This is a genomic window from Deinococcus malanensis (genome assembly GCF_014647655.1).
In the GTDB taxonomy this organism is placed as follows: Bacteria; Deinococcota; Deinococci; order Deinococcales; family Deinococcaceae; genus Deinococcus; species Deinococcus malanensis.
In genome coordinates this window covers 115,344-173,014 of the sequence record NZ_BMPP01000003.1, presented here as the reverse complement: position 1 = coordinate 173,014, position 57,671 = coordinate 115,344, and the positions used below count along the sequence as shown (strand labels likewise).

49 protein-coding genes, 1 pseudogene and 1 riboswitch (2 of these 51 cut by a window edge) are annotated in these 57,671 nt (G+C 66.8%); of the genes and pseudogenes, 33 read left to right on the top strand and 17 right to left on the bottom strand.

Annotated elements, in window-relative coordinates; genetic code table 11:
• Positions 1-167, top strand: a pseudogene (locus IEY49_RS21860) (metal ABC transporter permease) (it extends 357 nt beyond the left edge of the window).
• Between the two features lie 115 nt (positions 168-282).
• On the opposite strand, the gene IEY49_RS04805 reads toward IEY49_RS21860, so the two are convergent.
• The 3 genes from IEY49_RS04805 to IEY49_RS04795 all read right to left on the bottom strand — a co-directional run bounded on the left by IEY49_RS04805 (position 283) and on the right by IEY49_RS04795 (position 3,380).
• Complete coding sequence (locus IEY49_RS04805; RefSeq protein WP_229780634.1) at positions 283-1,356, bottom strand: alpha/beta hydrolase family protein; 1,074 nt, start codon at positions 1,354-1,356, stop codon at positions 283-285.
• On the bottom strand, positions 1,353-2,330 hold the full coding sequence (locus IEY49_RS04800) for an alpha/beta hydrolase family protein (protein ID WP_189005082.1): 978 nt from the start codon (positions 2,328-2,330) through the stop codon (positions 1,353-1,355). The genes IEY49_RS04805 and IEY49_RS04800 overlap by 4 nt, the downstream gene beginning before the upstream one ends.
• A 165-nt stretch (positions 2,331-2,495) precedes the next feature.
• Positions 2,496-3,380, bottom strand: a complete 885-nt coding sequence (locus IEY49_RS04795) for a DNA repair protein (RefSeq protein WP_189005080.1) — start codon at positions 3,378-3,380, stop codon at positions 2,496-2,498.
• Between the two features lie 207 nt (positions 3,381-3,587).
• Here IEY49_RS04795 and IEY49_RS04790 point away from each other — a divergent pair, with 207 nt between their 5' ends.
• A complete protein-coding gene (locus tag IEY49_RS04790) occupies positions 3,588-4,979 on the top strand; it encodes an MFS transporter (protein ID WP_189005078.1) in 1,392 nt (463 codons plus the stop codon).
• A 138-nt stretch (positions 4,980-5,117) separates the two neighbouring features.
• On the top strand, positions 5,118-6,278 hold the full coding sequence (locus IEY49_RS04785) for an acyl-CoA dehydrogenase family protein (RefSeq protein WP_189005076.1): 1,161 nt from the start codon (positions 5,118-5,120) through the stop codon (positions 6,276-6,278).
• A 215-nt stretch (positions 6,279-6,493) separates the two neighbouring features.
• Here IEY49_RS04785 and IEY49_RS04780 read toward each other — a convergent pair whose 3' ends face one another.
• Positions 6,494-7,549, bottom strand: a complete 1,056-nt coding sequence (locus IEY49_RS04780) for a tetratricopeptide repeat protein (protein WP_189005074.1) — start codon at positions 7,547-7,549, stop codon at positions 6,494-6,496.
• 278 nt (positions 7,550-7,827) lie between these two features.
• Here IEY49_RS04780 and rocD point away from each other — a divergent pair, with 278 nt between their 5' ends.
• A complete protein-coding gene (rocD, locus tag IEY49_RS04775) occupies positions 7,828-9,054 on the top strand; it encodes an ornithine--oxo-acid transaminase (RefSeq protein WP_189005073.1) in 1,227 nt (408 codons plus the stop codon).
• A 355-nt stretch (positions 9,055-9,409) separates the two neighbouring features.
• Entirely contained in the window at positions 9,410-10,360 is a 951-nt protein-coding gene (locus IEY49_RS04770) for a carbon-nitrogen hydrolase family protein (protein ID WP_189005071.1), read from the top strand.
• 246 nt (positions 10,361-10,606) lie between these two features.
• Here IEY49_RS04770 and IEY49_RS04765 read toward each other — a convergent pair whose 3' ends face one another.
• The 3 genes from IEY49_RS04765 to kynU all read right to left on the bottom strand — a co-directional run bounded on the left by IEY49_RS04765 (position 10,607) and on the right by kynU (position 14,680).
• On the bottom strand, positions 10,607-12,262 hold the full coding sequence (locus IEY49_RS04765; protein WP_189005070.1) for a VOC family protein: 1,656 nt from the start codon (positions 12,260-12,262) through the stop codon (positions 10,607-10,609).
• Positions 12,263-12,602: 340 nt separating this feature from the next.
• Positions 12,603-13,454 carry a tryptophan 2,3-dioxygenase gene (locus tag IEY49_RS04760; protein ID WP_189005068.1) on the bottom strand — a complete coding sequence of 284 codons (852 nt, stop codon included), beginning with the start codon at positions 13,452-13,454 and terminating at the stop codon, positions 12,603-12,605.
• Entirely contained in the window at positions 13,451-14,680 is a 1,230-nt protein-coding gene (kynU, locus tag IEY49_RS04755) for a kynureninase (protein ID WP_189005066.1), read from the bottom strand. The genes IEY49_RS04760 and kynU overlap by 4 nt, the downstream gene beginning before the upstream one ends.
• Positions 14,681-15,193: 513 nt before the next feature.
• Between kynU and IEY49_RS04750 the strand changes: the two genes are divergently transcribed.
• The 3 genes from IEY49_RS04750 to xth all read left to right on the top strand — a co-directional run bounded on the left by IEY49_RS04750 (position 15,194) and on the right by xth (position 17,406).
• Positions 15,194-15,934: an adenosylcobinamide-GDP ribazoletransferase gene (locus tag IEY49_RS04750; protein WP_189005065.1), complete on the top strand. Its 741-nt coding sequence runs from the start codon at positions 15,194-15,196 to the stop codon at positions 15,932-15,934.
• A complete protein-coding gene (locus tag IEY49_RS04745) occupies positions 15,927-16,517 on the top strand; it encodes a histidine phosphatase family protein (protein WP_229780632.1) in 591 nt (196 codons plus the stop codon). Before IEY49_RS04750 ends, IEY49_RS04745 begins: the two co-directional genes overlap by 8 nt.
• A gap of 88 nt (positions 16,518-16,605) precedes the next feature.
• Positions 16,606-17,406 carry an exodeoxyribonuclease III gene (gene xth / locus IEY49_RS04740; protein WP_189005062.1) on the top strand — a complete coding sequence of 267 codons (801 nt, stop codon included), beginning with the start codon at positions 16,606-16,608 and terminating at the stop codon, positions 17,404-17,406.
• 63 nt (positions 17,407-17,469) lie between these two features.
• Here xth and IEY49_RS04735 read toward each other — a convergent pair whose 3' ends face one another.
• The 6 genes from IEY49_RS04735 to fdhF all read right to left on the bottom strand — a co-directional run bounded on the left by IEY49_RS04735 (position 17,470) and on the right by fdhF (position 25,314).
• Entirely contained in the window at positions 17,470-19,251 is a 1,782-nt protein-coding gene (locus tag IEY49_RS04735) for a sensor histidine kinase (RefSeq protein WP_189005060.1), read from the bottom strand.
• 103 nt (positions 19,252-19,354) lie between these two features.
• The gene (locus tag IEY49_RS04730; RefSeq protein ID WP_189005059.1) at positions 19,355-19,492 is read right to left on the bottom strand and encodes an MFS transporter small subunit; all 138 of its coding nucleotides are present in this window, start codon (positions 19,490-19,492) and stop codon (positions 19,355-19,357) included.
• A 2-nt stretch (positions 19,493-19,494) separates the two neighbouring features.
• Positions 19,495-20,901, bottom strand: coding sequence for an L-lactate MFS transporter (locus IEY49_RS04725; protein WP_189005057.1), 1,407 nt, complete (start codon positions 20,899-20,901; stop codon positions 19,495-19,497).
• Between the two features lie 55 nt (positions 20,902-20,956).
• On the bottom strand, positions 20,957-21,805 hold the full coding sequence (fdhD, locus tag IEY49_RS04720) for a formate dehydrogenase accessory sulfurtransferase FdhD (RefSeq protein WP_373291847.1): 849 nt from the start codon (positions 21,803-21,805) through the stop codon (positions 20,957-20,959).
• Positions 21,806-21,814: 9 nt separating this feature from the next.
• Entirely contained in the window at positions 21,815-22,315 is a 501-nt protein-coding gene (locus tag IEY49_RS04715) for a helical membrane plugin domain-containing protein (protein ID WP_189005055.1), read from the bottom strand.
• Positions 22,315-25,314 carry a formate dehydrogenase subunit alpha gene (fdhF, locus tag IEY49_RS04710; RefSeq protein WP_189005053.1) on the bottom strand — a complete coding sequence of 1,000 codons (3,000 nt, stop codon included), beginning with the start codon at positions 25,312-25,314 and terminating at the stop codon, positions 22,315-22,317. The genes IEY49_RS04715 and fdhF overlap by 1 nt, the downstream gene beginning before the upstream one ends.
• Positions 25,315-25,511: 197 nt before the next feature.
• On the opposite strand from fdhF, the gene IEY49_RS04705 reads away from it, so the two are divergent.
• Both IEY49_RS04705 and IEY49_RS04700 read left to right on the top strand, forming a co-directional pair.
• Entirely contained in the window at positions 25,512-25,907 is a 396-nt protein-coding gene (locus IEY49_RS04705) for a hypothetical protein (RefSeq protein WP_189005051.1), read from the top strand.
• A 274-nt stretch (positions 25,908-26,181) separates the two neighbouring features.
• Positions 26,182-27,216, top strand: a complete 1,035-nt coding sequence (locus tag IEY49_RS04700) for a hypothetical protein (RefSeq protein ID WP_189005050.1) — start codon at positions 26,182-26,184, stop codon at positions 27,214-27,216.
• A gap of 167 nt (positions 27,217-27,383) precedes the next feature.
• On the opposite strand, the gene IEY49_RS04695 is transcribed toward IEY49_RS04700, so the two are convergent.
• Together IEY49_RS04695 and IEY49_RS04690 are read right to left on the bottom strand one after the other, a co-directional pair.
• Positions 27,384-28,601, bottom strand: coding sequence for a hypothetical protein (locus tag IEY49_RS04695; protein WP_189005048.1), 1,218 nt, complete (start codon positions 28,599-28,601; stop codon positions 27,384-27,386).
• A complete protein-coding gene (locus IEY49_RS04690) occupies positions 28,565-29,680 on the bottom strand; it encodes a helix-turn-helix domain-containing protein (RefSeq protein WP_189005047.1) in 1,116 nt (371 codons plus the stop codon). The genes IEY49_RS04695 and IEY49_RS04690 overlap by 37 nt, the downstream gene beginning before the upstream one ends.
• Before the next feature lie 276 nt (positions 29,681-29,956).
• Between IEY49_RS04690 and IEY49_RS04685 the strand changes: the two genes are divergently transcribed.
• Both IEY49_RS04685 and IEY49_RS04680 read left to right on the top strand, forming a co-directional pair.
• A complete protein-coding gene (locus IEY49_RS04685) occupies positions 29,957-30,340 on the top strand; it encodes a hypothetical protein (RefSeq protein WP_189005045.1) in 384 nt (127 codons plus the stop codon).
• Between the two features lie 173 nt (positions 30,341-30,513).
• Entirely contained in the window at positions 30,514-30,852 is a 339-nt protein-coding gene (locus tag IEY49_RS04680) for a hypothetical protein (RefSeq protein WP_189005043.1), read from the top strand.
• A gap of 418 nt (positions 30,853-31,270) precedes the next feature.
• Here the strand turns inward: IEY49_RS04680 and IEY49_RS04675 are convergent, their stop codons facing one another.
• Together IEY49_RS04675 and IEY49_RS21340 are read right to left on the bottom strand one after the other, a co-directional pair.
• Positions 31,271-32,047 carry a uroporphyrinogen-III synthase gene (locus IEY49_RS04675; RefSeq protein WP_229780630.1) on the bottom strand — a complete coding sequence of 259 codons (777 nt, stop codon included), beginning with the start codon at positions 32,045-32,047 and terminating at the stop codon, positions 31,271-31,273.
• A gap of 35 nt (positions 32,048-32,082) precedes the next feature.
• The gene (locus IEY49_RS21340) at positions 32,083-32,316 is read right to left on the bottom strand and encodes a nitrite reductase (NAD(P)H) small subunit (RefSeq protein ID WP_229780629.1); all 234 of its coding nucleotides are present in this window, start codon (positions 32,314-32,316) and stop codon (positions 32,083-32,085) included.
• Between the two features lie 668 nt (positions 32,317-32,984).
• Here IEY49_RS21340 and IEY49_RS21335 point away from each other — a divergent pair.
• The 21 genes from IEY49_RS21335 to cobT all read left to right on the top strand — a co-directional run.
• Entirely contained in the window at positions 32,985-33,191 is a 207-nt protein-coding gene (locus IEY49_RS21335) for a hypothetical protein (RefSeq protein ID WP_308424638.1), read from the top strand.
• Between the two features lie 450 nt (positions 33,192-33,641).
• A riboswitch (cobalamin riboswitch) is annotated at positions 33,642-33,797 on the top strand.
• A 149-nt stretch (positions 33,798-33,946) separates the two neighbouring features.
• On the top strand, positions 33,947-34,825 hold the full coding sequence (locus tag IEY49_RS04660; RefSeq protein WP_189005040.1) for an ABC transporter substrate-binding protein: 879 nt from the start codon (positions 33,947-33,949) through the stop codon (positions 34,823-34,825).
• Entirely contained in the window at positions 34,822-35,442 is a 621-nt protein-coding gene (cobO, locus tag IEY49_RS04655) for a cob(I)yrinic acid a,c-diamide adenosyltransferase (protein WP_444542414.1), read from the top strand. The genes IEY49_RS04660 and cobO overlap by 4 nt, the downstream gene beginning before the upstream one ends.
• An 85-nt stretch (positions 35,443-35,527) precedes the next feature.
• Positions 35,528-36,214 (top strand): cobalt-precorrin-7 (C(5))-methyltransferase, encoded by a 687-nt coding sequence (locus IEY49_RS04650; protein ID WP_189005039.1) that lies wholly within the window; start codon positions 35,528-35,530, stop codon positions 36,212-36,214.
• A gap of 5 nt (positions 36,215-36,219) precedes the next feature.
• Positions 36,220-37,788: a precorrin-8X methylmutase gene (locus tag IEY49_RS04645; RefSeq protein WP_189005037.1), complete on the top strand. Its 1,569-nt coding sequence runs from the start codon at positions 36,220-36,222 to the stop codon at positions 37,786-37,788.
• A gap of 11 nt (positions 37,789-37,799) precedes the next feature.
• The gene (cbiD, locus tag IEY49_RS04640) at positions 37,800-38,945 is read left to right on the top strand and encodes a cobalt-precorrin-5B (C(1))-methyltransferase CbiD (protein WP_189005035.1); all 1,146 of its coding nucleotides are present in this window, start codon (positions 37,800-37,802) and stop codon (positions 38,943-38,945) included.
• Positions 38,942-39,667 carry a precorrin-2 C(20)-methyltransferase gene (gene cobI / locus IEY49_RS04635; protein ID WP_189005033.1) on the top strand — a complete coding sequence of 242 codons (726 nt, stop codon included), beginning with the start codon at positions 38,942-38,944 and terminating at the stop codon, positions 39,665-39,667. Before cbiD ends, cobI begins: the two co-directional genes overlap by 4 nt.
• Positions 39,664-40,440: a precorrin-4 C(11)-methyltransferase gene (gene cobM / locus IEY49_RS04630; protein ID WP_189005032.1), complete on the top strand. Its 777-nt coding sequence runs from the start codon at positions 39,664-39,666 to the stop codon at positions 40,438-40,440. The genes cobI and cobM overlap by 4 nt, the downstream gene beginning before the upstream one ends.
• Positions 40,437-41,204, top strand: coding sequence for a cobalamin biosynthesis protein (locus tag IEY49_RS04625; protein WP_189005030.1), 768 nt, complete (start codon positions 40,437-40,439; stop codon positions 41,202-41,204). Before cobM ends, IEY49_RS04625 begins: the two co-directional genes overlap by 4 nt.
• Positions 41,201-42,868, top strand: coding sequence for a precorrin-3B C(17)-methyltransferase (gene cobJ, locus IEY49_RS04620; RefSeq protein ID WP_189005027.1), 1,668 nt, complete (start codon positions 41,201-41,203; stop codon positions 42,866-42,868). The genes IEY49_RS04625 and cobJ overlap by 4 nt, the downstream gene beginning before the upstream one ends.
• Before the next feature lie 27 nt (positions 42,869-42,895).
• On the top strand, positions 42,896-43,987 hold the full coding sequence (locus IEY49_RS04615) for a CobW family GTP-binding protein (protein WP_189005025.1): 1,092 nt from the start codon (positions 42,896-42,898) through the stop codon (positions 43,985-43,987).
• Between the two features lie 27 nt (positions 43,988-44,014).
• Complete coding sequence (locus IEY49_RS04610) at positions 44,015-44,698, top strand: HoxN/HupN/NixA family nickel/cobalt transporter (protein ID WP_189005024.1); 684 nt, start codon at positions 44,015-44,017, stop codon at positions 44,696-44,698.
• Positions 44,695-45,270, top strand: a complete 576-nt coding sequence (locus tag IEY49_RS04605) for a nitroreductase family protein (protein ID WP_229780628.1) — start codon at positions 44,695-44,697, stop codon at positions 45,268-45,270. Before IEY49_RS04610 ends, IEY49_RS04605 begins: the two co-directional genes overlap by 4 nt.
• 130 nt (positions 45,271-45,400) lie before the next feature.
• Positions 45,401-49,726, top strand: a complete 4,326-nt coding sequence (cobN, locus tag IEY49_RS04600) for a cobaltochelatase subunit CobN (protein WP_189005023.1) — start codon at positions 45,401-45,403, stop codon at positions 49,724-49,726.
• Complete coding sequence (locus tag IEY49_RS04595) at positions 49,723-51,492, top strand: VWA domain-containing protein (RefSeq protein WP_189005022.1); 1,770 nt, start codon at positions 49,723-49,725, stop codon at positions 51,490-51,492. The genes cobN and IEY49_RS04595 overlap by 4 nt, the downstream gene beginning before the upstream one ends.
• On the top strand, positions 51,489-52,826 hold the full coding sequence (locus IEY49_RS04590; RefSeq protein ID WP_189005021.1) for a cobyrinic acid a,c-diamide synthase CobB: 1,338 nt from the start codon (positions 51,489-51,491) through the stop codon (positions 52,824-52,826). Before IEY49_RS04595 ends, IEY49_RS04590 begins: the two co-directional genes overlap by 4 nt.
• The gene (cbiB, locus tag IEY49_RS04585) at positions 52,823-53,722 is read left to right on the top strand and encodes an adenosylcobinamide-phosphate synthase CbiB (protein ID WP_189005020.1); all 900 of its coding nucleotides are present in this window, start codon (positions 52,823-52,825) and stop codon (positions 53,720-53,722) included. The genes IEY49_RS04590 and cbiB overlap by 4 nt, the downstream gene beginning before the upstream one ends.
• A complete protein-coding gene (locus tag IEY49_RS04580; protein ID WP_189005019.1) occupies positions 53,719-54,735 on the top strand; it encodes a pyridoxal phosphate-dependent aminotransferase in 1,017 nt (338 codons plus the stop codon). Before cbiB ends, IEY49_RS04580 begins: the two co-directional genes overlap by 4 nt.
• Positions 54,728-56,131 (top strand): cobyric acid synthase, encoded by a 1,404-nt coding sequence (locus IEY49_RS04575; protein WP_229780627.1) that lies wholly within the window; start codon positions 54,728-54,730, stop codon positions 56,129-56,131. The genes IEY49_RS04580 and IEY49_RS04575 overlap by 8 nt, the downstream gene beginning before the upstream one ends.
• The gene (gene cobU, locus IEY49_RS04570) at positions 56,128-56,664 is read left to right on the top strand and encodes a bifunctional adenosylcobinamide kinase/adenosylcobinamide-phosphate guanylyltransferase (protein WP_189005018.1); all 537 of its coding nucleotides are present in this window, start codon (positions 56,128-56,130) and stop codon (positions 56,662-56,664) included. The genes IEY49_RS04575 and cobU overlap by 4 nt, the downstream gene beginning before the upstream one ends.
• A protein-coding gene (gene cobT / locus IEY49_RS04565) for a nicotinate-nucleotide--dimethylbenzimidazole phosphoribosyltransferase (RefSeq protein WP_189005016.1) crosses the window boundary here: on the top strand, positions 56,651-57,671 show its 5' portion. It continues 62 nt past the right edge of the window; the window shows 1,021 of its 1,083 coding nt (coding positions 1-1,021); its start codon is at positions 56,651-56,653; its stop codon lies off the right edge, out of view. Before cobU ends, cobT begins: the two co-directional genes overlap by 14 nt.

Sequence of the window (57,671 nt, the reverse complement as noted above, 5' to 3'; positions counted from 1 at the left end):
TGACCTTCGTGGGCTGCGTCCTGTTTTCACCGCTGCAGGGGCTGGTGGCCACCCTCCGGCGGCGCTCGCGTCAACGCCAGGAATTCAGCGCCCGGCTACTGCTCACGGCCCTGCATGGTCAGATGCTGGCGCCCACCGCTGCGGAACTTGCCAGCCGCCTGGAGTAGACCCCAGCGCTGGTCGCTCCGGCCCTGACGCACGCCCTGCGCGCCGGCTGGCTGGTGGAAAGCAGCGGGCGCTTCGAGTCGACCGAGCAGGGACAGCAGATGCAGCATGCCGCGTTCAGAGGTGTTTCTTGAAAAAGGCCACGCTGCGCTGCAGGGCCACCCCCAGGTTCTGGCTGAGGTTGTGGTCGTCTCCTTCGTACCGGTAAGCCTCGACCGGCTGCCCGGCCGCACGCAGGTCGCTCGCCAGGGCCTTCTGGAAGCTGTACGGCACGTCCTTGTCCGCCGCGCCGTGGTGCAGCTGTATGGGGCGTCCGCGCAGCTCCTTTAAGGCACTGTTGGGGCTGAGCAGCCGCAGGTAGCGCCGGTTGAGGCCATCGAGCACGGGGGCCGGCATCTCCGGCGAGCGGTTCCAGTCGGTCGCCAGCACGTCGTACCCCGCCACCACACCAGCCCACAGGGAGGCCGCCTTGAGGTCCGGATCCACCAGAAGGGCCCGCAGGCTGAGCTGCCCGCCCATACTGTGGCCCCACAGTCCCAGCCGCTTCGGATTGACGCGCGGGTCCTTCTTCAGGCTGGTGGCGGCGTTCAGCACATCCACGGTGTAGCCGGGGTCGTTGTAACCTCCCAGCGCTTCGCCCTGACTGCTGCCGTGTCCGCGGTAATCACTTTTCAGGGTCACGAAGCCCGCGCGTGCAAACGCGTCCTGATAGGCGACGTAGCGTTCGGTGGTGCGGTACTCGTCTGGCGGAATGTAGCCGTGATTGAACACGATGGCCGGCCAGCCGCCCTTGGGAGCGGTGCCTGTGGGCACGGTGAGCAGGGCATAGATGGTCAGGCCGTCCGACTGGTACGAGACCACCTGCCGGCTGTAGTTCACGCCTGAGGGCAGGGAGCGCTTGACCTTCAGGGAACTTCCCGGATACTCCCTGGCACGCAGGGCCTGAAGGCTGATGGGTTGCCGGGCCACGAACGCCTCCATGGCTTCATCGGTCACGCGGCCCAGAGGATCGGTGCGCAGCGTCCCGTTGTCCTTCTCCACGGGGGTGTCCGCAGACGGAGCCCCCGGTTCAGGTTCTGGACCCGAGGCCTGCCAGGGCAAGGAAAAGGGCAGCGTGTCTGGCCGGGTCAGCGCGACGTAGCCAGCCCCCAGGACCAGCAGCATCAGCACCAGCCGCAGCAGAGCCCTCACAGCCGGGCGCGGAAGAAGGCCACACTCCGCTGCAGGGCCACACCCAGATTCCGGCTGAGGTTATGGTCATCTCCGGGATAGACATAATGCTGCACGGGTTTCCCGGCCGTGCGAAGCTGCTGAGCCAGGCTGTCGTGGAAGGCCACCGGAACCTCGGCATCGGCGGTCCCGATATGCAGCTGCACCGGGCCTGCAAGGTCCTTCAGAAAGCTGTTGGCACTGAGAGAATTCCAGAAGGTGGGGTTCTTGTCAGGCGTCCCATACTTGGCCACTGCCTGCCTGCGCAGGTTCAGGACCCGCTGCGGAATGGTGGCGGGCGGCCGGTTGTTCCAGCTATTCATCATCTGGTCGTAATTGCCCACCACTCCGGCCCAGATCACTCCTACCTTCACGCTGCGATCGATCACCATGGCCCGCAGGGTCAGGAACCCGCCCATGCTATGCCCCCACATTCCGATACGTGCACCATTGACACGGGAGTCTTTTTTGAGACTGCCCAGGGCGTTCATGACATCGGTGGTGTAGCCCGGGGTGTAATAGGCACCCAGCGCTTCGCCCTGACTGCTGCCGTGTCCGCGGTAATCACTTTTCAGGGTCACGAAGCCCGCGCGTGCAAACGCGTCCTGATAGGCCGCGTAGCGCTCGGTGGTGCGGTAGACCTTGGGCGGGATGTAGCCGTGATTGAACACGATGGCCGGCCAGCCTCCTTTGGGAGCGGTGCCTGTGGGCACGGTGAGCAGGGCGTAGATGGTCAGGCCGTCCGACTGGTACGAGACCACCTGCCGGCTGTAGTTCACCCCGTTGTTCAGCGTGCGCACCACCTTCAGGGAACTTCCCGGATAGGCTTTGGCCCGTGCCCTGGCAATGCTCAGATCAGCGGCGTCCACCCTGGCCAGGGCTGCGGCGCTCTGCGCCAGGGCTGGGGGACTCAGGACATGGCCAAGCAGAACGACCGTCAGGACGCAGGATTTCATTGAGCCAGCGTAGAGGGAGCTGCCCCCCTGGAAGGAAATGCGGTGCCGGTTCTGGTCTTGAGAAAAAGCTGGGTGAGTACTCAGGAGTTCCCCACGCGCAGGCAGGCGCAAGAAAATATCCCCGGCAGGGCACCGGGGACGTTTCAGGGCAAAGAAGGCGTGAGACTAGCGTAGTCCTCCGCTCAGCACAGCGGCCAGGCGCCGGGTGGCCGCCTTCTGCAGCTCGTCCAGTGTCTCGGTCGCTTCACGCTGCATGGCTTTCCAGCGGTCCACCTCGCGGCCTTCGCGCCCGGTTTCACGCACCACGGCAGAACTGACGGCGAAGTGAGCCTCGGGCAGCTGATTCAGCGCGTCACCAGCGCCACTGTGCCGGGCGCCGAGCAGGGCACCCAGCATCCCCACCTGATTGCTGCGTTCCATCAGTTCACGCTGGAAGGTCCGGTCCTTGATAGACGTGATGACGTCCCAGGCCGCGTCGGCCAGAGCCGTGGCCGGCGTAGCGGGGCGGTGAACCTCGACGGCCAGCGTGTCCCCCTGGCGCCAGGTGCGGGTCCAGGTCTGGGCCGCGCCCGGGGTCCAGTGGGTCTCGAAGTCGCGGGCGTCTTCGATCAGGACACGAAGCTGACCCAGGCCGGGACGCAGGGTTACCCGGTGCCCCTCGGAAAGGATGCCCCATTCACTGCGTCCCTCAGGTCCCGGCGCCTGCATGCTGGCGTAGGTGCCGGCGATGGCCCGCGCCCCGTCGGACAGCTGGGCACGCGGCGCGCCGTCAACCAGCAGCGCAATGTCGCCCGGAGCGCCGTCCGTGCGAATCACCCGGGCGGCATGCTGCAGGTGAAGCAGGCCCAGGCCCCAGCGGTCATGTGCCTGCCGCAGTTCCTGAGTCAGCTGGGCGTCCAGGGTCGTTTCGTCGGCGCCGCTTTCGGCAAGTGCCTGGGCATCACTGTGAATGCCGGCTGTGGCGACCAGCTCCGCAAAGCGGATCAGAGGATTGGCGCTGGAGGTGACAGGTTCAGTTGCAGGCGCCTTGCGGCGGGTGGTTTTGGTCATGGGATTCCCTCTCGTGATCTGGGTGATGGTCCCCGGGGGGACGCTTGTGCACCGTGCCTCGGTTCGCAACAGCATTCTGTATAAAACAGAATTCTACGTCCTGAATTATGACATATTTTGCCTGCCTCTGCGCGCTGCGGCGCGGCCAGGGGCACTTCATGCCGGTTGGAGGGAAGCAGGGTCCGATTCTTCTCCGCTCCGCGTAGCATGGGGCCCGTGACTTTGACCCGTACAAGCCCCGCTGATGTGGAGGCGCCGCCCCAGGCCCTCAGCATCGGCCTGTTGCTGGTGATTTTGATTGTCGCGTTCGAGGCCATGGCGGTCAGCACGGTGCTGCCGCGGGTCGCCGGGCAACTTCAGGGTCTGAGCTGGTATGGCTGGGCTTCCAGCGCTTTTCTGCTGGCCAGCCTGTTTGGCGCGGTGGTCAGCGGGATGCTGGCAGACCGGCGCGGCCTGGCGCTGGGTGCGGCGGCCTCCCTGGGCGTGTTCGCCGCTGGTCTGCTGGTGTCCGGTCTGGCACCAGACATGCCGGCGTTTGTGCTTGGCCGCTTCATCCAGGGTCTGGGTGCGGGTGGTCTGGGCGCCCTGCCCTTCGCCGTGATCACGGCGCGCTACCCGGAAGCGGCACGTGCGCGGATGCTGGCCGCAGTATCCAGTGCCTGGCTGCTGCCGGCCCTGGTCGGTCCGCTGCTGGCCAGCCTGATGACCGAACACTGGTCGTGGCGCTCGGTGTTCTGGGGGCTGGTTCCGGTGCTGGCCCTGGCAGGTCCACTGTGCGTGCTGCCGCTGCGGACAAAGGCCCCAGCCTCAGCGAACGAACCCTCGGGGCATCCGGACCACAGCGGCCACTCCCGGACGCTCTGGCCGGCCCTGGCCCTGACCGTGTCCGCAGGAGCGCTGATCGAGGGTCTGCGCCGTGCCGATCTGCTGGGCCTGGCCATGGTGGTCGCGGGTCTGGCCGGAACGCTACTCAGCGCACGCCCGCTGTTTCCAAAGGGCATGGGACGGCTGGCCCGGGGCCTGCCTTCAGCGCTGGTTCTGCGCGGTTTTGCAGCTTTCGCGGTGCTGGGAGCCAATGCCTTTCTGCCGCTGGCACTGCATGAACTGCGCGGGCTGAGCCTCACGCAGGCGGGGGTGCTGCTCAGCGTGGGCGGCGTGGCCTGGACGGTGGGGTCCTGGGTCACCGACCGCCTGGAGCGCCGTTCTGGACCCGAGAGCCGCCCGGCACGAATCCGGACTGGACTGGTCCTGATCAGCCTTGGCCTGGGGGTGACGGCCCTGGCAGCCATGGGCGTCTGGCCCCTGTGGACCGCCTACGTGGGCTGGTGCGTGACCGCGCTGAGCATGGGCGTGGCCTACAACGCCAACAGCCTGCTTGCGCTGGCCAGTGTACCTGCTGCGGGCGCGGGCCGGCTGTCCGGGCAACTGGCCAACATCGAGGTGTTGATGGTGGCGCTGGCCGCGGGCGCTTCGGGGGCACTGCTGGCCCGGGTGCCTTCACTGCCTACAGCCTTTGCACTGGCGTTCGGTCTGGTACTGCTGGGCTCGCTGGTGCCGTGGGTGGCCGCAACCCGGCTGAGGCAGGAAAGCCAGTGTTGAGCAGTCACAGCGAACGCTCCACGCAGTGGACCTGGCGGTCCTGTGGGATGCCGTCTGGTCCCGAATTTACCGCGCAGCCGCATGCGATATTGACCACTAACCACCCCCGGGCCGCACCCCCACTTACAAGGAGACTTCATGCTGGATTACTTTCAGGCCCGTTCCCTGCTGGGCCCCGACGAACAACTGGTGATGCAGAGCGTCCGCAGCTACGTGGATGGACAGCTGATGCCGCGTATTGGCGACTGGTGGGACAGCGGCGAACTGCCGGTGCGCGATCTGATGCGCGAGCTGGGCACCCAGGGCCTGCTTGGCCCAACCACACCTGAGGAATATGGCGGAGCCGGAGCTTCGTACAGCGCCTACGGCGCCATGATGTACGAGCTCGAACGCTGCGACAGCGGCCTGCGCAGCGCGGCCAGCGTGCAGGGCAGCCTGGTGATGTACCCGATCCTGACCTACGGCAGCGAGGAGCAAAAACGGCAGTACCTGCCTGGGCTGGCTTCCGGCGAACTGATCGGCTGCTTCGGCCTGACCGAGCCCGACGGCGGCAGTGACCCGGGGGCCATGCGCACCCGCGCCCGGCGCGACGGCGACGACTACATCCTGAACGGCAGCAAGATGTGGATTACCAACAGCCCGGTGGCGGATCTTGCGGTCGTGTGGGCCAAGGACGACGAAGGCGTAATCCGCGGCTTTATCGTGCCAGCCGGCACGCCAGGTTTCCACGCGCCCAAGATCACGCGCAAGATGAGCCTGCGCGCTTCTGTGACGGGGGAGATCGTGCTGCAGGACTGCCGCATTCCAGCCGTGAACCTGCTGCCCGGTTCTGGCGGTCTCAAGTCACCGCTGTCGTGCCTGACCTCAGCACGCTACGGCATTGCCTGGGGGGCCATGGGCGCATTGGAATCGGTGTACGAGACGGCCCTGGAATACACCACCGGCCGCCAGACCTTCGGGCAGCCCATCGCCTCACGTCAGCTGGTGCAGGACAAGCTGGTGCGGATGGTCACCGACCACACGGCCGGGCTGCTGCTGGCCGTTCAGCTTGGCGCCCTGAAAGACGCCGGGCGCATGAGCCCCACGCAGGTTTCACTGGCCAAACGAAACAATGTGCGTGTCGCGCTGGCGGGCGCCCGGCTGGCGCGCGAGATGCTGGGCGGCAATGGCATCACGACCGAGTACCCGGTGATCCGCCACATGCTGAACCTGGAAACGGTGGATACCTATGAAGGCACCCACGACATTCACACCCTGATCGTGGGCCGGGACGTCACCGGACTGAACGCGCTGGGGTAGACCCAGGACGGGGACAGGAAAGCCCGGCTCCGGTAGAGCAACGAAGCGGCGTCCACGACTCTGGGCGCCGCGCAGCCTATACCTGCGAACCCCGCTGCCCCCAAGGACGTCTGCCTGCGTGTAGGTCCGGTCATCCGGGTTTCGTGCATGGCCAGCCTCGCTGGTTTGGGTGATCAGCCCGCCGTTTCGCAGAAGCCAGGCCTCCAGTCCTGAGTTCAGGCGCTCCACTTGCCTCTGGCTCCCAGCACCCTGACCCTGCGGTCCATATCCTGGGCGTGCAGGGTTCGTTCCAGCCGGTGCCCGGCCTCGGCGGCCTCATAGGCGGCCTGCCACTCATGGCGTGAGGCATAGGCCTGGCTGAGGTGCTGCAGGGTCATTCGTTCCAGGGCCCTGTGCTCCCGCTCACGGGAACCAGCCAGGGCGAATTTCAGGTGGTCGCATGCCTGGTCGAAATCACCCAGCTCATGCAGTGCCCGGCCCAGCAGGAGATGAAGCATCGAGATGTACCCGTGATCCTGGACCTCTTCGGCCAGGACCAGGGTGGTCCGGGCGAGTCCGGGGGCCTCGGCGCTTCGGCCAGATTCCACCAGGCACAGGACCACGTGGGTCTGCATCACCACCTCATGGTGCAAAAAGCCGCGTTCGCGGAGCAGCGGCAGATAGTCCGCCGCCAGCTCGGTGGCCCGGTCATGCTCGCCCAGATGGGCGTAATCGACCACCACGTTCACCGTTCCGGTGGAGTGAATCTGGTGCAGGGCGAGCCGCTGGCCGACGGCCATGACCTCGAGGTGGGCTTCGAGCGCCAGGTCATATTTGCCGACCTCGGCATGCAGGACGCCAATATTGCCCAGCACCCGGCCGCGGCCAGCCTCATCGCCATGCTCCTGCGCCAGGCGGAGGCTGGTCAAAAAGAACTCCATGGCGCCGCCGCAGTCGCCCTGAACTTTCGAGGTGATACCCAGACCATTGAGCGCCCGGACCTGCACCCGCACGTCTCCAATGGCTTGGCCAGTGTCCAGGGCGCGAGTGAACCACCGGCGCGCTTCCAGGTAGCGCGAGGTGAAAAAGCAGGTGTTGCCTCGAAGACACAAACCCAGTGCCTCGCTGTGACGGTCGCCCATGGCCCGGGCAAGCTGAATCGCATCCCGGAACAGCCGGTGGCCATGGGCGAGATCCACCCGGACCATCGCCTCGGCCTCACGCAGCGCCGCCTGCACCCTCTGTGGGTCTGGCGGTGATGTCGATGCCCCAAACTGAGAACCCGTTGTCATGATGACCCGAGCTTAGGGTGTGGGTTCATACAGCCGTCTGTCAGAGGGTCGCGTGAAGGATGGGCGCAGCTGATCGGTGAGGCTTCCCGCGCGCCAGATGTGGGCAGACAGGACCCAGATACCCAGTTCTTGAACCAGACTGGCTGGTCCGTTCTGCCTGATTCTGGCTCTCTACACCCTGCCAATTTAAGGATAGGCTTAAGGTCGATGTGGCTTCTGCCGGTCGCAGCCTGTGCGCCGCGCGCTGGCCGCTGGACGGAAGCCGGACAGGAGCAGCCATGACCCAGGTGATTGAACAATTTCCCGCCGCACAGCAACTTATTGCGCGTGAAGATGCTCTCGGTGCACATAACTACAAACCTCTCGACGTGGTTCTGGAGCGTGCCAGTGGCGCGTGGGTCTGGGACACCGATGGCCGCCGGTACCTGGACTGCCTTTCGGCCTACAGCGCGGTCAACCAGGGTCACTGCCACCCGCGCATCATCAGGGCCCTGACCGAGCAGGCGCAGAAGGCCACCCTGACCTCGCGGGCCTTTCGCAACGACCGACTGGCCGGCTTTTACGAGACGGTGACCCGCGTGCTGGGTTACGGCGCAGTTATCCCGATGAATACCGGGGCAGAGGCCGTGGAGACCGCGATCAAGCTGGCGCGCAAGTGGGCCTACGAGGTCCGTGGGATACCGAAGGATCAGGCTGAAATCATCGTCATGGAAGGCAACTTCCACGGACGGACCACCACCCTGGTCAGCTTCAGCACCGAAGAACAGTACAAGGGTGCCTTCGGACCGCTGACTCCAGGATTTGTGCGCGTGCCATACGGCGACGCAGCGGCGCTTGAAGCGGCCATCACGCCCCACACCGCCGGCGTGCTGTTCGAGCCGATCCAGGGCGAGGCGGGTGTGATCGTGCCCCCCGAGGGCTTCCTGAGAGCCATGCGTGACGTCTGCGACCGCCACGGCATCCTGATGATGGCCGACGAGATCCAGACCGGCCTGGGCCGCACGGGCCAGTGGCTCGCCTGCGACCACGAAGGGGTCCGGCCAGACATGGTGATTCTGGGCAAGGCCCTGGGCGGCGGGGTCTACCCGGTCAGCGCCGTGCTGTCCAGCCGCGAGTTGATGGATCTGTTTCGTCCTGGGGATCACGGCAGTACCTTTGGTGGCAACCCACTGGCGGCCGCCGTGGCTCAGGCCAGCCTGGAAGTCCTGGAGGACGAGGGGCTGCCCGCACGGGCGCTGGAGTTGGGTGAGTATCTACGCACACGCCTGCGCGCGATGAACAGCCCACACGTCAGGGACGTCCGTGGCAGGGGGTTGCTGGTCGGCGTGGAACTGCGTGGTCCGGCCCGCCCGGCGTGTGAGCGCCTGCGCGACCTGGGCGTGCTGTGCAAGGAAACGCACGAGACGACGGTGCGTCTGGCGCCCCCGCTGATGACCAGCCGCGAAGATCTTGACTGGGCCCTGGAGCGGATTGAACAGGTTCTGACGGACCCGGGGCTGCTGTAAGGACAGGAGTCAGAAAACCGGCCAGCCGTTCTGGCTGGCCCGTTTTGCTGCGGGACTCGCGGGAGTCGTCCTGTTAAGCGGCGCGCCAGAGGTGGCAGCAGCGCACCGAGTTGGTCTCCTTCCGGGCCCGATGGATTCCGACAGCACCTGCACCATTCATGCGGGTTTAAGGGGGCCGATCGGTTGAATACGCTGCCTTACCTGACCCTCCAGGATGGGGCATCACCCATTTGCAATGGCTGCCCTCCCGTTAGTCTTGGTGTGTGATTTCACTACATGTCAGCCGCGGGCTTTCAGCCGGCACCGTGACCATCGGGACAGTGCAAATGACCATTCACCGCACCGGGAGCGCGGCGTGAAGGTCACTGTCGCGGTGGTTCAGGCTGAGGTGGCCCCGAACCTCGAGCAGGGTCTGGCACTTACAGCTCAGCTTGCCCAGCAGGCTGCACATAGGGGGGCGCAGTTGATTGCCTTTCCCGAAACCTGGCTGCCCGGCTACCCGGCCTGGCTTGATGTCGCGCGTGACGTGGCCCTGTGGGACCACGTTCCGGTCAAAGAGGCATTTGCCCGGATGATGGAAAACAGCGTCTCGGTCCCGGGCCCAGCCCTCGACGCCCTGCGGGACGCCGCTCACGCAGCGCGGGCAACGCTGGTCATCGGACTGATCGAACGCGTTTCGGCTGGCCGCGGGCAGGGGACGCTATACAACACGATCCTGACCATCAATGCCGAAGGACAGGTCCTGAATCACCACCGCAAACTGGTGCCCACCTACACGGAGCGGCTGGTGTGGGGCCCCGGGGACGCGGATGGACTACGCGTGGTGGACACTCCTCTCGGGCGCATCGGCAGTCTGGTCTGCTGGGAGCACTGGATGCCTCTGGCACGGCAGGCTCTGCATGAACAGGCCGAAGACATTCATGTGGCGACCTGGCCAACCGTCAAGGACATGCACCAGATTGCCAGCCGGCACTATGCCTTCGAAGGCCGCTGCTACGTTCTGGCGGCCGGCAGCCTGATGCGGGCTGGTGCGCTTCCTGAAGGTCTGGACCTGCTGCCCGAACTGCAGGCCAACCCGGACACGCTGGTCATGCGCGGAGGCAGCGCGATCATCGGCCCCGACGGTGCCTATGTGGTCGAACCGGTTTACGATCAGCCCGCCATTCTGGTGGCCGAACTGGACCTGCGGCGCAACCTGCAGGAACGCATGACACTTGACGTCACCGGTCATTATCACCGGCCCGAATACCTCAACCTGGATATTCGCTACTCCGGACGCCAAACAAACGACACCGATCCCAAATAGAGCAGGTCGGGCATCAGGCAGAGTGAAGCGCGACCAGCTGTCGCGTCATGGAACATGAAAAAACGACCGATTCAGACATGCCCGGCCAGGAACACTGCCCCTCGGCAGGGCAGCCCCGATGAGGTCAGGTTCCTGGCGCCTGTCACGGTGAGCTGGGATGGGCCCTTGCGTGATCCACTACTTCATTGGGCGGGACTCAGAGGATTCCGGCTTCCATCTGTTTTCAGGGCAATTTCACCCGGCAGTTCAGACGCTCTGTCCCACCACGCGCTGCATCAGGGCGCGGGCGGCGTCCAGTTCGTCCTTATTGATGCTGTGGCCGAGTCCTGGGATCACCCTGGCGTCCACCACCGCGCCGCGTGCGCGCAGCTGCGCTTCGGTGGCCCGGAAGCGCTCCAGCGGGATATGCGCGTCGTCGGGAGCGACCCCCATGAACACCGGGGTACCCGCCAGGCTGTGCTCGAGGTCCAGCGTGATCAGGCCACCACTGAACGCGACGACTCCGCCCAGCCGTCTCCCGGCGCGGCTGGCATATTCCAGTGCCAGGCAGGCCCCCTGGCTGAAGCCCCCCAGGACCACCCGTTCTGCCGAGATTCCCTGCTGCGCCAGTTCCTCCATCACCGCGTCAACGGTAGCCAGCGCCTGGTCCAGGTGCGGCTGGTTCTGTGCCACCGGGGCCAGGAACGAGTACGGGTACCAGGTATTGCCGGGTGCCTGCGGCGCCAGATAGGTAAAGGCGCTGAGGTTGATTTCCTGCTCCAGTGTCAGGATGTCCTGGGCACTTCCTCCCCGGCCATGCAACAGCACCATCGCGACCCTCGCCTCTGAAGGCGGACGACCGGCCACGTGCACCTCAATGCCGTCTCCCCCTATCGGTGCCCCCGCATCAGCTGAGACGCCCAGGTCACGGAAACCAATCGTGACGCCGTACTCGTGGTTCACGATGCGGGGCACATGGGCTTCGATCTGTGCGCGCTGCGGTTCAAACCAGGCCGGAAGTTTCAGGTGCCGCCCCAGCTCCTCGACCGCTTCGTCGGCGGGGAAGCCGGGGGCGTCGGTGGCAATCTCGAACAGCACGCCATTGGGCTCGCGGAAATAGATGGAATGAAAGTACTGGCGGTCCTGCACCGGCGTCGGCTGGAATCCTGCGGCGCTGAGCGACTCCAGATAGGCTTCCTGCTCGGCATCGTTGCGGGTACGCAGCGCGACGTGATGAACGCTGCCGGCCCCGAAGCGTCCGCGTGGCTGACCGGCACGCTCGACCACGTCCACATACAGGCCCACGCCGTCTCCGCTGCCCCTGAACCGGGTCCGTGGACCCTGCGGGTCAGGCTCGGTCCCGACTTCCTGGAAGCCCAGCTGACCGACAAGCAGCTCGCGTACGGCCGCCGTCTCGTCGACCCAGGCGGTCACCGAATGAAACCCGCGAAGGGCGTCAGACTGGGGAAGCGGAGAGGCGGGCCAGGGCTGCACCTCCTGACCGTTGTCAAAAATAATATCCACCCAGGTCCCATCAGGGTCCTCGAATGTCAGGGTCCGCTCACCGAAGCGGGTGCTCTCCTGGGCACTGAGTCCGTGTTTCCGCAGGCGCTGCTGCCAGCTTACGTACGAATCCTCAGGAGCGCTGTAGGCCGTCGCTACGACCTCACCGTTACCGCGCACACCTCTGGCTGCGCCGGGCCAGGGAAAGTGGGTCATGATCGTTCCTGGCTGACCCGTCAGGTCACCGTAATAGAAATGGTAGGTGCCGGGGTCATCGAAATTCACCGTCACCTTCACCAAGCGCTGCCCGAGTACCTGGGTGTAGAAGTCCACGTTGCGCTGCGGGTCGCTGGCCATCACCGTGACGTGGTGCAGGCCCTGCACAGGGCTGGTTCCAGGAGCAGATGGGAAGGAGGTCATACTCCATATTACTTAATGTTGAAGTATCCGAGTGAGTCCAATGCTGACCACACCTGTTTGCCCCTCGATATGCTGGGCGCGGTCACCACGGGCGCCCCGCTCTTTTCTGCAAGGTCAGACGGTGCAGCCTGTCCAGGGCACTGCGCCATCTCCCGGCGAGTGAACCATGGGCGGCAGGACCAGATCCCTTCCGTCAGCAGAGGCCTGCAGGCATACTTCTGGCGGCCTTCACAAACGGAAACATGACGAGTTTTTCTGACCGCTGTGTGGGCGGCCTTCACAAACGGAAACATGACGAGTTTTTCTGACCGCTGTGTGGTCGGTGAAAACCAGGGCACCTTCAGAGGCGGGTCCGCACTTCCCAGAGCTCCGGAAACAGGACGGTGCTGAGGGCCTGACGCAGGTAGCCCGCGCCGCTGGTGCCACCAGACCCCGCCTTGAAGCCAATGGTGCGCTCAACCGTGGTGAGGTGGTTAAACCGCCAGCGCCGGAAATTGTCTTCCACGTCCAGCAGCTTCTCGGCCAGTTCGTACAGGTCCCAGTAGGTCTCGGTGTCGCGGTAGACCGTCAGCCAGGCCTGCAGTACCTCCTCGTTCAACACCGGTTTCTGCGTGAAGTCACGTACCAGCACGGCCGCCGGCACCGTGAGCCCACGGGCTGCGAGCAGCCGCAGTGCCAGATCGTACACACTGGGCCCACTCATGGCTTCCAGAAGAGGATCATGCAGATCGGAACGGTGCTCGTGGGGCCTCAGCATGACACCCTGACGGTTGCCCAGCAGAAATTCGACCATCCTGTATCCGGCCGACTGAAATCCGGACGCCTGACCAAAGGCGTGCCGGAACAGCAGATAGTCAGCCGGGGTCATGGTTTTCAGCACTTCCCACGCGTTGGTGAGCTGCTCCTGGGCCCGCACCACCCGGGTCAGCATTTTGAGCGGCGCGTCGGTGATGCCCTGATCGAGAAGTGCCATGGCCGCCTTCAGTTCGCGCACGATCAGGCCAAGCCAGACCTCGGATACGTGGTGCACCGCGATAAAGAGGTGCTCGTCGTGCGCGCCGGTAATAGGCTGGTGCGCCGCTTTCAGGACGTCAAGATGCAGGTAATCGCCGTAGCTCAGGCTCTGACTGAAATCCTGGTGGGCACGTTCTGGCGCATTCTCGCCCCCTCTGGGCGCTTCCGGGCAACTCATGCGCGCAACTCGCCAGCAACTTCCAGCACTGCCTGGGCAGCGTGGTAGACATCAGCGTAGGAGACATATAACGGGGTAAATCCGAAGCGGACGATGTCAGGGGTCCGGAAGTCCCCGATCACGCCGCGTTCGACCAGCCGCCGCATGGCTTCCTTCGCCTGCGGGTGACGGAAGCTGACCTGACTGCCGCGCCGGGCATGGTCCAGGGGAGTCACCAGGGTCAGGTCCGGGTCGCCGGAGAGCAGCGACATAAATGTGTCGGTCAGCCCCAGCGACTTGGCCCGCAGTTCAGCCAGGTCCACATCCGCGAACACGTCAAGCGCAGTGTCCAGGGCGCTGAGGCTCAGGACCATCGGTGTTCCCACGACAAAGCGCCTCGCGTCGCGGGCCGGAACATAGTCGCGGGCCATCTCGAAGGGGTCAGCGTGGCCCATCCAGCCGCTCAGGGCAACACGGGTATCCAGATGTCGCCGGGCCACGTACAGGTAGCCGGGAGCACCAGGACCGCCGTTGAGGTACTTGTAGCCGCAGCCCACCGCGAAGTCTGCGCCCGCGCCCGTCAGATCCACCTCAAAGGCACCCGCCGAGTGTGCCAGGTCCCAGATGGTCAGCACGCCCCGGGCACAGGCCTGCGCCGTCAGCCCGGCCATGTCGAGGCGCTCCCCGGTGCGGTAGTCCACCTCGGTCAGCATCACGACGGCGACCTCGTCAGTCAGGTGTGTGGCCACATCGGCAGCAGGAACACGCCGCAGTTCATAGCGGTCACCCAGCAGGCTATTGAGGCCCTGGGCCACGTACAGGTCCGTCGGGAAGTTGTCGGCGTCCGTCAGGATCACCCTGCGGCCGGGTGCCGCAACGTGCAGCGCGGAGGTCAGTGCCTTGAACAGGTTCACGCTGGTGCTGTCGCCGACGGCAATTTCAGATGCGTCTGCACCGATCAGGGGCGCGAGCTTGGCCGCGACCCGGTCGGGCAGGGCCATCCAGTCGCGGCCCTCCTGAGCATGGGCGGTCCAGGAACGGATCAGGGCGTCGCCCCACTCCTGATGAATCACACGTTGCAGTCTTTCGGGAACGGCACCGGGAAGGGCTCCCAGGCTGTTACCGTCGAGATAGATCACTCCACCTGGCAACACGAACTGGGCTTTTTTGTGCCGCAACGGGTCACGGGCATCAAGGTCGTGCAGGTTGTCCAGGGTAGGCATTTTAGGAAGTACAGGGGTCGTCATGGGGTCTCCGGGGCGCGGGGAGGAAGCCGGGACCTGGCGCACGCAGTCCGGGCTGATCAGGTGCAGGGGGTCACGGGGGCTCAGCCCTGGCGGCTGGGGCAGCCCAGATTCGCGCACCACCAGTCCCGCAGTGCCCGGGCCAGGCTGTTGGCCCAGGCACGTGCACGGGTAGGACTGAGTCGCGGCCGCATGATGCCGTCACTATACCGGGCACGTGCAGTGGATTCAGCGCTACCGCAGTCTTTCTGCCGACGCTGGGCCAGAGTCCCCGGCACACCCGAAACGAGCATCGGTCCCCTGTGGCGAGCCGGGTCCGCCAGAGCGGGCGCTGCACGAAGTGGACGTGGCGTGCTGCCTGCCACAACCGTGCCGTGTTGCAGAGAACCAGAGGCCGTGGAGAAAAGTTCATGAGCACGAAGTGTGCCAGCTGTGTCTGGGTGGCCAGGACCCGGCTTCCCGGTGCACACCGGCGCACATGTTCTTCCAGGCGCCTGCGTGGCACCCTGAGGACCGATGAGTTTTTTGCTCCGGTTCCGGCAGGAGGCACACGCCGCACACCTGGCCCTGACCTTTCTGACCACCCTGCCGCTGCCTCACGTCCGGGAGGTCCGTGACGGAGACTTTGCGCGGGCCAGTGCCTACTATCCTCTGGCCGGATATGCGGTCGGTGGGCTGGTCGCCCTCCTGCTGTGGTTGCCGGTGCCGCTGCCGTCCGGCGTGCAGGCGGGGCTGGCGGTGGCTGCCTGGCTGGGCATGACCGGCATGCTTCACTTTGATGGGCTGGTGGACAGTGCCGATGCCCTGTTCGTCATGAAGAGTCCCGCTCGTCGCCTGGAAATCCTGCAGGACGTGCACGTCGGGGCGTTCGGGCTGGCCACCGGGGTGGTGTCGCTGCTGATCCTGTGGAGCCTGCTGGCCTCTCCCCTGCCAGCCTACGCGGCCCTGGTGGCTGCCGTGGCCGCACGGACGCTGGTCCTGCTGCCCATGAACCTGTACCCGGCCGCGCGCCAGGAGTCGCTGGGGGCCCGGTCCCGCGAGGGCCGGTGGGAAGTGGCGCTTCTCCTGGCCCTGCCGGTGCTGCTGCTGCCAGGCGCTGCGGTGGCCGCATTCGCCGCCCTTGTGGCGACCCTGCTGGCCGCACGGTTCGCCGCGTCCAGGCTGGGTGGGGGGCTCAGCGGTGATGTGTACGGCTTAATCGTTGTCACGGCAGAACTGGTGGCGCTGTGCGCCTATGCTTGGGGCCACCATGGCTGAGGCTGCGCTGACCCTGCATCTGATCCGGCACGCACCGACCGCGCCGAACGCCGAGCGTCGCTATCCCGGAGCCGGCGAGGACGCCTCGCTGACCGAGGAAGGTCGTGTCATGGCGACCCGACTACGGCTGCCGGCTGGCGCGGCCTGCTGCTCTCCCAGCCGCCGGGCCCTGGAAACGGCCCGTCTGGCCGGCTTCGATCAGCCGCTGGTCACGCCTGAACTGGCCGAGGCCGACTTCGGCGTGATGGCCGGGCGCACCTGGGCCGAACTCGAGCAGGCCTACGGGGCCACACCCCGGCACTGGATCGAGGCCCTGACTCAGCCCACCACGGCGTTCGGGCCCCCCGGCGGAGACACCGGCCGCAGCTTTCATACGCGGGTGCAGGGCTGGCTGAATGCCCTGCCCCCCACCGGCGAAGTCGCCGCGTTTACCCACGCTGGGGTAATCCTGGCGGCCCTGCGCCTGACGGTCGGGCTCAGGGCGGCAGAGATAAGACCGTGTGGTGTGGTCACGTTGCACGCGGCCCGCGGCAACTGGTGGCTCAGCCACCTCAGTGCTCCTGACCCGACCGATACGCGCTGAGCAGCTCTCCTGCGGGCATGACGCACGCGTGGCATCATCACCGCATGAAACAGTTGTGGTTGTCCGGGCGCCGTGAGGGCCGCCTTCCATGAAACTGGTTACCTGGAACGTCAATTCGCTGAATGTCCGGCTCGGGCAGGTGCTGGACTGGTTGCAGGTTCATCAGCCCGACGTGCTGGCCCTTCAGGAAACCAAGCTGCCGGACGACCGCTTTCCGGTGGCCGAACTGAAGGCGCTGGGGTACGCGGCAGCGTACTCTGGCCAGAAAACCTACAACGGTGTGGCCCTGCTTTCGCGCATGGAGCCCGACGCCGTGCAGATCGGCGTGCCGGGGCTGGACGACGAGCAGCGACGTGTCGTGGCCGCGACGGTCGGGGGGGTGCGGGTGGTATGCCTCTACGTTCCGAACGGTCAGGCGGTGGATTCGCCGAAATACACGTACAAGCTCGAATGGCTCTCGGCCGTCCGGGCGTGGCTGCAGCTGGAACTGGCGGCACATCCGAGGCTGGCGGTAGTCGGTGATTTCAACGTCGCCCCCGAGGACCGTGACGTGCACAGCCCGAAGCGCTGGGCTGGACAGGTCCTGGTCAGCGAGCCCGAACGTCAGGCGTTCCGTGCCCTGCTGGATCTGGGACTGCACGACACTTTCCGTCTGCATGCGCAACCGGAGAAGGTCTTCAGCTGGTGGAACTACGGGCGGCTGGGCTTTCCCCGCAACTGGGGCCTGCGCATCGATCACGTGCTGGTCTCCCAAACTCTGGCGGCCGAGAGCCTGGGCTGCACGGTGGACCTGGAGCCGCGTCGTCACGAGCGACCATCGGACCACGCGCCGGTAGTGGCCACCTTCTCCACTCTCCTGGGGTCGCCAGCAAGCCAGGAACCCCGCTGAGGGCACCTTCGTCCGTGTGCGTCCTCCGTAGAGCCTGGCGCGCGCCCTCCTCCGACCCAGAGCTCAGGCGCCTGCAGCCTGAGGCTCTTTCGGAAGGGTAAAGCCGAAGGTTGCACCCTGGCCCACGGCCCCTTCCGCCCAGACGCGGCCGCCGTGGCGTGAGACGATGCGCCGGACATTGGCCAGCCCCACCCCTGTCCCTTCAAACTCGTGCTGCTGATGCAGACGCTGAAACACGCCGAACAGCTTGTTGCTGTAGCGAGGATCGAACCCGACACCGTTGTCACGGATCATGATGGCCCACTCGACGGAACGGTCCTCGCTCCAGACCTCAATTTGTGGCGTTTCGCGGGTCCGGGTGTACTTCAGGGCGTTGGATGCCAGATTGGTCAGCACCAGCCTGAGGGTTTCCGGGTCACCGCAGGCCATCGGCAGGCGCGCAATCTTCCACTCCACCTTCCGTCCGGAGTCCACGGCGGAGAGTTCGGCGCAGACTGCGGTCATCAGGGCGTTGAGGTCCACCGGAACCATGCGCAGGGGCTGCCGGCTGGTGCGCGACAGCGCCAGGATGGCGTCGATCAGGGTGTTCATGCGGTCGGCGGCCTGCTCCACGTGCCGCAGGTACCGCGCGCTCCTGTCGTCCATACGGTCACCCAGCGTGACCTGCGCCAGCTGGTTGAAGCTCAGGATGTGCCGCACCGGAGCGCGCAGGTCATGCGAGACGCTGTAGGCAAACGCTTCGAGTTCCTCGTTGGCCTCGGTCAGCTTGCGCCGTTGCTCGGTCAGCTGCGCCACGCCGTGGCTGCCTTCGATGGCCAGACCCAGCGCACCGACGACTGTTTCCAGCATGACCTTGTCGATGTCGGTCCAGCAGCGGCGGTCGAACAGGGCGACACAGAAGACGCCAGCCGGCGCGTCGTTGACCTGAACTGCCAGTGACGCGGTGGTGTTCACGTGCGAGACCAGCTCATAGAGCCTGTCGGTGTGGGTGTCGTAGTGGTCCTGATAAAACGGCCGGCCGGTGGTCCAGGGGACGACCAGGTTCCGGGGCTGCTCGTAGGGCAAGCCCGCGTCCACCACGGCCTGCAACGCGGGGTTGCGCAGGTCTCCGGTCTGCGCCGCCAGGCGCCATGTGGCACCACCGAGTTCGTAGTACACCGCGTAGCCGGGCGGCAACATGGACAGCACCACCTCCTGAGCGGTCCTGACCAGGGCCAGGGAGTCACTGTGCACGTTCAGGTCGCGGGTGAGCTCGGCAAAGGCCCCCAGAGCGCGGGTCCGTGCGGCGAGTTCAGCATTCTGGGCCTCAAGCTGGGCCGTCACGCTGGCCCGTTCCAGGGCGAGGGTCAGGCTGCGCGAGACGGCCCGGACCAGTCCCTGATCCTGCTCGCCCCAGCGGTCACGCCCTCTGATCCCCACTTCCAGGATGCCGCACACCTCTCCCGAAACCATCAGCGGGACCTTGGCCGCCATCCCGTACTCTTCCGAACCGGCAAGCTGTTCTCGCACCGCGTCCAACTCGTCGATAAAAACCGCTTCCTGCCGGCTGAGCACTGCCGCGAACGCCGGAAGACTGCGCGGCAGCCCGGGCGTCAGACCCGAGAGCACGCCAGCCGGGAGATCTTCGCTCCAGACCCTGGGCCTCCACAGATCACCGTCGGGTTCGTAGTACACGACGCTGCCGTCCGGGAAGCGCGCACGCAGCACCCGGATCGCCTGATGGGCCAGGACCGAGACGTCGCTCTGGGTACCCACCGCCTCCGTGAACTCAACAAACGCCTCCAGTGCGGCGAGGCGGTTGCTCTGGTCCTCAATCGTTCCATTGAGGGAAGGGGGGAGCATCATGACTGACCTCACCATACCCCCTCAGCCTGCACCGCAACTCATCAGGCAGCTGGCATACGGATCAGGCAGGCGCACTTAGCACCTGCCTGGTCTCCGTATTGCATTACTGAAATAGCGGAAGCGCTTTCAGCACGGTCTGGGCCACGCCCCAGGCCAGGGGAATCCCGACCAGCAGCCAGGCCAGCACCATCTTGATCATTGCTCCAGGGGCGGCCGTCTCTTCCTTGTTCTGCGTCGTCATAGTCAGTCTCCTGAGGTACGGGTGGCGGTGGACGCAGCGCCTGGCAGACCAGGGGCCGTGTTCGCCTCGTTGTAGTGGAACTTGGGGTCTACCGGGCGGATCAGCAGGTTGCAGATAAAGCCCACCACCAGCAGACCTACCATGATCAGCATGGTGAGGTTGTAGGCCTCAGCCGGCGGCACGCCCGCATCAATCTGCGACTGGCGCAGGCCGTTGACCAGGTAAGGACCGACGATGGCGGCCGCAGACCAGGCCAGCAGGAGACGACCGTGGATGGCGCCCACATTCATAGTCCCGAACATGTCGCGCAGGTAGGCAGGAATGGTAGCAAAGCCGCCGCCGTACATGGTCAGGATGATGGCCGAAGCGATCACAAACAGCGCGACGTTCCCTATGTTTCCGGTAATCGGAATCAGGAAGTACAGAATGGCGCCCAGCGAGAAGAAGATGGCATAGGTGGTCTTGCGGCCGATGCGGTCAGACAGCGAGGACCAGAAAAAGCGCCCCCCCATGTTGAACAGGCTCAGCAGGCCCACAAATCCGGCGGCAGCGGCGGCACTAACGGCAGTGCGTCCTCCCGTGGTGTCAGAGAACATCTCCTGAATCATCACCGACGCCTGCCCCAGAATCCCGATGCCCGCCGTAACGTTCAGGAACAGCACGGCAAACAGCAGCCAGAACTGCGGCGTGCGCATAGCCGTGTCGACCGCTACGTTGGCGCGGGTGATCATGCCGTGGCCCGGTGCATTGGCGCTATTCACGTCATAACCAGCCGGCGCCCAGCCGGGGCGCGGCACCCGGATGGTGAAGGCACCAAACATCATGAACACGAAGTAGACCAATCCCAGCACCACGAAGGTCTGCGTGATGCCATTGGCCGGGACACCACCGCCGAAGTTGTTCATCATGATGACCGACAGCGGCGAGGCGATCATGGCGCCGCCGCCAAAGCCCATGATGGCCATGCCGGTCGCCACACCCGGACGGTCGGGAAACCACTTGATCAGGGTCGACACCGGGGAGATGTACCCCAGTCCCAGCCCGATGCCGCCCAGAACCCCGTTGCCCAGGTAGATGAGCCACAGCTGCTTGGTGGCCACGCCCAGGGCCGCCACCAGAAAACCACCGCCGAAGAAGAGGGCGGCGGTGAACATGGTGCGCCGGGGCCCGACGCGCTCGACCCACTTGCCGAAGATGGCCGCTGAGGCCCCCAGCATGGCCAGCGCGATCTGGAAGATGACCCCCAGCGCCAGCAGGCTCCAGCCTCCATGGTCCGCCAGGGGCTTGTTGAACACGCTGTAGGCATAGATCTGCCCGATGGACAGGTGCAGGGCCAGGGCGGCAGGCGGGACCAGCCAGCGGTTGTAACCGGGCGGCGCGACGCTGTGTTCACGGTCTAGAAAGGACATGCACAAACCTCCTGAAAAAGGGCTGGGGGGGAAGGGTGGGAGCCGGCAGGCGCCGTCAGGACGGGGAATCCAGGGCCCGGCCGCCTGAATTCACCCGGTGAGGGACGCTGTACAGGTTGAACCGCTCTCCCCGCACGAAACCGGCCAGGGTGATGCCGAAGCTCTCGGCCACTTCGATGGCCAGGCTGGTGGGGGCGGAGACGGCACAGACGACCGGCACACCAGCCAGAGCTGCCTTCTGCACAATTTCGAAGCCGGCACGGCTGCTCACCGCCAGCAGGTGGTCGCTCAGGGGGAGCAGTCCCTGACCCAGAGCCCAGCCGATCAGCTTGTCCACGGCGTTGTGCCGACCCACGTCCTCTCGCACGGCCAGACACTCGCCGCCGGCCGTGAACAGTCCGGCAGCGTGCAGACCACCTGTGGCCGCGAACAGTGGCTGAGCCGCATGCAGTTGCGCGGGCAGGTCACGGATGATGTCGGCAGTCAGTGGAGGCTGCGTCCAGATGGCCGGCACGGCGCGCACCGCCAGCCGCTCGATGCTGCCGGTGCCGCACACGCCGCATGCGCTGCTGGTGAAGGTATGGCGCGACAGGCTGCGCATGGCCGCGAATCCGGAGCGCAGTTCGACGCGCAGCACATTGGGGGCCTCCACGTCACCTTCCCGCCAGGGAGACAGGCTCAGTACATCTGCCGCGTCCCGGATGGCACCCTCGGCGTAGAGAAATCCGGTCGCCAGCTCGTGGTCGGCCCCAGGAGTCCGCATGGTCACAGCCACCGTCTGCTCTTCACCACCATGAATCAGACGGATCTCCAGCGGCTCTTCTATAACCACCTGATCGGTGGCGGCCGTCAGCTGCCCTGCCGTGTATCTCAGGACAGGACGCTGGGCTGGTGTCTCCGGCAGCACGGTCACTCAGGAATGCGGGCCGTGTGGAGGACTGCCCTCGGCGCTGCGCTCGCGCAGGCTTTTACCGAAGCCGCGCAGCACGCCCACGAGGGCCCCCAGAGCGAGGCCCACGTCCGGGTCACGGGCCAGCGACAGCAGTTCACCCAGGCCAGCACGTTCTCCTGCCTGGACCCTCCTGGCACCTTCCTTCAGGCCATCGGACAGGGCGCCTGTGACGCTGGTCAGCGCTTCAGGCTCGACGCTGCCCAGCACCTTGACCAGTTCCAGCATGTTACGCACGGCCCGTACGCTGCCCGGCTCGTTCAGAACCTCCAGGGCATGGACCGACAGCCCCTGACCGCCCTGCACGACCCGTAACAGCGTGTGCAGAATCTTGTGCTCGTGCAGTTCGCGCAGGAGTTCGAGCGCTTCAGCCAGTGCGTCCGCACTCTCGGCCGTGCTGGCCGCCACGCGGTCATGGGGCGTGGGCAGCAGCACGCGGGGATCAAATTCGACGGGCCTGGCCATCAGTCATCTCCTCCCACCAAGTCCGGTGCGGTTCTGTGGGCGACCGCTGCCCGGTCGGGCTGTGCGCCCGGGAACAGGTAGTCGCTGCGCTGCCATTTGCGTTCGACCTCCACGCCGCGCTGCGGCGTGGGCTGGCCGTAGCGGTGGTTGCTGCGCGGCAGCGGATGGGGCCCCATTTCCGGCAGAATCTCCATCCGCACGGCGGTGTCCTTGTACGCGGGCGTGTGGGTGCTCAGGTCGGTGTGGCTGCCGGTCAGTCGGTTGACCGCCTGATGGGCGTCCTGGGTGTTCATGGGCATATACAGCTGCTTGCCCTGCACCCGGCTGGTGACGACCACCGGCACCCGCACCGCCCCGTGGCGCGAGACCAGCCGCACGAACCGGCCGCTTTCCAGTCCGCGTTCGGAGGCGAGTTCCGGCGAGACCTCCACGAAGGTGCCGGGTACCTTGCTCGACACACCAGGAGACTTGAAGGTCATGTTGCCCTCGTGGAAGTGCTCGAGCATGCGCCCGTTGTTGAAGTGCAGGTCGTACTCGGCGTTGCTGACCTCCACAGGTGGAACGAATTCCGCCGGGTACAGCCGCGCCTTGCCGTCCGGGAACGGGAAGCCCTCGGTAAACAGCAGCGGCGTGTCGCTGCCGTCGGGGAGGACCGGCCACTGCAGCGACTTGAAGCCCTCCAGCCGCTCGTAGGTCACGCCGGCGTACAGCGGCACCAGGCTGGCGATTTCCTCCATGATCTCGCTCGGGTGGCGGTAGTTCCAGTTCGCACCCAGGGCATTGGCGACCAGCTGAATGATCTCCCAGTCGGGCTTGCTGTCACCCATAGGCTCCAAGGCCTTGTACAGCCGCTGGATGCGCCGCTCGGTGTTGGTAAAGGTGCCGTCCTTTTCCAGGCTTGGGCTGGCAGGCAGCACGACGTCGGCAAACTGGGCCGTGCGTGTGAAGAACATGTCCTGCACGACAAAGAAATCGAGCTTCTCAAAGGCCTCGTCCACATAGTTGACGTTGGAGTCCACGATGGCCATTTCCTCGCCCTTGAGGTACATCACGCGCAGGGTGCCCTCGTGCACGGCATGCACCATCTCGTGGTTGTCCAGGCCCTTGGTGGTCGGGAGCGGCACGCCCCACTTCGCCTCGAATTTTGCGCGCACCTCGGGATCGTCCACCTTCTGGTAGCCGCCCACAAAGCCGGGCATAGCGCCCATGTCCGAAGCGCCCTGAACGTTGTTGTGGCCGCGCAGCGGGTAGGAGCCGGCCCCGGGGCGCATGTAATTGCCGGTCACGAGCAGCAGGTTGCTGATGGCGGTGGAGGTCTCGCTGCCGCCGCACTGCTGGGTCACGCCCATGGCCCACATGATGCAGGTGCCGTCGGCCTGCACGATTTCGTGCGCGATCTGGCGCAGGGCCGCCTCCGGGATGCCTGTCACTTCCTCGGCATAGGCCAGCGTGTAGCGGTCGATGCTCTGACGGTATTCGTCCAGACCGTTGACCCACTGGCTGATAAACGCCTTGTCTTCCAGCCCCTCGTCCAGGATGTACTTGGTCACACCCGTAAGCCACACAAAGTCGGTAGCTGGCCGGGGCTGCACGAACAGGTCGGCACGCTGGGCCATCTCGTGCTCGCGAAGGTCGGCCACAATCAGGCGCTGACCGCGCAGTTTATGCGAGCGTTTGACACGTGTGGCCAGCACCGGGTGGGACTCGGCCGTGTTGGTGCCGATGCCGATGACCAGCCCGGCCTGCTCGATATCCGTGATGCTGCCGCTGTCACCGCCGTAGCCGACGGTGCGCCACAGGCCCATGGTGGCCGGCGACTGGCAGTAGCGCGAGCAGTTGTCCATGTTGTTGGTGCCGATCACTGCGCGGGCCAGTTTCTGCATCATCCACGAGTCCTCGTTGGTGCACTTCGAGGAGGCGATAAAGGCCAGCGCGTCCGGGCCGTACTGACGGCGGGTCTCGGTGAACTTGCGGGCGATCAGTGCCAGCGCTTCTTCCCAGCTGGCCTGCCGGAACCAGTCCCCTTCACGGATCAGCGGAGTGGTGACGCGCTCTTCACTGTTGATGTGATCCCACGAGAACTTGCCCTTGATGCAGGTGGAGACGCCGTTGGCCGGCCCGTGCGTGGGCTCGATCTTGAGGATGTGGCGCTCCTTGGTCCAGACCTCGAAGCTGCAGCCCACGCCGCAGTAGGTGCAGACCGTCTTGGTGCGTTCGATGCTCTGGTCACGCATCGCCGCTTCGGTGTCCGACAGCGTCAGGATCGGTCCGTAGCCGATGCTGGGCTCGGCGGCCTTGACGAGGTCCACCGCCTGCTGGAACACGGGCAGCGGCATGTCGGTCATCAGCCCGGCCTCGCCCAGCATGGACGTTTCCATCAGCGCGTTGCAGGGACACACCGTGACACAGTGGCCGCAGCTCACGCAGCTCGACTCGTTGATCGGCCGCCCCCCGTCCCACAGGACGCGCGGATGCGGGTCTTCCCAGTTGATGGTCAGGGTCTCGTTGACCTGCAGGTTCTGGCAGGCCTCCACGCAGCGTCCGCACAGGATGCACTGGTCCGGGTCATAGCGGTAGAACGGATTGGTCTCGTCTTTCAGGTAAGGCTTGGGATGGTAGGGCGTGACCTGATGCTGCACCTTCATCAGGGCGGTGGTGTTGTGCACCACGCAGTTGCCGTTGTTGTTGTCGCAGACCGTGCAGTACAGCAGGTGGTTGCCCAGAATCTTGTCGAAGGCGCTCACGCGTGCCTGGCGGGCTTCCATGGTCTCGGTGGAGACCCGCATGCCGGCGGTCACGGTGGTGCCGCAGGCCCGGGTCAGCTCGCCGTTGACCTGGATGATGCAGGTATCACAGGTTTGGATCGGCCCCAGCTGAGGGTGATAACAGACCTGCGGCAACTCCACACCCGAGCGGTTGAGGACATCGATCAGCGGTTCACCGACCCGGGCCGGGTACGCGGACGCATTAATAACTACTTCGGTGTCAGACGGTTTCAAAGCCAGCCTCCCGGAATGTGTTTTGACGTGCCGCCAGTGTAGGCGAACCTCTCCATATCAAACGAAAAGCACAGCCCCGGAAGCCCATCGTTTCTTTACTCATTTCGACTTGGCGGCCCGGCTGACAGTTCACCAGCCTGCTTCCCCGCAACAGTGAGCCGGAAGGCGCAACAATGTGATGCGCCCGGGAGGCTGAAATGGAACATGATGACCTGCCCATACCGAGTCGCCAGGAACCCGCTGGCAGCGCCCTGAAGCAGCCTGAGCCCCCGGACACCGAAGCGGTTGAAGAGCACCACGACGAAGGCAGCGGTCCCTTTGGTGCGGACATGCAGCATGTCAGGGGCGGGACCGGGACCCGCCAGTCCGACCCCCAGCACGAGGCCAGCCCTTACAGCACCGGTACAAACAGTGCCACCGGCGCCAGCATGTCGACCGCCGATCCACGCAGTGCATTTGCTCCGGAACGCACCGGAGCGGGAATGGCCCAGCGAGATCAGGAAGATGGCGGCGCCCCGGATTCCCTGACAAATGAGGACACCACCGGGTCACCTGCTGCAGGAGAGAATCCGGACATCCGCTGGGACAAATAGGGCCGGCGGACCCCAATCACCTCGCTTCACCATCAGGTGAGATCAGGTCCACGGTGTCGTGCCGATCCAGATACCGCAACCGGTAAACCCATATGTACAGGAAAACCAGGGCCGCCGCGACACGACGGCGTCTCCACGGCGGTGAGCTGAGACCGGGGCACAGGCACCCCCTGGACGGGGAGCAGCCTCAGGGGCAAGCTGCGACATGGCGGCCACGGTGGGCCGCGCCCAACTTTGGGGCTGCCTGCACGGCCGGGTATGCCTACACTGGTCCATGACCACGACGGTACCTGCCGCACGCCCTGCGAACAACGGGGTTCCATACCGCACCACCCCTGCCCAGAACCTGATCACCATCGGTCTGGCATGGTGGCTGATCATGGGTCTATTTGTGGACGGATGGGCCCATAACCACCTGGGTGATCGGTTGGAAACGTTCTTCACACCCTGGCATGCTCTGTTCTACTCAGGATTTCTAGCTGTTGCGGCCTGGGTGGGGTGGCTGGGACAACGCGGCTGGCGCGCAGGCCGACGGGGCCTGTTGGCTTTGCCGCAGGGGTATGAACTGGCGGCGCTTGGCGTGCCAGTATTCGCCCTGGGTGGACTGGGGGATATGGCCTGGCACACCGTGTTCGGCATCGAGGTCGGGGTCGAGGCCCTGCTCTCGCCGACCCATCTGGTGCTCTTTCTGGGGGCCGCCTGCATCGTTTCGGCCCCGCTGGTGTCTGCCTGGCGCACGCCCACGGCCCGTAAGGCGCCCCCCGGGGTGGTCTGGACGGGCGTACTGGCCACCCTGGCCCTGCTCAGCCTGGTGTCGTTCATGAACATGTACCTGTGGGGCCTGCTGAGCGTCTCCTTCGGTGCCGGCCAGGGGCGTGGGGCCCTCGGCAGCGTGCTGCTGACCGCATTGATCATGACCGCACCGGTCCTGCTGCTGCTGCGCCGTTTCCAGCTGCCTTTCGGGTCTGTCACGGTCATCTACGGTCTGAATACCCTGATGATGAGCTTGATGATGATGCCTGGAGAGTGGCGTGTTCCACTGTTGCTGCTCCTGGCGGGCCTCGTGGCGGACGGGTTTCTGGTGGCCCTAAGACCGTCTCCGGCGCGGCCATGGGCGCTGCGGGGCTTCGCCTTTCTGCTGCCCATGCTGGTATGGGCGCCTTACCTCGGCGGTGCGGCAGTACTGGGCCTGAGTGAGCTCAGCCTGGAGCTGTGGCTGGGCATCTCGGTCATGGCCGGGCTGGGCGGCGTGGCCCTCAGTGCGCTGGTGGTGCCCCCGACGCTTCCCGCAGAGGCCCAGAGCGCCTGAGCGGAGGTGCCGGGCTCAGTTCTGCCGCGGCGCTACAGCTGCGCCCAGTCAGCGGACCCCTGCCTACCTCAGGCACGAACCAGGGAACTGGGAGGTCCCACCCTCAGCCCATTCGGCCCGGAACGCACCGATCCCAGCGAGGGCGCAGTGCACCAGACCGACGCTTCTCAACACTGCTCCTCCGGATGGTCATGGCTCACTTGCGGCGGGCGGGCCGCCACCACGGCTCCCTGCAGTCCCATTTCACGTCCCTCTGCCCAGGCCCGGTCCCACGTGGCCTTCGGCAGGCGGGCCTGGGCAGACTGGACATACCGGTCGAGCCGGGCCTGATAAGGCACGGAAAATCGTTGGGCCCTGGCGTCCTCGTGCGCTTCTATGGCTCCCCACAGACGGGCAGCGTGCATCAGGTCCTGTTCATCTGCTCCGGGTACAGCGAAGCAGGTCGCCTGAACGGCCAGCACTATGGACGAAGACCGCCAGTGACCTGACTGGTCATTGGCTTGCGCCAGGTAAGCGCGGGCCTCGGCGAACTGGCCCTGGGCGAGAGCCAGTTCGCCCAGCAGGGTTTGTACGAGCCGGTGCCAGAAGAGACCAGGATGAATGCAGCACAGATCCAGGGCCTCTTCGGCGTACGCACGAGCATGGTCATGATGACCTTCTGCCAGCGAGGCATCGGCCAGGTGATACAGCGTGGCCACCTGGTCAAAGGCGTCGCCATGCTGCCTGACCAGTTCCAGGCCGGGATGCAGATGGTCCAGCGCCCGGGTAGCGTGACCCTGTTCCAGCGCGACCCGTCCCAGTGCCATCAGGGCGCGCCCCTGCCAGTCTGGCCATCCGCCGTCCCGTGCCAGATCCAGGCACTCCTGAAGAAGGGCCTGAACCCGGCCGAACAGGCCCATCTGCCAGGCAGGCGTGGCCGCCCCATAAAGACCGCGCAGGCGCAATAGAGGATCAAGGTCACCGGGAAGCGCTAGCGCCTGCTCATACCACGACAGGGCCTCACGCTGATCACCGCGTGATTCCCAGAACCAGCTCATGCCCAGCGTGAGCTGCAGCGCAAGTTCAGGTTCCTGCCGGGCCATGGCCCAGCGGAGGGCGGACCGGAGGTTGCCGACCTCGGCGGCCATCCAGGCCCACTCGTTCCAGTCATAGCCCTCGCGCGCCTCCCGGTAGTACCGGGCGTGTGCCAGATGAACCGCTTCAGACTCACCCGATCCGGCCAGCTGCTCCAGCGCGACCGCCCGCACGGTCTCCAGCAGTTCATACCGGCCGCCTGAGCCGTCCCGCTGTACCAGATTGACCCGCACTAGGGCATCAAGTTCCGGCCGGATCACACCCAGGGCCTCGGCTACTGTGGCCGTGAACCCGCCCGAGAAGATACCCAAATGCTGCAGTCCAGCCTGCAGTGCGGGAGAAAACCGTTCGTAGCTCCAGGCGATGGCGGCCAGAACGCTGCGCTGCCGCTCGGGCGGTCTACGGGGCCGCCACCCAGGCGCAGCAGCAACGCGGTCTGCAGTTCCGCGTGAAGTTCCTCGACGCTCAGGATGCCCACCTGTCCTGCGGCCAGTTCCAGCGCCAGGGGCAGGCCATCGAGCTTCCGGCAGAGGTCTGCCACCTGCCCGGTGTTTCCCGGCTCCAGCCTGAAACCGGGCCAGACGGCGGTGGCACGTTCCATGAACAGCGCGACCGCCGGATTCCGGCTGATGTCAGAGCAAGCGTCGTCAAGGCCAGGAAGTGGCAAGGGCGCCAGCGGCCAGACCTGCTCCCCGCTGACCCGGAGCGCCTCGCGGCTGGTCACCAGCACGCGCAACCCGGCTGCGCGCTCGAGCAGCGCCGTCACGCCCGGGGCAGCGTCCATCAGGTGCTCGAAATTGTCCAGCACCAGCAGCACCCGGCCCTCCCCCAGCCGGGTGCCCAGCCGGTCGAGCAGTGGCCCGGAGCCTCCTGACAGACCGAAGCCGCGTGCGACATCCGGCCAGACCTGACCTGGGCTGGTCAGTGCGGCCAGGCCGGTGAACTGCACCTCGTCGAAAGCGGCCAGCAGGTCGTGCGCCAGTTCCTCCGCCAGACGGGACTTGCCGACACCGGGCGAGCCCGTGAGGGTCACCAGCCGCCGCGGGGTCTGGACCAGCAGGTCCGTCAGGGCTACCCGTTCGTGATCGCGTCCCAGCAGCGGGGTGACCGGAACCGGCACGACTGGTGTCCGCCCGGGTGGCGCGGGCGTCCGTTCGACCGGAGAGGGCTGGCGCGCGGCTTCCAGAAACAGCCCGTGATGGTCTGCGGTGATGTCCAGGTGCGTGGCCAGGGCTTCGGCCAAGTGAGGCGATGGACGCCGGCGGCCTTCCTCGATCTTCTGGATGGTGACCGGCGAGCAGCCGACCAGCCGCGCCAGCTTCTTCTGCGTGACGCCCAGCTCGCGGCGCCGCGCATAGACCCACCGCCCGAAGCCCCCGTCGTGTGTCATCCCGCCTCCTGGCACGACGTTTGGCACGACAAAAAGCTTGTGGCTGGGGCCTCTTGGGGATGTAATGCAGACGTCTCCGGAGACAGGAGGACCACCATGAACAAGTGCCTGATGCTCAGCGTGCTTCTGTGCGGCTCTACCCTTGCCCAGACCTCAGTGGGTCCGTCCGCGGTCGCCCAAAATTCAGCAGTCCAGACTCCTTCCCAGCCGCCGGGCGCCAGTGCACCACGAACCCCACTGGTTCCGTGCGTCAATGGCAGGAGTGTGCCCTGTATCGTGCTGGCCACCAAAATTTCGGACATCACCGGCATCTGGAAGCAGTATCAGGGCAACCCGCTGTTTGCCCCGTCCGGCAACATGGGCTTTATCCGCTACAACGCCGACGGCAGCTTCGCACTCGGGGCCACGCCCGAGAGCACCGCAGCGCCCCGCGCGCCGTTTCCTTCCGGCACAGTCCGCTTTGCGGACGGCCGCATGACCATGCAGGTTCAGAACGCGCCCCCTACCATGCCCGAGTGCGCACGTGCCGTCTACGAGGTCCGCGTGATCAAAATGGGCCAGCGGCCGGTGGCGCTGTACTACACACCGGTCGAGGACACCTGCAAACCACGCCTCGCGGATCTCGGGCATGTTCTCCCGTACATCGGCCCCGCGCGCTGACGCGCTGGCTCCCATGTCACCAGGCGACGGCGGTCTTCGGGCCGCTGCTCTACTGCATGGATCCTTCGCCGATGAGGGCCTGAACGTGACGCCTGTTGAGCCTGTGTCCACCAAATTACCTGGGAGAAAGCCGCCTGACCCCGGATCTGCCTTCCGGCTGCGTATCCTGACCTATGGAACACGCGGATGCAGAGCCCGGTCAGACCTTCAATGCCCGGCGTGAACACGATGGCTTCCGGCACGTGGAAGCCGGCTTTCCCACGCCCCTTCAACCGGTGTTTGCGCTGCTGGGGCAGGCCCCGAGTACTCCGGCACAGGAGGAGGAGACCCGGGCTGCACTGCTTAAGCAACTTCACACCCTCAAAGCGGCGGCGCCTGACATGTTCAGTGAGGAGACGAGTAGCCTGCTGACCACTGCCGCCTTCATGACGAATGTCAGCCCGGACGACCACTACTACAACCAGCTGCTGACGTTTCTGGCCGAGGAGTACCGCAAGCTGGCGGCTGACTGATTGATCCTGGAGGAACGCCGCGGGGGGAACCAACGTGCTGGTCAACCCTGAGCGGCAGCGGGACCTTGCCCAGCGAATCAGGCTTCATGTCCATCCTCGCTGGGCAACCAGCCGCAGCTATCGCTGGAACTGACGGAGTGCAGGAAGCGGGGAGCGTCGGGAGATCACCTCATGCCACAGTCGTCGTGCTGCTCCGGGGCTGACCGGTGCCCCATACGGTCATCACCGGTAACCCGTTATAGGCCTGGAAGTCCGCGAGGATAAAAGGGCACGAAGAGCGGAACCGGCCCCAGACGTCCCGAGGGGAGCCGCCCTTTGCGGCAGGAGGCGAGATGCGTCCATAACGATGCCGGTCTGCGGTGTTCCGCTGGAGACCTGCCTGTTACCGCTGGTTCCCGGCCCGTTGGCCGTGGTCTTCTCAGCTGACCCGGTCCAGGCGCTGGCGCAGCAGTGCCGGCGCGTGCTCGGCGGCTGTTCGCACCAGAATGCCCATCTTGTGCGGACTGCATTCCAGATCGATACGCACCCCCAGTTCGCCGGCACTCTCGCTGCACGCAGGTCCAATGCTGACGACCACCATGCGGTGAAGGGCCGCGCACAGTTCGTCCCGCAGCTTCAGGCGCTCTGCAAACTTCAGCAGGTGCAGCACCTGCGTTCCACTCGACAGCAGCAGCACGTCCTGCCCGAACAGCACGGTGTCGCGGATGGCACGGGCCAGCGGCAGCGTGTCGGCGGGAAAGACGCAGCGATACACCGGGACGCTGGTCACGCGGATACCCGCCTGTGCCAGCGAGCGAAGCATGGCGGCCGGGGGGGCGTCGCCATATTCCAGCATGACCACGTGCTGCTCTGGCTGTAGGGCGCCGACCAGGTGGTCCTGCACCTCGTGCCAGGTGTGCGGACGCGGCACGCTGACGCCACTGAGTCCGAAGTCCTGAAGCACCTGCGCGGGCTTGCTCCCCCGCACCATAAACGGGACGTTTTTCAGGGCGTCCAGGGTGCTGGCGTCACGGGCCAGCAGGTCCCGAAGGAATATCCGGGTACCCACGCCGGTCATGCACACCACGGTGTGAATCTGCCCGGCACGGAGGTCCGTCTCGAAATGAGACACGGCGGCCGTCAGGTCCAGCTTCTGTTCGCGCATACTCGGGGCCACGGTGGGCACGCCACCGTACTTCTGAATAAGGGTGGTCATTTCCTCCGAGCGGCGGGACTCCAGACTCAGGACCCTCAAGCCTCCGAACCAATCCATACCTCACCTCCGTCAATGCGCGCCTCGTACACCAGTACGCGCACGGGCGCGTCGTCCAGGCTGACGCCGCTTTCCAGGTCGAGCGCGTGCTTGAGCAGCAGCGAGGCGACCTTGAGACGCAGCGTGCCACTGGCATGTGGGCTGCCGGTCAGCACCACGTGGCAGGACGTTGGCGCCCGCGAACGGATCGCGGTTGCCCAGTGTGAACCCACGTCCGTGCAGCGCTCTGCTGGCCGCCGGCCAGCCCGCAGACGCCTTTACCGGGAAGAATGTCGTTCAGGGCACATAGGCACTTCCCGGGGGGCAGTGTGGGACATAGGGCAGATTTGAGCTCGGAAATCAGGGTCATGGGATCTCTCCGTGGAAGGATGCAGGCTTCAGTTGGTGCCGCCACCATGGGCTGGGGCCTGAGGTCGTGCCGGTCAGCGGGTCGGATCTGCGTGTGAGAGCGCACTACCCGTTCGGGGCCAGCCGGCGTCGCCCACTCGCCGTGGCAGGTGCTGATGTGCTGACGCATGGCCCCGTCGAGTTCCACGCAGGCCCAGGCGGACGTCCATGAGTACGTAACGCAGGTACTCCACGCCGCCTTCGAGCTGCCCCAGTTAAATGCTGGTCCTGTAGACCAGCCCACGCCCGCAAAGCGTCAGGCAAGAGGTGGCCGACCATACCGTTTCCGACGATTAAGAGGTAGGGGACGGCCGATGTGCTCATAGTTCCTCCCGGTCCGGCTCATATGGCCGGACGTAGGGCCCATTGAGCCCCAGAATATGCGATATGTCAAGTATTTTTTGAACACTAAGCAACCGATACACCCAATTCTCCATATGAGTCATAGGAGGATGCATTTTGTTACGCGCTCTTTTCACAAAGTGCAAACACCATGACTTTTTGGTTTGTATTGTTCGGCATGTGCGGCAAGGTTACGCCGCTCTCTTCGCTGTCCCTCTTCCGCACCACCTGCCCGTACTGCGCCGGGCAGTGCAACTTCGAACTGCACCTGGAACGGAACCGGCCAGAGAAGATCACGCCCCCAGGGACTGCCCGGTGGTACGCGGCGCCCTCTGTAAGAAGGCCCTGGCCGCGCTGAGTCACCTGCGCCCTCCTGAATGTCCGACCCAGCCCCTTCTGTGCCGGAACGGCACCCTGGTCCCGCTAAGCTGGGTCGAGGCGCTGGCCTACGCCCGCACCGCCGGGGACGACCGCAGCCTGGGTTCTCCCTCGAAGTTACTGGCACCTGGGGCCTGATCCGGCTGGTAGACGCCTACATCGCTGAGACACTGCCGCCGGTCATGCAGGTCCAAAAGGCGGCCAGGAATCGTGGCGCCGTGAGCTACGCTATCGACCCACGCACGTGCTCTCGTTGCGAGCATCAGGCACCAGAAGGCGAGACACGCGTGATTGATCGCAGAGACCTTGCCATGCTTGGCAGCTAGTTTCAAGACCATCTCCGCGCTCCTGGCTGACCTTTCAAGTGCACATGAAGATACCGGCCTGCGCGCGGTCCCCGACCTTTCAGGATGAAGCACGGCCGGCTCTGCTAGCATGCCGGGACCTGGGAGCCTGCCACACGAGCAGGGACGCGACCACATCACGGTGCGTCTGGGGAAGTCCGGTGAGATTCCGGCGCTGTCGCGCAACGGTATGCAGGCCCTGACCTGCGAGCCCGAATACCACCCGGGGACGTCGCTGAAGGCCAAAACAGGCCTGAAGGACACCTCTCGTCGTCAGAGGGCCGCATATTGAGGTTGCTTCCCCGCACCTGCTCTGGCCCTGGCTGGAGTGGGTTTTTGCTGTGCGCCCCCTCCGGTCTTTTTCCGCCGTGCACGCCGGAGTTGACCTGTCATGCATTTCCCCCGTTCTGCCCTTGTCCTCAGTGTCCTGGTACTGTCCAGCCTGGCCTCGGCCACCCGCTATCCCCTGACGGTGACCGATGACCTGGGCCGCAGCGTAACCCTGCCCAAAGAACCCCGGCGCATCGTGGCCATGCTGCCGTCGCACACCGAAACGCTGGTGGCCATAGGCGCCGGTGACAAGCTGGTCGCCGTGGACCGCTTCAGCAACTATCCGAAGAACGTGGTGGACAGGCTGCCGAAAGTGGGCAGCGGCTTCTCACCCAACATCGAGGCCATCGTGGCCCTCAAGCCGGATCTGGTGCTGGCCAACGAGTCCACCGATTCCCGCCTGACCGAGAAACTGGCCGCTGCCGGCCTCACCGTGTACGGCGGCACGGCGCAGACCTACAACGAGGTCTTCGAGAAGATTGGAGTGCTGGGCCGGCTGACCAACCGGGAGGCAGGAGCTACCCGCCTGATCACGTCCATGCGCACCGATCTGAACGTCTTGCAGCGCAGCGTGCAGAAGCGGCCCAAAGTCAGCACCTATTACGAGGTGGACCCCAGCCCCTACAGCGTCGGCCCGAACTCGTTCATTGGGGTGCTGCTGCAGAAAGCCGGTGGCCAGACTATCATCCCGGCGCGCCTGGGCGACTTTCCCAAGGTTGACCCAGAACTGATCGTCAAAGCCGACCCGCAGGTGATGGTGGGGCTGAACCTGGATGACGCCCGCAAGCGCCCCGGCTGGGGCGGCCTTCAGGCTGTGAAGGCCCTCAAGGTGTACAAGCCCACCGATGAGGAACGTGACGCCCTGAGTCGCCCCGGACCGCGTCTGGCCGTGGCCCTGCGCACATTGATCCGCATGCTGCACCCTGAGGCCCTGAAGTGAGCGGGCCTGACGAGGCCACCCGGGTACGGCGCGAGCAGGCCATGAAGGAACTGGCCGAGGCACGTGACACCCACCAGAAGGCCGAGGGCATCAGCAAGGGCCGCCGGGGGCTGGTCATCGTGAATACCGGCAAGGGCAAGGGCAAGACCACCGCCGCCCTGGGCCTGATGATGCGCGCGCACGGCCGCGGCCTGAAGACCCGCATGTTCCAGTTTCTGAAACACGAGAACGCGAAGTTCGGCGAGCACCGCACGCTGGACGCGCTGGGCCTCCCGTACGAGGGTCTGGGCGACGGGTTTACCTGGCGTTCGCGCAATCTGGAGAACTCGGCCGACATGGCTGCGCACGGCTGGACGCTGGCCAGGGAAGCCATCGAGAGCAGCGAGTACGACCTGATTGTGCTTGACGAATTCACCTACCCGCTGAAATACGGCTGGGTCAGCTGGGCAGAGGTCGAGCAGACCCTGCGTGCGCGCGACCCGAAGCTGCATGTCGTGATCACTGGCCGCGACGCCCTGCCGGAACTGGTCGAGCTGGCCGATACGGTCAGTGAAATCAACCCCGTCAAACATGCCTACGCCTCGGGCATCGGGGCTCAGACGGGAATCGAATACTGATGCGCCCGGATCCGATGTCTCCCGTGTCCCGGGGCATGTGGCCCCGAAAAAATGCCGTTGCACTCGCCTCACTGTCGAGGTTGGCGTGATCGCCTGCATTGGCGCCGGGCCCGGACACCTGGATTTTCTGACCCAGAAAGGCGCGCGGCTGGTCCGCGAGGCAGACGTCGTGGCTGGCTTTGACGCGGTGGTGGACGTGGTGCGTCCGCTGATTGCTCCGGAAGCCCGGATCGTGACGATGGGCTACCGCGATCAGGTGGCCCGGCTGGAAGAGGTCGCTGAGCTTCACCACGCTGGACAGAAGTGCGCCGTCGTCTTCATGGGCGACATTCACTTCAGCGGCTTCCAGTACCTGGATCGGGTGGAAACCGCCTGTGGGCATCAGGTCGAGACGGTGCCGGGCATTTCCAGCGCGCAAGTGCTGGCCAGCCGCGGCCGGGTCTGCTTCGACGAGACGACCTTTCTGACCTTTCACCGCCGCGGTGACCTGACTCCGTTCAAAACGCATCTGCGCGAAGTGCTGCGTGCCGGGCGCAACGCCATCGTCATTCCGCGTCCGTGGGACTTCATGCCACGGGATATCGCGACGTATCTGCTGGCCGGCGGGGCCAGCACGGCCCACCGGGTGGAGGTCTGGGAAAACCTGACCCGGCAGGAAGCGGAATGGACCGGCACCCTGACAGACCTGGAGGGACGGGACTTCTCCGACATGAGCATCATGCTGATCCGTGCGCTGACGCCCATGCCGACCGGGCTGGAAGGCGAACGGTGAGCGCTATGAATGCCCCTCTGGACGACTACGCGGTGGTTCTGGCCGCCCATGGCAGCCGCGACCCGGCCAGCCAGGCGCAGTTCGAGCAGCTGGTGGCCGAGGTGAGGGCCCTGGAGCCCGGGCGGATCATCACTCACGGCTTTCTGGAGTTCAACACGCCCACCCTGGACGAGGCGGCGCGGGCAGCCGTCGAAGCCGGTGCCCGGAATATCGTGATGGTGCCGGGCGTGCTGCTGGCCGCCACGCACGCGAAGAACGATCTGCCCAGCGAGCTGAACGCGCTGCGCCGCGAGTTTCCGGAAGTGACCTTTCACTACGGCGCAGCGATGGATCTTCACCCGCTGCTGCTGGAAGTGTGCCGCGAGCGCCTGATCGAGGCAGAGACGTCTGCAGGCAAGGAAGTGCGCCGGGACCGCACCCTACTGCTGGTGGTCGGACGCGGCACCACTGACCCTGACGCCAACGGGGATATTCATAAACTGGCCCGCTTTCTCGAAGAGGGGCTGGGGTATGGGGCGAGTCTGGTGTGCTACAGCGGCACGGCACGGCCCGACCTGCCAACGGGCCTGGCGCGCGCCGCCGCGATGGGCTTCGAGCGCGTGATCGTGTTTCCGTACCTGCTGTTCGACGGCGTGCTGGCGCGGCGGGTGCGGGACGCGGTGGCGGCTGCCGCACAGCGCTGGTCAGGGACCGAATTCCTGACGGCCTCGCATCTGGGCCCGCACCGCAAGGTGGCGCAGGTGTTTCTGGAGCGCTCCCGCGAGGGCGTGCAGGGGCAGGGGCACATGAACTGCTCGCTGTGCAAGTACCGCGTGCAGGTCATCGGGTACGAGGCGCAGCAGGGACAGGCGCAGGTCAGTCATCACGGCGCGGTGCGCGGGCTGCTGGGCGCGGGCAAGACGGAAGCCGAACCCAAAACGGTTCCCCACTATGTACCTCATCCCATCGAGCAGCAGTCCTTCGAGATCATCGAGACGCTGCGCGACTGGAGCACGGTACCGTCCTCGGACCGGTACGCCATGCAGCGGCTGGTGCACACTGCCGGAGACCCGGGCATCGTGGAGGACCTGTCGTTCTCGCCCGGAGCGGTGGAAGCCGGCATCCAGGCCATTCTGCGCGGCCTGACGGTAGTCACCGACGTAACCATGGTCCACAGCGGCCTCAAGCGCGAGGTTCTGGCCCGCCTGGGCGTGCAGGTGTGGTGCGGGGTCCATGACGCCGAGACTCACCTGCTGAGCAGCCAGACCGGCCTGACCCGTTCGGCAGCCGGCATCCGGCGGGCGTACGAGAAATTCGGCAATGACTGCGTCGTGGCCATTGGTGACGCGCCCACAGCGATTTTCGAGACCGTGCGCCTGATCCGCGAGCGGCACTGGCGCCCGGCCCTCGTGATCGGCCTGCCCGTGGGCTTCGTGGGCACCCAGGAGAGCAAGGCCGCGCTGCGCACCTGCCTCAGCGTGCCGCGTATTACCAACAGCGGGTACCGTGGCGGCAGTCCCTGGGCCAGCAGCGTGGTCAACGCCTGCATGATCCAGGCCCAGAACCGCCTCGCGGACCTGGGCCGCGACCAGTGAGCGTGTTCGTCATGCCCGCCCGTCCACTTCTTGACCTGAGCCAGCCCGCGCCCAACGGGCTGCGGCGCGGCTTTACCACCGGCAGCGCAGCCACAGCGGCCCTGAAGGCTGCCCTGACGCTGCTGTACCGGGGCGAGGTCCCGGGCGCCGTGCAGATCACGCTCCCGGGTGGTGACCTGGGCCTGCGGATTCCGGTACAGCGGGTGGAGCTCACCGACTCCGGAGCCTACGCCGAGGTCGTCAAGGACGGCGGCGACGATCCGGACGCGACTCATGGCGCGACCCTGTGGGTGAGGCTGACGCTCCTGGCAGGTGCAGATAGCTCTTCCCCCATGACCTTTCACGCGGGGGAGGGCGTGGGCACCGTGACCGCCCCGGGCATCCGGGTGCCGGTGGGTGAGCCGGCCATCAACCCGGTCCCGCGCGACATGATGCGCCGGGCCGCTCACGAAGTTGCTGGGCATGAGGCCTTCGCCGTCACGGTGGGCTGCGTGCATGGGGAGAAAATATCCCGGCGCACCTTCAATCCGCGGCTGGGTATCCTGGGCGGAATTTCGATTCTGGGCACGACCGGCGTGGTCGAGCCGATGAGCCTGGAAGCCTACGCCGCTTCCGTGGAAGTCGAGGTGCGGGTGGCGGCCCATGCGCGCCCGGCGGCAGTGGTGTTCACGCCGGGCAAGCTGGGCCGGGATTACGCCGAGCAGACCCTGGGAATCCAGCGCGAGAAGATCGTGCAGATCAGCAACTTTGTCGGCGCGGGAGTGGACGCTCTGCAGGAGGCGCTGACCGAACTGCCTTACGCGCTGCCGCTGCTGCTGGTCGCGGGGCACCCGGGCAAGCTGGCCAAGGTTCTGAATGGCGACTGGAACACCCACAGCAGCCACAGCGGGATGGCCATGAACGCCCTGGCGCGGGTGGCCGCTGAGCTGAACCTGGGCCCGGTCATGGTGGACGCCCTCTCCGGGGCCAATACGGTCGATGCCTGCGTGGAGCTGCTGGCACCCCACCCGCAGGGCGCTGCCGTGTGGTCGGAGACGGCGCGGCAGATCGCTGGGGCGCTTCAGGAGCGTGCGCCGGCTGCTGAACATGTCCAGGTGGCACTGTTCGCCCTGGACGGCACCCCACTGGGTGAGGCCCGCACCGGAGGCGGCGCATGACCGGCATGTTCTACGGCCTGGGCGTAGGCCCGGGGCCCGCCGGGCTGCTGCCTGTCGCGTCGCTGGACATTCTGCGGCGGGTGGATCACATCTTTGCCCCCCGCTCACGGGTGTCAGAGACGTCGGTGGCACTGGAAGCCCTACGCAGCCTGGACTTTCCCCGTCAGCGCGTGCGCGAGGTGGAATTCCTGATGGACGGCGACGACCGGCGCATCGGGCAGCATTACTCCGCCCTGGCGCGCGAGATCGCAGCGCTGGGACGGCAGGGCCAGAGCGTCGCGTACCTGACCATCGGCGACGCCATGACCTACAGCACGCTGGGTTATCTGGTCGCCGCCCTGAAACGCGAGGCACCGGAACTGCCGCGCCGGGTCCTGCCTGGCATCACCAGCTACGCCACGGCAGCGGCCATGACCGGTTTTGCGCTGGGTGAGGGGAAGGAGCGCGTGCTGATCCTGCCCTGTCCCGACGATCTGTCGACCCTAACGGCAGACATCGAGCACAACGACGTGGTGGTCCTGATGAAAGTCGGGCGGCGCCTGAACGGTGTGCTGGACCTCCTTCAGAACATGAACATCCTGGAGCACTGCGCCCTGGCCCACCGACTGGGCCTGGACGGCGAAGTGGTGCTGCCTTCCCTGAACGTGCGGCCCGAAGCCGGCAGGCTGGGCTACCTGAGCGTGCTGCTGATTCGCAAACACCCCCCCCGGAGGTTTTCTTGAAGGTCTACTTTATTGGTGCCGGCCCAGGGGCCGCCGACCTGATCACGCTGCGCGGCGCCCGGCTGCTTGGCCAGTGCCGCGTGATCCTGTATGCCGGATCTCTGGTCCCGGAGGCCGTGCTCGAACACGCCTCTGCGGACGCCGAACGCTTCAACACGGCCAGCCTGGACCTCCAGGAGCAGATCAGCCTGTACCGCCGCGCCCAGCAGGAGGGACTGGACGTCGCCCGCGTGCATTCGGGCGACCCGGCCATCTACGGCGCCACCGCCGAGCAGATGCGGGCGCTGCGTGAGCTGGGCATCGCCTATGAGGTCGTACCTGGAGTCAGCAGCTTTACCGCCTGCGCCGCCAGTCTGGGCGCGGAACTGACCCGCCCGGGCGTCACCCAGACCGTCATCCTGACGCGGGCCTCGGGCCGGGCGAGCCCGGTGCCGGACGCCGAGAACCTGGCGAGTCTGGCGGCCCACCAGGCCAGCCTGTGCGTGTTTCTGGGCGGGCACCAGCTGGAGCAGAACGTGGCCGAGCTGCTGCGGCACTACCCACCAGAAACGCCCGCCGCCCTGGTCCAGCGGGCCTCACAGCCCGAGGAGCGGCGCCACGTCGCCACGCTGGGCACGCTGCTGGGCGGCCTGAAACTCAGCGACTGGACGCTGACGACCATGCTCCTGGTCAGCCCGGCGCTGCACGACCCGACCGAACTGCAGGAGGTCAGCCGGCTGTACGACCCGGCCTACGCTCACCGCTTCCGCCGCGCCCATACAGGAGAGGGGTGAGCGCACCCGCCGCACCTGCAGGCCTGGGCATCTGGCCGGTCCGGGCCGAAACTGAGCCCTTGGCAGACGGGCTGGCCCTGGCCCTGGGCGGGGTGTTGCACCGGCCGTGGGCCACCGGGCAGGTCCAGCGGGAAGCCTTTGCGCAGGCTTTTCATGGCGCCCGCTCCTGGGTGCTGATCGGGGCGACCGGCATCGCGGTCCGTTTTCTGGCTGGACTGCCCCGCAGCAAGCACAGCGACCCAGCGGTGGTTGTGCTCGACGACGCGGCGCGCTTCGCCGTGGCGCTGCTGGGCGGTCACGAGGGGGGCGGTAACGCCCTGGCCTACCGGGTGGCCCGCCTCACCGGTGCGGTGCCGGTGGTTACCACCGCGACCGAGGCCGTGAAGCCCCTGACGGTGGGTGTCGGGTGCCGACGGGGCGTCAGCTCAGAGCAGATCGAGGCGGCGGTGCAGCAGGCCCTGGGCGGGCGTCCGCTGAGTGACGTGCACGAGGTCGCCACGGTGGATCTCAAGGCGGATGAGGCCGGGCTGCTGGCCTTCTGCGAACGGCACGAGCTGCCGCTGCGGGTCTTTGCCCGCGCGGACCTTGCCGCGCGTCCCTTCGTCACCCGGGCAAGCGAGTGGGTCCAGCAGAACGTGGGTGTGGCAGGCGTCTGTGAGCCCTGCGCCCTGCTGGCCAGTCCCCGGGGACAGCTGATCGTGCCGAAAACAGCCCTGAACGGTGTGGCTGTGGCGGTGGTGGAAGACAGGAGCTGGAGAACATGAACGGAGAAATGAAAGAAACCTGGGCAGCCGCAGGCAGCCCCGCAGCGCACCTCACGGCCGGGCAGCCTGACCCCGGAGCCTTCGGGCAAAGCGTTGCACCGGCAGGACGCAAGGGGAAACTCAGTTTGGTCTCCGTGGGTCCCGGAACGCTGGAACTGGTGCCCGAACGCGCCCGGCGGGCGCTGCAGGAAGCCGAGGTCATCGTCGCCTATGACCTGTATCTGAAGTGGGTGCGGCCCCTGCTGGGCACGCAGGAAATCCTGACGCCGCCCCTGACCCAGGAAAAATACCGCGCGGAACTGGCCATCCAGAAAGCCCGCGAAGGATACCGGGTGGCTCTGGTCAGCTCGGGCGATATCGGCATTTACGCGATGGCGGGGCTGGTGTTCGAGGATCTGCCGGTTGAACCCGGCAGCCCGGAATCTGACTTTGAGGTCGAGGTTATTCCGGGAATCACCTCCGCCACAGCCTGCGCGTCCCTGCTGGGCTCGCCGCTGACCCACGACTTTGCCACCCTGAGCCTCTCGGATCTGCTGTGCCCCTGGGAGTGGATCGAGCACCGCGCGCGCCACATCGCGCAGGCTGATCTGGCGTGCGTGCTGTACAACGTCCAGAGCAAAACCCGCCAGGAGGGTGTGTACCGGGTCCTGCGCCTGATGCTGCAGCACAAGGGCCCCGACACAGTCTGCGGCGTGGTTCGCAACGCCTACCGCGAGGACCAGGAGGTGCGGGTCACCACCCTCTCGGAACTGCTGGACCAGAGTTTCGACATGCTGACCACCATCGTGATCGGCAACCGCTTCACCACCCGAAAAGGACGCTGGATGTACACCCCGCGCGGGTACAACGACTGGCAGGCGGGCGCCGAGACCCCTGACGCCAGCTCCCGGGCACCCGAGGCCAGGGCGCTTCCCTCGGGTGCCGTGTGGGTGTTTGCCGGCACCCGCGACGGCAGCGCCCTGGCCGTGCAGCTGGCCGAGGCCGGCGAGCAGGTGGTGCTGAGTGTCGCCTCGGATCTGGGAGCCCGCGTGGCCCCCAGTCACCCGAATCTCAGCCTGTACAGCGGCCCCGGAGGCATGGAGGCCCGCCGGCGAGCGCTGACCGGAGCCAGGGCCGTGGTGGACGCCACCCATCCTTACGCTGTGGCCATCACCGCTCAGGTCCAGACGCTGACAGCCGAGCTGGGGCTGCCCTACCTGCGTTACGAGCGGCCCAGCGCCGTGCCGGACGACCGCAGTGGAATCCACCTCGTGCCGGACTTCGAGGCCGCGGCCCGCGCCGCCTCTGCCTACAGCCGGGTGTTCCTGGCCACCGGCAGCAAGGACCTGGACACCTTCATGCGTGCCGCGCCCGGGGCTGAGGTCTTCGTGCGCCTGACCCCGCAGCCTCAGGTGATCGAGCGTGCCCTGGACCTGGGCATTCACCCGGCGAACCTCTGCGCCATGGTCGGGCCCTTCACCCGGGAGTTCAATACCGCGCAGTGGCGGGCCTGGAACATCGGCGCGGTGGTCACCAAGGACAGCGGAGACGAAGGCGGTTTTCCCGCGAAGCTGGCCGCCGCCCGCGACCTGGGCGTGCCCCTGATCGTCGTGCAGCGCCCACCGGCTGTCAGTGGCGCCATGCACGACGCCCGCGATGTTCTTGCGGCTGTGAAACAACTCTGATCGCTATTTCCCGAACTGGAGCTCAACATGATCCCTGGACATCTGAAAACCCCTGTCACTATCGTTACCGGCTTTCTGGGCAGCGGCAAAACCACGTTGCTCAACAACCTGCTTTCCCAGACGCACGACCGCACGCTGGCCGTGATCGTCAACGAATTTGGCGAGGTCAGCATCGACGCGCCGCTGCTGGACACCCGTGAACAGGGCGTCGAGCTGCATGACGTGCACGGCGGACTGCTGGCCTACGGCGGTGAAGGTGACGCCTTCGCCCGCACGCTCCGGGCGCTGCAGTCCCGGCGGCACACTTTCGACCACGTGCTGATCGAGACCAGCGGTCTGGCGGTGCCTACCGCCATCATGGTCACGCTGGAAACGCCTGAGTTTGCCGGTGACTTCGCCCTGGACGCCACGCTGGTGGTGGTCGACACGCCGCTGCTGCTGGAAGGGGCCTTCCAGGCACAGACCGACGAGGCCGCCTCCCGGGTGTTCGACGCGCAGCTGGAGTACGCCGACGTTGCGGTTCTGAACAAGATTGACAGCCTGGACGACGCACAGTTGCTGCAGGCCGAGGCCGACGTGCGCCACCGCGCCCCGCGCGTGCGCTTCCTGGAACTGGCGTACGGCGCCAGGCTCGACACCCAGCTGACCCTGGGCCTGAACCTGCACGGCTCCAGGCGCAGCGCGGCCCATCAGGCGCCGGTCAGTGGCACGCCCGGTGACCTGTCGGTGCCGCTGCACGACCACACCAGCCTCGACGGTCACTCGCACGGCGACCTGGACGCGCACGTGCACAGCCTCAGCACCCATCAGCACTTCCATGAGCACGATCCCGGCTGGCAGTCCTTCCGCCTGACGAGTGACGAGGTCCAGAACGTTCCTGAACTGCTGCGCACAGTGCAGAACGTAGCCCGTGTGTTTCCGGTGCTGCGTGTCAAAGGCTTCGTCAACGCAACGGACGGCAGCCGGTACGCGTTGCAGGCCGTGCGCTCGCGCGTGGAGACGGACCCGGCTCCCGCCCGGGCCGGCGCTCCCAACGAGCTGATCTTTATCGGCTATCACATCAGCCGCAAAAAGGTCACCGAGGCCCTGCAGAAAGCCCTGCCGCAACGGTGGGCCTGACATGAGGCTGCGTACTCAGGTGAGCACATGATCGCCACCCTGGCCCTAGTGTTCATGCTGGGCATGCGGCACGGTATGGACGCCGACCACCTGGCGGCCATCGACGGATTTGCGCGCCTGCGTCCCAGCCGCTGGACCGGCGTGCTGTTCGGGCTGGGCCACGGGCTGGTCGTTACGGTGCTGGCCCTGGTCGCCAGCAGCCTGGGAGACCATTTCGGCCTGGACTGGCTCGCGCCGTACCTGTTTTTGGGTGTGGCCGCGCTGAACCTGTGGCGGCTCGTGTGGCCGGTTCCTCATAGCCACGCCCCGGCCCGCTCCCTGCTGGCACTGGGGCCGTTCGTGGTGGGGCTGCTGCTGGCCGTGGGCATGGAAACGAGCTCTCAGCTCGCGGCCCTGTCGATGGCCCAGAGCGTGCCGCCACTGCTGCTGGGCCTGACCTTCACGCTGGGCATGACCCTGGCGGACGGCGCCGACGGCCTGCTGGCGGCCCAGCTACAACGCGGCCGGAACGCCGACCCCGCCCGCGCCGCCCTGGCCTCCCGGGTCATGGGCTGGATGGTCGTTGCGCTGTCCCTGGCGTTCGCCCTGGCCGGCTTCACGCACGTGGACCTAGGCGAAGTGGCCGCGCCGCTGGGCATGGCCGTCTTCGTCATGCTCCTGGCCCTGCGGGTGTGGAGCCGCCTGACTCCGCGGCAGCAGGGCGTGGCATGACCGCCCCCTGGGCAGCGGACCGGGAAGCCCTGTGGCGGGTCCTGCATGCCCGGCGCGACCACCGGCATTTCCGGCCTGATCCGGTGGCCGCTGAGGCGCTGGAACGGGTTCTAGACGCGTTTCGCGTGGCGCCCAGCGTGGGACTGAGCCAGCCCTGGCATGTCACCGTGGTGCGCAGCGCCCGGTTGCGCGACGCCGCCTACCAGAGTTTCGCTGGCGTCCGCACCCGCGAGCAGGAGCGTTTCGGCGGAGAGAGGCGCGCCCTGTACGACACCCTGAAGCTTGAGGGCATCCGGGAGGCGCCGGTCGGTCTGGTCGTGAGCTTCGTGCCGCCGGAATCCGCCACCCTGGGAACCACCTCCCTGCCGGCGGCGCTGGAGTACAGCGTGGTCAGCGCCATCACCCTGACCTGGCCGCCACGGCTGAGGGCCTGGGTATGGGCTGGGTCAGCCTGGTGGAGCCGGGAGATCTGCACGCGGCACTGGACATCCCCGCCCACCTGCGGCCCCTGGCTTACCTGTGCCTGGGCCACCCGGCCCTGGATCTCAAAGAGCCTCTGCTGCAAACCGTAGGGTGGGCCAGCAGCCGTCCGCTGTCGGTGGAATGGCGGGACTAGCGTCCCGTCTGCCTGGAGCAGCGTTCCCTGAAGACGCACGAGGATGAAACCATGACCATGAATTCACCACACTGGAAACAGCGCGCATGACACGCCCGGGCGCATCCCGCCAGCGGGTTCAGCGGGCCGACGGCCGGACCATCAACGTGGCGCGCCGGCGCGGGCACCTGAGCTACTGCTTTCACGGCTGCTGCTGTGGCCGCACCGACAAGGGCTACGTGGCTGCGCCCGTGGATACCTACAAGGACGAGTGGACCCGGCGCAAGATTCGCAATCAGGTTCACCTGACCAAGGCCGGCTGCCTGGGTCCCTGCGCGCTGTCGAACGTGGCCCATCTGGTTTTCGACGGGCACGACGTGTGGTTTCACTCGGTCAACGACGCCTGGCTGGTTGTGGCGATCTTCGACTACATCGGCGCCATGCTGGCGGCCGACGGGTTTCTGTCGCCGCCCCCGGAACTGCTGGAATACACCTTCAACTACTACACCTGGGACGCGGCCAGCGCCCTGCCCATGGCCGGACGCACGGATCCTGACGTGGCGGTCTCGCAGCCACCGGACGCCCTGTCAGGCGTGGCGTTCCTGACGCACGCTGATACCGACCTGCTGAACCTGCGTGCGGCCCAGGAAACCCTGCCGGACGATTTCGGTCCGGTCACCGGTGTCCCGCTGGGCGGCGTGCGCAGCGAGGCCCAGATGGCCACCCTGCTGTCCGGCGAGGTCGGGCGCGCGCAGGTGGTGCTGGTCCGTATTCACGGCAAATTCAGCGCGGTGCCGGGCGCTGAGCTGCTGCTGGCGCACGCGCGCAAGGCCGGTCAGGCGCTGCTGCTGGTCAGTGGGACCGGCGAGCCAGACGCCGAACTTGCCGCGCTGAGCCTCGCGCCAGCCCACACGCTGGACACCGCCAGGACTTACCTCGCGGCCAGCGGCTGGCAGAACACCCGTGAGCTGCTGGTTTCGCTGTCCGACACCCTGCGCCTGACCGCTTACGGCGCCGCCCCGCCCCTGGCCCTCCCGGAACACGGCGTCTATCACCCGGAGCTGCCCGAAAACGCCACGCTGGCGGACTGGCATCAGCGCCGCGACCCGGCCCGGCCGGCGGTTGGCGTGCTGTTCTACCGCGCTCACGCCCTGAGCGGCAACACCGGCTTCATCGACGCGCTGGTGGGGGCACTCGAGGAGACCGGGGCAGACGCCCTGCCGATCTTTACCACCAGCCTCAAGGACGTGGACGCACACGGCGATCCCAAAGCGTTCGGGCTGCTGCGTGGCGAGGTGGACGCCGTGATTTCCACGCTGTCGTTTGCCATGGCAGACGTTCAGGCGGGCGAAATCACGGCCGCCGGGGAGAACGTGGGGGCGCTCGCCCGCCTGGACGTGCCGGTCGTGCAGGGGTTGACCAGTGGTGGAGCGCGTGGACCATGGGAGACCAGCTCGCGTGGCCTGAGCCCGCTGGACACCGCTATGAACGTGGCCCTGCCCGAGTTCGACGGGCGGATCATCGGCGTGCCGTTCGCCTTCAAGGAGCAGGACGGCGTCGCCCGGCGGCTGGCGGCCGATCCGGAGCGCGCCGCCCGGCTGGCCGGCATCACCGTTCGGCTCGCGGCTCTGCGGCACAAACCCAACGCGGAAAAAAGAATCGCATTCGTGTTCACCAACAGCACCGCCAAGGCCTCGCAGGTCGGCAACGCGGTGGGGCTGGATTCGACAGCCTCGCTGCTGCAGGTGCTGCACGCCCTGAAGGCGGACGGCTACACAGTCGCCGACCTGCCCGCCACGTCCGATGAGCTGATGCACCGCCTGATCGAGCGCACCAGTTACGACACCACCCTGCTGACCCCATCGCAGCTGGCTCAGGCGGCCGCCCGCGTTCCGGCGGCGACCTACGAGCAGTGGTTCGCGGAACTGCCCGACACGATGCAGCGGCGCATGCGCCAGCAGTGGGGCGCGCCTCCCGGGGAAGCCTATGTACACGACGGCTCGCTGGCGCTGGCGGGGCTGCACTTCGGCAACGTCTTCGTGGCGCTGCAGCCCCCGCGTGGTTACGGCATGGATCCGGACGTCATCTACCACACGCCGGACCTACCGCCTACCCATCATTACCTTGCCCTGTACCGCTGGCTGCGCGAGCCCACCCAGCTGGGAGGTTTCGGGGCCGACGCCATGGTTCATGTCGGCAAGCACGGCACCCTGGAATGGCTGCCTGGCAAGGGCGTGGGACTCAGCGAGAAGTGCTTCCCGGACGCCGTGCTGGGTGACCTGCCGCTGTTCTACCCTTTTGTGATCAACGATCCCGGCGAGGGCACCCAGGCCAAACGCCGCGCGCACGCCACCATCCTGGACCACCTGCCGCCCCCCCTGACCCGGGCCGATACCTACGGTCCGCTGGCCGAACTGGCGGCACTGGTGGACGAGTACTACCAGCTCGAACTGCTCGACCCCAGCAAACTGCCGCTGCTGCAGGGCCAGATCTGGGACCTGGTGCAGCAGGCGGACCTGGGCACGGACCTGGGCAGCATGCTTCGGCGCGACCATGGCGACCACGTGCACGAATGGGACGAGGACTACACCGAGGAAGGCGTGCCGGTGACCCTCAGTGAAATGAACGGCGCCGACGTGGCGCACCTTCTGGAAGACATCGACGGCTACCTGTGCGAACTGGGCGCGGCGCAGATCCGGGGCGGCCTGCATACCCTGGGCCTGCCTCCGCAGGGAGAGGCGCTGGCTGAGATGCTGCGCGCGCTGACCCGGCTGTCCAATGCCGAAGTGCCGGGCCTGAACGCCGGCCTGTGCGAGGTCCTGGGGCTCGACCTGAACCGTCTGCTGGACGCCCCTGGTGAGCGCTTCGAAGCTCCGGCGGTTCTAGATTCACTGGCTGGCCGGCCGGTCCAGACCCACGGCGACGCGCTGGAAGTCCTGGACGAACTTGCCCTGCACCTGTACCAGGCGCTGGCTGACCATGACTTCGACCTGCAGGCGACCGGGGAGGTGCTGGCCCATACCCTGGGGGAACGGGACAACTATGGCCCCCTGCCCCTGACCCTGAAGTACGTCTGCGAGGCTCTCAAACCCAACCTGGACGCCACCACCGCCGAGATCACACATCTGCTCGCCGGGCTCTCCGGGCATTACGTGCCAGCAGGACCGAGCGGCGCTCCGTCGCGCGGGCAGGCACACATCCTGCCCACCGGACGCAACTTCTATGCGGTGGACCCGCGGGCCCTGCCGTCACAGGCAGCGTGGACCGTCGGCAGCCAGCTGGCGCGCGAGGTGCTGTCACGCCACCAGCGCGAAACCGGCGCCTACCCCGAACATGTGGCGATCAGCGTGTGGGGCACCAGCAACATGCGCACCCAGGGCGACGACATCGCCGAAATTTTTGCTCTGCTGGGCGTGCGCCCGGTGTGGCACCCGCAGAGCCGCCGCCTGGACGGCGTGGAGCTGATTCCGCTCTCCGAGCTGGGCCGGCCGCGCATCGACGTGACGGTGCGGATCAGCGGCTTTTTCCGTGACGCCTTGCCGCACCTGATCTCGCGGCTGGACGAAGCCTTCGCACTCGCCATGCACGCCGACGAGGACCCGGAGCAGAATTATCCGCGCAAGCACTTCCTGGCTGATCTGGAAGGCCGCCTGCAGGACCTGCCGCCGGAGGAGGCCGAAGCACGCGCGGCCTACCGGGTGTTCGGCAGCGCGCCGGGCACGTACGGGGCCGGCATCCTCGACCTGATTCACGAAGGCAACTGGCAGGGAGAGGAGGACTTCGCGCAGGTGTTTGTCAACTGGGGCGGCTACGCCTACACGGCCGCCGAGCAGGGCACCGACGCCCGGGAGGACTTCCGGGCGCGCCTCTCGCAGACGCAGCTGGTGCTGCACAACCAGGACAACCGCGAGCACGACATTTTCGACAGCGACGATTACCTGCAGTTCTTCGGCGGCATGATCGCCTCGGTGCGCCACCTCAGCGGCGCGCAGCCGCGCGGCTACTTCGGCGACAGCGCCAACCCCGAGCGGGCCCGCGTGCGTGACCTGAAGGAAGAATCGCTGCGGGTGTACCGCTCGCGGGTGGTGAATCCCAAATGGCTCGACGGCATCCGGCAGCATGGTTACAAGGGCGGGCTGGAGCAGACGGCCACCGTGGACTACCTGTTCGGCTTCGACGCTACAGCCGGGATTGCGCATGACTTCATGTACGAGGGCATCGCGCAGGCTTACGCGCTCGATCCGGTCAACCAGGCCTTTTTGCGAGACAGCAACCCCTGGGCGCTGAACGCCATCGCCACCCGGCTGCTGGAAGCCGAGGGGCGCGGGCTGTGGAGTCCGGAGCCCGCAACGCTGGCGGCCCTGCAGGGCCTGCTGGTGGAAAGTGAAGGTCTGCTGGAAGACCGCGGCGAAACAGCGCGGGTGAGCGGATGAGCCCACAGGTCCAGTACCCGCTGAGTGCGGTGGCGCACCAGCCCGAACTGCTGCTGGCGCTCTCGCTGCTGGCAGTGGCCCCGGAACTGGGCGGCGTCCTGATCCGGGGCGACCGCGGCGCAGCCAAAAGTACCGCTGCGCGTGGTCTGGCGTCGTTGCTGCCCGCACGCCCGGAGGGCGAAGCCGCGCCGTTCGTCAACCTGCCCCTGGGCGCCAGTGAAGACCGGGTGGTGGGCAGCCTGGACCTGCACGCCGCACTGCGCGGCGAGGCCCGGCTCAGGAGCGGCCTGATCGCCGCTGCCCACGGCGGCGTGCTGTATATCGACGAGGTCAACCTGCTCCCCGACCATCTGGTGGACGTCCTGCTGGACGCCGCCGCCATGGGCGTGCACCGGGTGCAGCGTGACGGCCTGAGCGTCGAGCAGCACGCCCGCTTTGCCCTGGTGGGCAGCATGAATCCCGAAGAGGGGGCGCTGCGGCCTCAGTTTCTGGACCGCTTTGGCCTGTGCGTGGATGTCCAGGCACCACGGGAAGCGGCGCAGCGCGCGGAAATCATGCGCCGGCGCATGGCTTTCGAGGCGGACCCGGACGGTTTTCTGGCCACCTGGCAGCCGCAGGAGACTGCCCTGCGTGAGCGGCTGCACGCAGCCCGGCAGTGGCTGCCGGGAGTCACCCTGCCGGACGCCCTGCTCACGGTAATCGCCACCCTCAGTGCCGAGTCCGGTGTGCGGAGCCTGCGTGCCGATCTGGTCCTGCACCGTGCGGCGAGGGCTCTGGCCGCGCTGGAGGGACGCGCGCAGGTCCACGAAGATGACCTGCATCAGGTGGCTCCGCTGGTTCTGATCCACCGCCGAGACCCCCGCCTGCCACCGCTGCCGCCTCCCCCGTCCCGGCCACCCCCGCCTGAACCGCCCTCCGCCCACAGCGAGCCGCCCGAGGCCGAACCCGAAGGGAGCAGCGACCAACACTCCGCACCGGACGCTCAGGAAGCCTCAGATACACAGGCAGCTCCAGAAGCACCGGAAGACGTTCTGCCTCCAACACCCGGAAGTGCTCCGGTGCGTCTGGCTGCCCTTCCAGCCGCGGGCCGGCACCCGGATGGCGGGACCCAGGGACGGGTGGTGAGAGCTGCGCCTGATTCGCAGACCAGCAGCCTGGCCCTGCCTGACACCCTTCGCGCTGCCCTGCTGCGCAGCGGCGGGAAGCCGTTTGAGCTGTCCCGCGCCGATTTCCACACACCGGTCCACGAGGAGCGTGGAGGTCGGCGGGTGCTGTTTGTCGCCGACACCAGCGGCAGCATGGGCGTGCAGGGCCGTATGGGCGCGGTTAAAGGCGCCATGCTGGCAGTGCTGGAGCAACAGGCGCGGCGCGACCGGGTGGCCCTGATCACCTTCCGTGCGACGGGAGCGGTGCGGGCGCTTGAATGGACTGCCGACGCCACGCTGGCCGAGGCCGCAATCACGGCAGTCCCGACCGGAGGCCGCACTCCGCTGGCTCACGCGCTGGTCCTGGCGCGCGAGGTTCTGGCGAACGAACCGGGCGCCGAACTGGTGCTGTTCACTGATGGCCGGGCGAACGTAGCGCTCTCGCCACAAGGTGACGCCTGGGCCGACGCGCTGGAAGCCGCCCGCGCCCTGGATGGTGTTCCAGCACTGGTCGTGGACACCGAAGCCGGGCATGTGCGGCTGGGCCGCGCACGAGCCCTGGCCGAAGTGCTGGGCGCGCGCCTGCAGCCACTCTCACCCACGCCAGTGGGGGCCCTGTGAAACGCATTGTGCTGGCCGCGCCTCACTCGGGCAGCGGCAAGACCACCGTCGCGTCGTTGCTGTGTCTGGCGCTGAGGCACTGGGGGCTGCGCGTGCAGCCGTTCAAGCTGGGTCCTGACTACCTGGACCCAACCCATCTGGGCCGCGCGGCAGGCAGAGCGGCCCGCAACCTCGACTCGTTCCTGCTGCCTCCTTCTAGGCTCAGCGAGCTGTTTGCCCGGGCAGCCGCGCAGGCCGACGTCAGTGTGCTCGAGGGCGTCATGGGCCTGTATGACGGCCGCAGTCCGCTGAGTGACGAGCATTCCACGGCTGATCTGGCGCGGTTGCTGGACGCCCCGGTAGTTCTGGTGATCGACGCCGGCGGAATGGCCCGGACCGTGGCAGCCATCGCCTCCGGTCTGCGGGATTTCGGTGCCGGGGTTCACGTCGCGGGCGTGATCCTCAACCGGGTGGGCAGTGAACGTCACGCCGAGCTGTGCGAGGCCGCGCTGGCCCAGGTCGGGTTGCCGGTGCTGGGCTTCGTGACCCGGGATGAGGCGCTGCATCTGCCTTCACGGCACCTGGGGCTGCTCAGCGCCGAGCAGGCCAGCTGGGACGAAGGGGCGGCCCTGAACGCCGCCCGGCACCTCCGGCTGGACGACATATTGAGCGCTGCACAGGCGCCGCCCCTGCCGGCGGCCCAGGTTCAGGCCCCTGCGCAGCCGGTGGCCCGGATCGGTTATGCCCTTGACGAAGCCTTTCATTTCTACTACCCCGATGCCCTGGACGAACTACGGGAGGCCGGCGCAGAGCTGGTGCCGTTCAGTCCACTGCGCGACCCGGAGCTGCCTGCCGGCATCGGCGGCCTGCTGCTGGGCGGCGGCTACCCGGAGGCCCACGCAGCGCAGCTCTCGGCGAACGTGTCCATGCGCCAGAGCGTCCGGGCCTTTGCGGCGTCCGGACGACCGGTGGTCGGCGAGTGCGGGGGGCTGATGTACCTCGCCGAGTCGCTGCAGGACCTTGAAGGGCAGACCCATGAGCAGTGCGGGGTCATTCCCTACCGCACCCGCATGCAGGGCCGCCTGACACTGGGGTACCGCGACGCCACCGCCCTGCACGACACGCCCCTGGCGCCTGGGGGCTCGACCCTGCGTGGGCACGAATTTCACTACAGCGCGCTGATGCACGAACCCACCCGCCCGGCCTACCGCTGGACGGCCCACGACGGCAGCGAGGTTCTCGAAGGCTACGCCCATGGCAATGTACTGGCCAGCTACCTGCACCTGCATTACGCGGCTGACCCCGCAACGGCCCGGCGGCTGGTCATGGCCTGCCTACCAGAGGCCAGGCCATGAGCCGCCGGGCGCTGCTGCTGGCCGTGGCCCTGGACGCCCTGGGGGAGCCACCTTCTGGCTGGCATCCAGTGGTGTGGATGGGTCATTACCTGAGCTGGGCGCGGCGGCGCTGGCGCGCGACCACCCCCGCCGGGCAGCTGCGCGAGGGCGCTGCAAGCTTGGCGCTGGGCGTAGGAATGGCCGGAAGCGCGGGTCTGCTGGCCTCGCGGGGTCCGTGGTGGGTGCAGGGCGCAGCCCTCAAACCTCTGCTGGCGCGAACGGCTCTGTTCGGCGCCGTGGGCGAGGTGCGGGCCGCACTGTCCCGCGACGACCTCAATGAAGCGCGGCGTCTGCTGGCCTGGCATCTGGTCAGCCGTGACACGTCGCAGCTCAGCGCTGCGGAGGTCGCCGGGGCAGCTATTGAAAGCCTTGCAGAAAATCTGTCGGACAGTGTCGTGGCGCCGCTGCTGGCCTTCCGGTTGGGCGGGCTGCCCCTGGCGGCGGCCTACCGCCTGTGCAATACCGCCGACGCGATGTGGGGATACCGCACACCGGAACTGGAGTGGGCTGGCAAAACGGCTGCCCACGCCGACGACCTGCTGAATCTCACGCCCGCGCGGCTGACCGCCGTGTGCACGTTGCTGGCGACTTGCGGGAGTGGTACCAGGGAGTGGGCCCGGGACCGTCGGCGAACCAGCAGCCCCAATGCCGGGCATCCCATGAGTGCCTTCGCGGGTGCGCTAGGCGTACGTCTCGACAAGCGCGGTGTGTATGTTCTGAACCCGGGGGGCCGCGAACCTGCCGCCGAGGATCTGGAGCATGCGCTGAGACTGGCGCGCACCACCGTGTTCGTGGCCGTGGTGGCCCTGATGCTGCCTGGACCGCGCAGAGGTCACGCTGCGGGAGGCCGGAAATGACGTTGCCGCCGCTGGTGCCCCGCGTTCCGCACGGCGGTCCGACCTCAGGGCCGTTTACAGGACTGGACTTCAGCGTCAACACCAATCCTTTCGGACCCAGTCCGGCGCTGCTGGAAGTGGTTCGGCAGGCCGACCACGCTACATACCCCGATCCGACCTACTTGGCGGTGCGCGAGACGCTGGCCGGGTGGCACGGCGTCAGCCCGCATAGGGTCTGTCTCAGCGTGGGGGCGTCGGATCTGCTGCACCGCCTGGTCCGTGCGTTCCTGCCAGCCGGAGACTCTCTGCTCAGCCTGCACGCTCCTTTTGGAGAGCTCGCTCGTGCCGCCACGTTGCAGGGCGCTGCGGTGCAGGTGATCTCCTCCATATCGGGAGACCTGCCGCCACAGGTGCGCCTGGTGTACGTGGGACACCCCCACAACCCCACCGGGCACAGGCTGCCCCCGGACGAGCTGCAGGCCCTGGCCGAAAGGTGCGGGTCTTCCGGCGCTCTGCTGATCCTGGATGAGGCCTATGCACCCTTCCTGCCCGCCGGTCCAGCGCCGCTGGGCCAAGCCGTTGTGCGTCTCCTTTCGCCGGGCAAGGCGCACGGGCTGGTGGGGGCGCGGCCCGCGTATGCCCTGGCCTCACCTGGGGTGGTGGCCCGCCTGGACAATCTGGCTCCGGCCTGGCACATCCCTGCTGGAACGGCGGCATTGCTGGCTGCGCTGCCGCAGGCACAGCCATTCCTGGACCTGACCATTCCCCGCGTGAGTGAACACGCGGCGGCACTGGCTTCACAGCTGGCCTGTTTCGGTCCGGTCGAGCACCACGGCACGCCCTACATGACGCTGACGGTGGGCGACGCGGCCGCCATGACGACACAGCTGCTGGCCCGCGGAATCCGGGTCCGCGACTGCACCAGCTACGGTCTTCCCAGGCGCGTCCGGCTCAGCACCCGGCTGCCGCAGGACAATGCTGCGCTGCAGGCCGCTCTACACTCACTCAGGGAGACAGGACAGTTTGATGGGTAAGGCAATCATGGTTCAGGGCTGCACCAGCAATGCAGGAAAGTCATATCTGGCGTCCGCTCTGTGCCGCATTCTGGCGGACGAGGGCCTGCGGGTCGCCCCGTTCAAGGCTCAGAACATGAGCAACAATGCTGGCGTGACGCCGGCCGGACTGGAAATGGGCCGCGCACAGCTGGTTCAGGCCCGGGCGGCGCGAGTCATTCCGGACGTCCGTATGAACCCGGTCCTGCTCAAGCCCGAGGCCGACACCCGGTCCCAGGTCGTGCTGCTGGGCAAGGCCCATCCTGAAATCACGGCGCTGCCCTGGCGGGAACGCAAGCCGCAGCTGTGGCCCTATGTCCAGGAGAGCCTGCACAGTCTGCTGGCCGAATTCGACGTGGTGGTCATCGAGGGGGCGGGCAGCCCGGCCGAGGTGAACCTGCGCGCCTCGGACATCGTGAACATGCGGGTGGCCCGCGAGGCCCGGGCGGCGGTCCTGCTCGCCTGCGACATCGACCGGGGCGGCGCATTCGCCCACCTGCTGGGAACGTGGCACTGCCTGGTTCCTGAGGAACGCGAACTCCTGGCGGGCTTCATTCTCAACCGCTTCCGGGGTGACGCCCGGCTCCTGTCCCCTGCCCCGGAATGGCTGCGCGAGCAGACCGGCGTGCCCACCGTGGGAGTCGTGCCGTGGCTGAACATCCCGCTGCCCGAGGAGGATGGCGTGGCCCTGGAACGTCCCGCTGCACCGGGAGGTCCGGCCGGGTTCGTGGGCATTGTCCAGCTGCCCCGGGTCTCCAACCTGGACGAGTTCGCGCCGCTGGGTGAGCGCGCCCGCTGGGTGGGTCGCCCGGAGGAGCTGAATGGCGCCCAGGCAGTCATCATTCCTGGCAGCAAGAGCACCGCTTCGGATCTGGGGTGGCTGCGGCACAGTGGACTGGCTGGAGCCATTACCCGGATGGCAGAAGCAGGGGTGCCGGTGCTGGGAGTGTGCGGCGGGTTGCAGATGCTGGGTCGCCGGGTACACGACCCTCACGGCGTCGAAGGTGGGGGTGATGTTCCCGGTCTGGGCCTGCTGAACCTGGAAACGGAGTTCGCGTCAGAAAAGACCACCCGCCTGACCCGACTGACCGACGCCGAAACCGGCCTTGCCCTGGAAGGCTATGAGATTCACCACGGCCAGACCCTTTCGGGGGCCGGCGTACAGGAACTCGCGCCGGGGCTGCTGTGGCGCTCCGGCAATGTGCGGGGTACCTATCTGCACGGCCTGCTGGAAAACCCGGCCTACCTGGAGCGCTTCCTGGGCTGGGCGGGTCTGCCGGCACCCGTGGGGCTGGACAGTCTTGATGCGCGGCTTGACGCCATCGCCGGTCAGGTAAAAGCCAGCCTGGACTGGCCGTATGTGCGAGGGTTGCTGTGAGCGGGCACGTGGTGTTCGTGACGGGTGGCGCGCGCAGCGGCAAGAGTGCCTTTGCCGAACGGTACGCGGCCCGCACTGGCGGGCCTGTCACCTACCTGGCCACCGCGCAGGCCTTCGACGAGGAGATGAAGGACCGCATCGCGCGCCACCGCTCGGACCGTCCGCCGGGCTGGCACACCCACGAGGAACCCCTGGAGGTGCCTGGGGCCCTGGCCTCCGCGTCCACCGCCACGGTGCTGCTCGACTGCCTGAGCCTGTGGGTCAGCAACCTGATGCTTGAAGGGCGCTCCGATGCCGACATCCTGGCGCAGACGGACCAGCTGCTCCGGGCCGCACGCATCCGGCGCGGCGTGACCGTTCTGGTGACCAACGAGGTGGGCTTTGGCATCGTGCCCGACAACGCCCTGGCGCGGCGGTACCGTGACGTGCTCGGCTGGGTCAACCAGCGCTGCGCCGCGGCAAGCAACGACGCGTATCTGCTGGCCAGCGGACTGCCCCTGACCCTGAAAGGAACCCCCCATGACCATCTCTGAGCACTTCACCACCGAACTCTTTTCCCTGATTCAGGCGGTCCAGCCTGCCGACCCTGCCGCCATGGACGCCGCCCGAAAGCGGCAGGCGCAGCTGACCAAACCGGCGGGCGCGCTGGGCGATCTGGAAGACCTCGCTGTGCGGCTGGCCGGCGTGTTCGGCACCGAGCGTCCCCACCCACGCGGTGTCGCTGTGATCGTGGCGGCGGGGGACCATGGGGTCGCAGCGGACGGCGTCAGTGCCTACCCGGCCGAAGTGACGCCGGCTATGGTGGCCAATTTTCTGGCCGACACGCCGGCCGGGCCGGGCGGCGCCGCCGTGAACGCCCTGGCCCGCACCGTGGGCGCACGGGTATACGTGATGGACGCCGGCGTGAATGCCGACCTGCCGGAGCACCCGGCCCTGATCCGCGCGGCCCGGCGGCGCGGCACCCGCAATCTGCGGGTGGAGGCCGCCATGACCCGGGAAGAGACTGAAGCCTTGATCCTGGCCGGCGCCGCTCTGGCCCGGCAGGCGATAGCCGACGGTGCGGATCTGGTAATTCCAGGAGAGATGGGCATCGGCAACACCACGCCGGCGGCAGCACTGACCGCCCGACTCCTGCGCCTGAACGCAGCACAGGTCACCGGACGGGGCACCGGCGTGGATGACCAGCGGCTCTCTCACAAGATCACGGTGATTCGCGAGGCGCTGGACCGCTCGGACGCCACTGACCCTCTGGACGTGCTGGCCGAGTTCGGTGGCTATGAGATCGCGGCCATGCTGGGCGTGATGCTCCAGGCGGCGGCGCTGCGGCGCGCGGTGATCCTGGACGGCTTCGTGGAAGGGGCGGCCGCCCTAGTCGGCGTGGCCCTGGCCCCTGCCCTGCGTGATTATCTGTTTCCAGCAGGAGAATGTGCCGAAGTGGGCCACGCGGCACAGTTGACATTTCTTAACCTGTCTCCCATGTTCCGCCTGGGGCTGCGTCTTGGGGAAGGCACTGGGGGCGTGCTGGCCGCGCCTCTGCTGC

Excerpts from the sequence above, each read along its gene's own strand:
- IEY49_RS04800 (WP_189005082.1), bottom strand. The coding sequence starts at position 2,330 with ATGAAATCCTGCGTCCTGACGGTCGTTCTGCTTGGCCATGTCCTGAGT.
- IEY49_RS04795 (WP_189005080.1), bottom strand. The coding sequence starts at position 3,380 with ATGACCAAAACCACCCGCCGCAAGGCGCCTGCAACTGAACCTGTCACC.
- IEY49_RS04790 (WP_189005078.1), top strand. The coding sequence starts at position 3,588 with ATGGGGCCCGTGACTTTGACCCGTACAAGCCCCGCTGATGTGGAGGCG.
- IEY49_RS04785 (WP_189005076.1), top strand. The coding sequence starts at position 5,118 with ATGCTGGATTACTTTCAGGCCCGTTCCCTGCTGGGCCCCGACGAACAA.
- IEY49_RS04780 (WP_189005074.1), bottom strand. The coding sequence starts at position 7,549 with ATGACAACGGGTTCTCAGTTTGGGGCATCGACATCACCGCCAGACCCA.
- rocD (WP_189005073.1), top strand. The coding sequence starts at position 7,828 with ATGACCCAGGTGATTGAACAATTTCCCGCCGCACAGCAACTTATTGCG.
- IEY49_RS04765 (WP_189005070.1), bottom strand. The coding sequence starts at position 12,262 with ATGACCTCCTTCCCATCTGCTCCTGGAACCAGCCCTGTGCAGGGCCTG.
- IEY49_RS04760 (WP_189005068.1), bottom strand. The coding sequence starts at position 13,454 with ATGAGTTGCCCGGAAGCGCCCAGAGGGGGCGAGAATGCGCCAGAACGT.
- kynU (WP_189005066.1), bottom strand. The coding sequence starts at position 14,680 with ATGACGACCCCTGTACTTCCTAAAATGCCTACCCTGGACAACCTGCAC.
- IEY49_RS04750 (WP_189005065.1), top strand. The coding sequence starts at position 15,194 with ATGAGTTTTTTGCTCCGGTTCCGGCAGGAGGCACACGCCGCACACCTG.
- IEY49_RS04745 (WP_229780632.1), top strand. The coding sequence starts at position 15,927 with ATGGCTGAGGCTGCGCTGACCCTGCATCTGATCCGGCACGCACCGACC.
- xth (WP_189005062.1), top strand. The coding sequence starts at position 16,606 with ATGAAACTGGTTACCTGGAACGTCAATTCGCTGAATGTCCGGCTCGGG.
- IEY49_RS04735 (WP_189005060.1), bottom strand. The coding sequence starts at position 19,251 with ATGATGCTCCCCCCTTCCCTCAATGGAACGATTGAGGACCAGAGCAAC.
- IEY49_RS04730 (WP_189005059.1), bottom strand. The coding sequence starts at position 19,492 with ATGACGACGCAGAACAAGGAAGAGACGGCCGCCCCTGGAGCAATGATC.
- IEY49_RS04725 (WP_189005057.1), bottom strand. The coding sequence starts at position 20,901 with ATGTCCTTTCTAGACCGTGAACACAGCGTCGCGCCGCCCGGTTACAAC.
- IEY49_RS04715 (WP_189005055.1), bottom strand. The coding sequence starts at position 22,315 with ATGGCCAGGCCCGTCGAATTTGATCCCCGCGTGCTGCTGCCCACGCCC.
- IEY49_RS04705 (WP_189005051.1), top strand. The coding sequence starts at position 25,512 with ATGGAACATGATGACCTGCCCATACCGAGTCGCCAGGAACCCGCTGGC.
- IEY49_RS04700 (WP_189005050.1), top strand. The coding sequence starts at position 26,182 with ATGACCACGACGGTACCTGCCGCACGCCCTGCGAACAACGGGGTTCCA.
- IEY49_RS04690 (WP_189005047.1), bottom strand. The coding sequence starts at position 29,680 with ATGACACACGACGGGGGCTTCGGGCGGTGGGTCTATGCGCGGCGCCGC.
- IEY49_RS04680 (WP_189005043.1), top strand. The coding sequence starts at position 30,514 with ATGGAACACGCGGATGCAGAGCCCGGTCAGACCTTCAATGCCCGGCGT.
- IEY49_RS04675 (WP_229780630.1), bottom strand. The coding sequence starts at position 32,047 with ATGACCACCCTTATTCAGAAGTACGGTGGCGTGCCCACCGTGGCCCCG.
- IEY49_RS21335 (WP_308424638.1), top strand. The coding sequence starts at position 32,985 with ATGACTTTTTGGTTTGTATTGTTCGGCATGTGCGGCAAGGTTACGCCG.
- IEY49_RS04660 (WP_189005040.1), top strand. The coding sequence starts at position 33,947 with ATGCATTTCCCCCGTTCTGCCCTTGTCCTCAGTGTCCTGGTACTGTCC.
- IEY49_RS04645 (WP_189005037.1), top strand. The coding sequence starts at position 36,220 with ATGAATGCCCCTCTGGACGACTACGCGGTGGTTCTGGCCGCCCATGGC.
- cbiD (WP_189005035.1), top strand. The coding sequence starts at position 37,800 with ATGCCCGCCCGTCCACTTCTTGACCTGAGCCAGCCCGCGCCCAACGGG.
- cobI (WP_189005033.1), top strand. The coding sequence starts at position 38,942 with ATGACCGGCATGTTCTACGGCCTGGGCGTAGGCCCGGGGCCCGCCGGG.
- cobJ (WP_189005027.1), top strand. The coding sequence starts at position 41,201 with ATGAACGGAGAAATGAAAGAAACCTGGGCAGCCGCAGGCAGCCCCGCA.
- IEY49_RS04615 (WP_189005025.1), top strand. The coding sequence starts at position 42,896 with ATGATCCCTGGACATCTGAAAACCCCTGTCACTATCGTTACCGGCTTT.
- IEY49_RS04610 (WP_189005024.1), top strand. The coding sequence starts at position 44,015 with ATGATCGCCACCCTGGCCCTAGTGTTCATGCTGGGCATGCGGCACGGT.
- IEY49_RS04605 (WP_229780628.1), top strand. The coding sequence starts at position 44,695 with ATGACCGCCCCCTGGGCAGCGGACCGGGAAGCCCTGTGGCGGGTCCTG.
- cobN (WP_189005023.1), top strand. The coding sequence starts at position 45,401 with ATGACACGCCCGGGCGCATCCCGCCAGCGGGTTCAGCGGGCCGACGGC.
- IEY49_RS04595 (WP_189005022.1), top strand. The coding sequence starts at position 49,723 with ATGAGCCCACAGGTCCAGTACCCGCTGAGTGCGGTGGCGCACCAGCCC.
- cbiB (WP_189005020.1), top strand. The coding sequence starts at position 52,823 with ATGAGCCGCCGGGCGCTGCTGCTGGCCGTGGCCCTGGACGCCCTGGGG.
- IEY49_RS04580 (WP_189005019.1), top strand. The coding sequence starts at position 53,719 with ATGACGTTGCCGCCGCTGGTGCCCCGCGTTCCGCACGGCGGTCCGACC.
- IEY49_RS04575 (WP_229780627.1), top strand. The coding sequence starts at position 54,728 with ATGGGTAAGGCAATCATGGTTCAGGGCTGCACCAGCAATGCAGGAAAG.